This is a genomic window from uncultured Thiohalocapsa sp., from assembly GCF_913063425.1.
Lineage (GTDB): Bacteria > Pseudomonadota > Gammaproteobacteria > Chromatiales > Chromatiaceae > Thiohalocapsa.
The window spans coordinates 115,062-170,673 of the sequence record NZ_CAJXYK010000007.1; the positions used below are offsets into that span (position 1 = coordinate 115,062).

50 protein-coding genes and 1 tRNA gene (2 of these 51 only partly in view) are annotated in these 55,612 nt (G+C 69.3%); 24 read left to right on the forward strand and 27 right to left on the reverse strand.

Annotated elements, in window-relative coordinates; translation table 11 throughout:
- From QZ607_RS05575 to QZ607_RS05600, 6 genes are all read left to right on the forward strand, one after another.
- A protein-coding gene (locus QZ607_RS05575) for a restriction endonuclease subunit S (RefSeq protein ID WP_295880572.1) crosses the window boundary here: on the forward strand, positions 1 to 435 show its final stretch. Its footprint begins 819 nt before the window's first position; the window shows 435 of its 1,254 coding nt (coding positions 820-1,254); its start codon lies beyond the left edge, outside the window; it ends in the stop codon at positions 433 to 435.
- Positions 432 to 1,454, forward strand: coding sequence for a DUF4268 domain-containing protein (locus QZ607_RS05580; RefSeq protein WP_295880574.1), 1,023 nt, complete (start codon positions 432 to 434; stop codon positions 1,452 to 1,454). The genes QZ607_RS05575 and QZ607_RS05580 overlap by 4 nt, the downstream gene beginning before the upstream one ends.
- A 58-nt stretch (positions 1,455 to 1,512) precedes the next feature.
- Positions 1,513 to 2,064 (forward strand): DUF4365 domain-containing protein, encoded by a 552-nt coding sequence (locus tag QZ607_RS05585; protein ID WP_295880575.1) that lies wholly within the window; start codon positions 1,513 to 1,515, stop codon positions 2,062 to 2,064.
- A gap of 6 nt (positions 2,065 to 2,070) precedes the next feature.
- Positions 2,071 to 3,219, forward strand: coding sequence for a hypothetical protein (locus tag QZ607_RS05590; protein WP_295880578.1), 1,149 nt, complete (start codon positions 2,071 to 2,073; stop codon positions 3,217 to 3,219).
- A gap of 150 nt (positions 3,220 to 3,369) precedes the next feature.
- Entirely contained in the window at positions 3,370 to 6,534 is a 3,165-nt protein-coding gene (locus QZ607_RS05595) for a type I restriction endonuclease subunit R (protein ID WP_295880581.1), read from the forward strand.
- 181 nt (positions 6,535 to 6,715) lie between these two features.
- On the forward strand, positions 6,716 to 7,249 hold the full coding sequence (locus QZ607_RS05600; RefSeq protein WP_295880584.1) for a transposase: 534 nt from the start codon (positions 6,716 to 6,718) through the stop codon (positions 7,247 to 7,249).
- A 378-nt stretch (positions 7,250 to 7,627) separates the two neighbouring features.
- Here QZ607_RS05600 and QZ607_RS05605 read toward each other — a convergent pair whose 3' ends face one another.
- The 3 genes from QZ607_RS05605 to QZ607_RS05615 form a co-directional block, all read right to left on the reverse strand.
- Positions 7,628 to 8,179 carry an RES domain-containing protein gene (locus QZ607_RS05605; protein ID WP_295880585.1) on the reverse strand — a complete coding sequence of 184 codons (552 nt, stop codon included), beginning with the start codon at positions 8,177 to 8,179 and terminating at the stop codon, positions 7,628 to 7,630.
- 28 nt (positions 8,180 to 8,207) lie between these two features.
- The gene (locus QZ607_RS05610) at positions 8,208 to 8,576 is read right to left on the reverse strand and encodes an antitoxin Xre/MbcA/ParS toxin-binding domain-containing protein (RefSeq protein WP_295880587.1); all 369 of its coding nucleotides are present in this window, start codon (positions 8,574 to 8,576) and stop codon (positions 8,208 to 8,210) included.
- Between the two features lie 875 nt (positions 8,577 to 9,451).
- Positions 9,452 to 9,536, reverse strand: a tRNA-Leu gene (locus QZ607_RS05615).
- A 171-nt stretch (positions 9,537 to 9,707) separates the two neighbouring features.
- Here QZ607_RS05615 and QZ607_RS05620 point away from each other — a divergent pair.
- Positions 9,708 to 10,418 carry a hypothetical protein gene (locus tag QZ607_RS05620; protein ID WP_295880590.1) on the forward strand — a complete coding sequence of 237 codons (711 nt, stop codon included), beginning with the start codon at positions 9,708 to 9,710 and terminating at the stop codon, positions 10,416 to 10,418.
- A gap of 394 nt (positions 10,419 to 10,812) precedes the next feature.
- Here QZ607_RS05620 and QZ607_RS05625 read toward each other — a convergent pair whose 3' ends face one another.
- Positions 10,813 to 12,051: a hypothetical protein gene (locus QZ607_RS05625; protein WP_295880592.1), complete on the reverse strand. Its 1,239-nt coding sequence runs from the start codon at positions 12,049 to 12,051 to the stop codon at positions 10,813 to 10,815.
- 213 nt (positions 12,052 to 12,264) lie between these two features.
- On the opposite strand from QZ607_RS05625, the gene QZ607_RS05630 reads away from it, so the two are divergent.
- Positions 12,265 to 13,140, forward strand: coding sequence for an SDR family NAD(P)-dependent oxidoreductase (locus tag QZ607_RS05630; RefSeq protein ID WP_295880595.1), 876 nt, complete (start codon positions 12,265 to 12,267; stop codon positions 13,138 to 13,140).
- A gap of 190 nt (positions 13,141 to 13,330) precedes the next feature.
- Here the strand turns inward: QZ607_RS05630 and QZ607_RS05635 are convergent, their stop codons facing one another.
- Both QZ607_RS05635 and QZ607_RS05640 read right to left on the reverse strand, forming a co-directional pair.
- Positions 13,331 to 13,693 carry an STAS/SEC14 domain-containing protein gene (locus QZ607_RS05635; RefSeq protein ID WP_295880598.1) on the reverse strand — a complete coding sequence of 121 codons (363 nt, stop codon included), beginning with the start codon at positions 13,691 to 13,693 and terminating at the stop codon, positions 13,331 to 13,333.
- Between the two features lie 90 nt (positions 13,694 to 13,783).
- On the reverse strand, positions 13,784 to 15,310 hold the full coding sequence (locus tag QZ607_RS05640) for a cryptochrome/deoxyribodipyrimidine photo-lyase family protein (RefSeq protein ID WP_295880601.1): 1,527 nt from the start codon (positions 15,308 to 15,310) through the stop codon (positions 13,784 to 13,786).
- Between the two features lie 425 nt (positions 15,311 to 15,735).
- On the opposite strand from QZ607_RS05640, the gene QZ607_RS05645 reads away from it, so the two are divergent.
- Entirely contained in the window at positions 15,736 to 15,921 is a 186-nt protein-coding gene (locus QZ607_RS05645; protein WP_295880604.1) for a hypothetical protein, read from the forward strand.
- Between the two features lie 611 nt (positions 15,922 to 16,532).
- On the opposite strand, the gene QZ607_RS05650 is transcribed toward QZ607_RS05645, so the two are convergent.
- The 4 genes from QZ607_RS05650 to QZ607_RS05665 form a co-directional block, all read right to left on the reverse strand.
- Entirely contained in the window at positions 16,533 to 17,975 is a 1,443-nt protein-coding gene (locus QZ607_RS05650; protein WP_295880605.1) for a 2Fe-2S iron-sulfur cluster-binding protein, read from the reverse strand.
- Between the two features lie 94 nt (positions 17,976 to 18,069).
- Positions 18,070 to 19,023 (reverse strand): HPP family protein, encoded by a 954-nt coding sequence (locus QZ607_RS05655; RefSeq protein ID WP_295880607.1) that lies wholly within the window; start codon positions 19,021 to 19,023, stop codon positions 18,070 to 18,072.
- Positions 19,023 to 20,420, reverse strand: coding sequence for an NAD(P)/FAD-dependent oxidoreductase (locus tag QZ607_RS05660; protein ID WP_295880610.1), 1,398 nt, complete (start codon positions 20,418 to 20,420; stop codon positions 19,023 to 19,025). The genes QZ607_RS05655 and QZ607_RS05660 overlap by 1 nt, the downstream gene beginning before the upstream one ends.
- 11 nt (positions 20,421 to 20,431) lie before the next feature.
- On the reverse strand, positions 20,432 to 21,100 hold the full coding sequence (locus QZ607_RS05665; protein WP_295880613.1) for a c-type cytochrome: 669 nt from the start codon (positions 21,098 to 21,100) through the stop codon (positions 20,432 to 20,434).
- Between the two features lie 336 nt (positions 21,101 to 21,436).
- Between QZ607_RS05665 and hcp the strand changes: the two genes are divergently transcribed.
- The 5 genes from hcp (at position 21,437) to QZ607_RS05690 (ending at position 26,559) form a co-directional block, all read left to right on the forward strand.
- Positions 21,437 to 22,744: a hydroxylamine reductase gene (gene hcp, locus QZ607_RS05670; RefSeq protein ID WP_295880616.1), complete on the forward strand. Its 1,308-nt coding sequence runs from the start codon at positions 21,437 to 21,439 to the stop codon at positions 22,742 to 22,744.
- Between the two features lie 95 nt (positions 22,745 to 22,839).
- Entirely contained in the window at positions 22,840 to 24,465 is a 1,626-nt protein-coding gene (locus QZ607_RS05675; RefSeq protein WP_295880619.1) for a class I SAM-dependent methyltransferase, read from the forward strand.
- The gene (locus QZ607_RS05680; RefSeq protein WP_295880621.1) at positions 24,462 to 25,115 is read left to right on the forward strand and encodes a hypothetical protein; all 654 of its coding nucleotides are present in this window, start codon (positions 24,462 to 24,464) and stop codon (positions 25,113 to 25,115) included. The genes QZ607_RS05675 and QZ607_RS05680 overlap by 4 nt, the downstream gene beginning before the upstream one ends.
- Entirely contained in the window at positions 25,112 to 25,798 is a 687-nt protein-coding gene (locus QZ607_RS05685; RefSeq protein ID WP_295880624.1) for a Crp/Fnr family transcriptional regulator, read from the forward strand. Before QZ607_RS05680 ends, QZ607_RS05685 begins: the two co-directional genes overlap by 4 nt.
- A gap of 209 nt (positions 25,799 to 26,007) precedes the next feature.
- Positions 26,008 to 26,559 (forward strand): Uma2 family endonuclease, encoded by a 552-nt coding sequence (locus QZ607_RS05690; protein WP_295880626.1) that lies wholly within the window; start codon positions 26,008 to 26,010, stop codon positions 26,557 to 26,559.
- A 41-nt stretch (positions 26,560 to 26,600) separates the two neighbouring features.
- On the opposite strand, the gene QZ607_RS05695 is transcribed toward QZ607_RS05690, so the two are convergent.
- The 5 genes from QZ607_RS05695 to thiM form a co-directional block, all read right to left on the reverse strand.
- The gene (locus QZ607_RS05695) at positions 26,601 to 26,867 is read right to left on the reverse strand and encodes a DUF1640 domain-containing protein (protein ID WP_295880628.1); all 267 of its coding nucleotides are present in this window, start codon (positions 26,865 to 26,867) and stop codon (positions 26,601 to 26,603) included.
- Between the two features lie 102 nt (positions 26,868 to 26,969).
- A complete protein-coding gene (gene moaA / locus QZ607_RS05700) occupies positions 26,970 to 27,971 on the reverse strand; it encodes a GTP 3',8-cyclase MoaA (RefSeq protein ID WP_295880630.1) in 1,002 nt (333 codons plus the stop codon).
- A 443-nt stretch (positions 27,972 to 28,414) separates the two neighbouring features.
- Positions 28,415 to 29,242 carry a bifunctional hydroxymethylpyrimidine kinase/phosphomethylpyrimidine kinase gene (gene thiD, locus QZ607_RS05705; RefSeq protein ID WP_295880633.1) on the reverse strand — a complete coding sequence of 276 codons (828 nt, stop codon included), beginning with the start codon at positions 29,240 to 29,242 and terminating at the stop codon, positions 28,415 to 28,417.
- Complete coding sequence (gene thiE / locus QZ607_RS05710; RefSeq protein WP_295880636.1) at positions 29,239 to 29,892, reverse strand: thiamine phosphate synthase; 654 nt, start codon at positions 29,890 to 29,892, stop codon at positions 29,239 to 29,241. The genes thiD and thiE overlap by 4 nt, the downstream gene beginning before the upstream one ends.
- Positions 29,889 to 30,785: a hydroxyethylthiazole kinase gene (gene thiM, locus QZ607_RS05715; protein ID WP_295880639.1), complete on the reverse strand. Its 897-nt coding sequence runs from the start codon at positions 30,783 to 30,785 to the stop codon at positions 29,889 to 29,891. Before thiM ends, thiE begins: the two co-directional genes overlap by 4 nt.
- Before the next feature lie 482 nt (positions 30,786 to 31,267).
- On the opposite strand from thiM, the gene rsxA reads away from it, so the two are divergent.
- The 6 genes from rsxA (at position 31,268) to QZ607_RS05745 (ending at position 37,510) form a co-directional block, all read left to right on the forward strand.
- Positions 31,268 to 31,849, forward strand: coding sequence for an electron transport complex subunit RsxA (rsxA, locus tag QZ607_RS05720; protein WP_295880640.1), 582 nt, complete (start codon positions 31,268 to 31,270; stop codon positions 31,847 to 31,849).
- Between the two features lie 133 nt (positions 31,850 to 31,982).
- The gene (gene rsxB, locus QZ607_RS05725) at positions 31,983 to 32,615 is read left to right on the forward strand and encodes an electron transport complex subunit RsxB (protein WP_295880643.1); all 633 of its coding nucleotides are present in this window, start codon (positions 31,983 to 31,985) and stop codon (positions 32,613 to 32,615) included.
- 162 nt (positions 32,616 to 32,777) lie between these two features.
- Positions 32,778 to 34,883, forward strand: a complete 2,106-nt coding sequence (gene rsxC, locus QZ607_RS05730) for an electron transport complex subunit RsxC (protein WP_295880646.1) — start codon at positions 32,778 to 32,780, stop codon at positions 34,881 to 34,883.
- Positions 34,883 to 35,956: an electron transport complex subunit RsxD gene (gene rsxD / locus QZ607_RS05735; protein WP_295880648.1), complete on the forward strand. Its 1,074-nt coding sequence runs from the start codon at positions 34,883 to 34,885 to the stop codon at positions 35,954 to 35,956. The genes rsxC and rsxD overlap by 1 nt, the downstream gene beginning before the upstream one ends.
- 142 nt (positions 35,957 to 36,098) lie before the next feature.
- On the forward strand, positions 36,099 to 36,800 hold the full coding sequence (gene rsxG / locus QZ607_RS05740; RefSeq protein ID WP_295880649.1) for an electron transport complex subunit RsxG: 702 nt from the start codon (positions 36,099 to 36,101) through the stop codon (positions 36,798 to 36,800).
- A complete protein-coding gene (locus QZ607_RS05745) occupies positions 36,800 to 37,510 on the forward strand; it encodes an electron transport complex subunit E (RefSeq protein WP_295880653.1) in 711 nt (236 codons plus the stop codon). Before rsxG ends, QZ607_RS05745 begins: the two co-directional genes overlap by 1 nt.
- A 131-nt stretch (positions 37,511 to 37,641) precedes the next feature.
- Here QZ607_RS05745 and QZ607_RS05750 read toward each other — a convergent pair whose 3' ends face one another.
- Positions 37,642 to 39,819 carry an ATP-binding protein gene (locus QZ607_RS05750; protein ID WP_295880655.1) on the reverse strand — a complete coding sequence of 726 codons (2,178 nt, stop codon included), beginning with the start codon at positions 39,817 to 39,819 and terminating at the stop codon, positions 37,642 to 37,644.
- 230 nt (positions 39,820 to 40,049) lie between these two features.
- Here QZ607_RS05750 and QZ607_RS05755 point away from each other — a divergent pair, with 230 nt between their 5' ends.
- Positions 40,050 to 40,940, forward strand: a complete 891-nt coding sequence (locus tag QZ607_RS05755; RefSeq protein WP_295880657.1) for a phosphoribulokinase — start codon at positions 40,050 to 40,052, stop codon at positions 40,938 to 40,940.
- Between the two features lie 206 nt (positions 40,941 to 41,146).
- On the opposite strand, the gene QZ607_RS05760 is transcribed toward QZ607_RS05755, so the two are convergent.
- The 3 genes from QZ607_RS05760 to QZ607_RS05770 all read right to left on the reverse strand — a co-directional run bounded on the left by QZ607_RS05760 (position 41,147) and on the right by QZ607_RS05770 (position 43,880).
- Positions 41,147 to 41,917 carry a hypothetical protein gene (locus QZ607_RS05760; RefSeq protein WP_295880659.1) on the reverse strand — a complete coding sequence of 257 codons (771 nt, stop codon included), beginning with the start codon at positions 41,915 to 41,917 and terminating at the stop codon, positions 41,147 to 41,149.
- Positions 41,918 to 42,748: 831 nt separating this feature from the next.
- Positions 42,749 to 43,120, reverse strand: a complete 372-nt coding sequence (locus tag QZ607_RS05765; RefSeq protein WP_295880661.1) for a hypothetical protein — start codon at positions 43,118 to 43,120, stop codon at positions 42,749 to 42,751.
- Between the two features lie 460 nt (positions 43,121 to 43,580).
- Positions 43,581 to 43,880, reverse strand: coding sequence for a hypothetical protein (locus QZ607_RS05770; protein ID WP_295880664.1), 300 nt, complete (start codon positions 43,878 to 43,880; stop codon positions 43,581 to 43,583).
- 841 nt (positions 43,881 to 44,721) lie between these two features.
- Here QZ607_RS05770 and QZ607_RS05775 point away from each other — a divergent pair.
- The 3 genes from QZ607_RS05775 to QZ607_RS05785 are packed head-to-tail and all read left to right on the forward strand — an operon-like array spanning position 44,722 to position 47,881.
- A complete protein-coding gene (locus QZ607_RS05775) occupies positions 44,722 to 45,909 on the forward strand; it encodes an efflux RND transporter periplasmic adaptor subunit (protein WP_295880666.1) in 1,188 nt (395 codons plus the stop codon).
- Positions 45,906 to 46,649 (forward strand): ABC transporter ATP-binding protein, encoded by a 744-nt coding sequence (locus QZ607_RS05780; RefSeq protein WP_295880668.1) that lies wholly within the window; start codon positions 45,906 to 45,908, stop codon positions 46,647 to 46,649. The genes QZ607_RS05775 and QZ607_RS05780 overlap by 4 nt, the downstream gene beginning before the upstream one ends.
- Entirely contained in the window at positions 46,646 to 47,881 is a 1,236-nt protein-coding gene (locus tag QZ607_RS05785) for an ABC transporter permease (RefSeq protein ID WP_295880670.1), read from the forward strand. Before QZ607_RS05780 ends, QZ607_RS05785 begins: the two co-directional genes overlap by 4 nt.
- A 52-nt stretch (positions 47,882 to 47,933) precedes the next feature.
- Here the strand turns inward: QZ607_RS05785 and QZ607_RS05790 are convergent, their stop codons facing one another.
- From QZ607_RS05790 to QZ607_RS05825, 8 genes are all read right to left on the reverse strand, one after another.
- Positions 47,934 to 48,818 carry an HlyC/CorC family transporter gene (locus QZ607_RS05790; RefSeq protein WP_295880672.1) on the reverse strand — a complete coding sequence of 295 codons (885 nt, stop codon included), beginning with the start codon at positions 48,816 to 48,818 and terminating at the stop codon, positions 47,934 to 47,936.
- The gene (gene ybeY, locus QZ607_RS05795) at positions 48,796 to 49,365 is read right to left on the reverse strand and encodes an rRNA maturation RNase YbeY (RefSeq protein ID WP_295880673.1); all 570 of its coding nucleotides are present in this window, start codon (positions 49,363 to 49,365) and stop codon (positions 48,796 to 48,798) included. The genes QZ607_RS05790 and ybeY overlap by 23 nt, the downstream gene beginning before the upstream one ends.
- A gap of 20 nt (positions 49,366 to 49,385) precedes the next feature.
- A complete protein-coding gene (locus QZ607_RS05800; protein WP_295880700.1) occupies positions 49,386 to 50,348 on the reverse strand; it encodes a PhoH family protein in 963 nt (320 codons plus the stop codon).
- Positions 50,349 to 50,422: 74 nt separating this feature from the next.
- The gene (gene miaB, locus QZ607_RS05805) at positions 50,423 to 51,841 is read right to left on the reverse strand and encodes a tRNA (N6-isopentenyl adenosine(37)-C2)-methylthiotransferase MiaB (protein ID WP_295880702.1); all 1,419 of its coding nucleotides are present in this window, start codon (positions 51,839 to 51,841) and stop codon (positions 50,423 to 50,425) included.
- Positions 51,842 to 52,072: 231 nt separating this feature from the next.
- Positions 52,073 to 53,119, reverse strand: a complete 1,047-nt coding sequence (locus QZ607_RS05810) for an MlaD family protein (RefSeq protein WP_295880676.1) — start codon at positions 53,117 to 53,119, stop codon at positions 52,073 to 52,075.
- Positions 53,120 to 53,284: 165 nt separating this feature from the next.
- Positions 53,285 to 54,076 carry an ABC transporter ATP-binding protein gene (locus QZ607_RS05815; RefSeq protein WP_295880678.1) on the reverse strand — a complete coding sequence of 264 codons (792 nt, stop codon included), beginning with the start codon at positions 54,074 to 54,076 and terminating at the stop codon, positions 53,285 to 53,287.
- On the reverse strand, positions 54,073 to 55,215 hold the full coding sequence (locus tag QZ607_RS05820) for an ABC transporter permease (RefSeq protein ID WP_295880681.1): 1,143 nt from the start codon (positions 55,213 to 55,215) through the stop codon (positions 54,073 to 54,075). Before QZ607_RS05820 ends, QZ607_RS05815 begins: the two co-directional genes overlap by 4 nt.
- Positions 55,216 to 55,407: 192 nt before the next feature.
- A protein-coding gene (locus QZ607_RS05825) for a hypothetical protein (RefSeq protein WP_295880683.1) crosses the window boundary here: on the reverse strand, positions 55,408 to 55,612 show its 3' portion. 164 nt of this gene lie beyond the right edge of the window; 205 of the gene's 369 nt are visible here — the last part of the coding sequence; its start codon lies beyond the right edge, outside the window — the gene reads right to left on this strand; its stop codon occupies positions 55,408 to 55,410.

Genomic DNA, 55,612 nt, shown 5'->3' on the forward strand with positions numbered 1-55,612 from the left:
GCGAATACGGAGCAGGGTTTCGATCATTTGTTGATTGGATACTCCGCAATAGTTCCCCGCTGGACTGGCAAGGAAGCTCTCTTTAGTCATCATCTCTACAGGGTTGAGCCGCTGTCCGTCTCCCCGGTGAGCCGCATCTGGCTGCACTTCGCGTTGAGCGCTTCCTGGATCGGGGATGTCGTGCGTCGATTCTCGAACGGCACGACGGTCAATATGCTCCCTGCGGACGCTTTCGCACTTCCCGAGATCACGGTACCCAATAAGGAGATCGTCCGGGCGTTCGATGGCCTAGCGGAGCCGCTGTTGAGCCGGCAAGAGGACAGTTTCTGCGAGTCCCAAACGCTCGCCCAAACCCGCGACCTCCTCCTCCCCAAGCTCATGTCCGGCGAGATCCGCCTGCGTGACGCCGAGCGCATGGTCGAGGACGCAGCATGAGCACGGCGCCGCTCGGCCGGCTGGCGAAGGTGGACCTGCGCGACGCCTGGCAGTCGGAGGCCGGCGACTTCACGCCCTGGCTGGCGCAGGCGGAGAACATCGCGCTCCTCGGCGAGGCCATCGGCCTGGAGCTGGAGGTGGAGGCACAGGAGAAGGACGTCGGGCCGTTTCGTGCGGACATTCTGTGCCGCAACACCGCCAGCGGCGCCTGGGTGCTGGTCGAGAACCAGCTTGAGCGCACCGATCACATCCACCTCGGCCAACTGCTCACCTACGCCGCCGGGCTCAATGCGGTGACCATCGTCTGGATCGCGGCGCGCTTCACCGAGGAGCACCGCGCCGCGCTGGACTGGCTGAACGACATCACCGACGAGCGCTTCAACTTCTTTGGGCTGGAGGTGGAGCTGTGGCGCATCGGCGACTCCGCCATTGCGCCGAAATTCAACGTCGTCTCCAAGCCCAACGACTGGACGCGCTCGGTGTCCGATGCGGCCAAAGGCATCAGCGAGACCGCGCTCACCGACACGCAGCGCCTGCAACTGGACTTCTGGGCGGGCTTTCGCGCGCACATGCTGGCGCAGGGCTCGCCGGTTCGGCCGACGCGGGCGCTGAAGCAGAACTGGATGTGGATGGCCATCGGGCGCTCCTGGTGCAAGCTGATGGCCACGATCTCGACCTGGAGCAGCGAGACCCAGGCCTACGGGCCGGGGGAAGTGCGCGCGGAGCTGCACCTGACGGACGAGGACGCGGGAACCTACTTTCAGCTCTTGGCGCGCGAGAAGGCGGCCATCGAGGCGAGATTCGGAGAGCCGCTCATCTGGTACACCAAGGCGGGCGTGCGCAGTTGCCGCATCGGCGTCATGCGCGGCGCCGATCTGCAAGACCGCGACACCTGGCCGGAGCTGTTCGAGTGGCTGCGCGTCAAGCTCGAGGCGCTCAACGCTGCCTTCCGGGAGCGCGTTCGCTCGCTGGATGCCGCAGATTGGCAGCCGGACGACGCGGCGGGCGGGGATGCGTGACCAAGCTCGGGAAAGAGCACTCAGCCGCCGCCGCGGTCGTTCGGCTCCTGGAGCCTGATTGCCCCAGGGCCCGCGCTTCGTGCCGACGCGGGCAAGGCGCCACGCCGAAGCGGCCGACCACGCCGAGGAGCAGATGCTGATGGATGCCAATACACGCAAGGAACGGTTCTCTTTGGCCTACATCGCCGCGGTCGCCGCCAAGGCCGGGTTCGACCTGATCGAGCCCCGTGTGGACGTCGACAGCATCGACGGCGCCCTGATCTCGCACGCAGGGCGACGGCCGAGGATTGAGTTTCAGGCGAAGGCGACGGCCCGGGACGTGCTCGGCGACGCGGACATCGGGTACGCGCTGCCCATAAAGAACTACAACGACCTGCGCGCGGAGGTCATCGTGCCGCGTATCCTCATTCTCGTCGTGCTGCCGCAAGCCGAGGACGATTGGCTGACCCACAGCGAGGAGGAGCTGGTCCTGCGTCACTGCGGCTATTACCTATCGCTCGCGGGCCTGCCGGAGCGCGATAATACCGCCAGCGTCACTGTGCGCATCCCCCGCGAGAACCGTTTCGATCCGACCCGGCTCGCAGCCATGATGAACCTTGCCGCTCTCTGAGTCGTCATGCGAACCGAACTGACCGACGAGGCCGCGCTGAGCAGCTTGCCCTGGGGCGACTTGAAGTCGTACCTCGATGTGCAGGGGTGGGCGCTCGTGGACCGCATCGGGGACAAGGCCCTCGTGTACCGGCCCGGGGACGGGTCCCGCGAGGCGGTGGAGATCCTGGTGCCCGCACGGGACGACCTCGGCGACTATGCGTTGCGCATGGCGGAGGCCGTGCGGATTCTGGCTGACGTGGAGCAGCGATCCGCCCTCGCCGTCTACGGTGATATCACCTTGTCCGGTCTCGATGTCGTGCGCCTGCGTGCGCCGACTTCCGAGGCGGACGGCGCCATCGCCATCGAGGAGGGCGTGACCCTGTATCGCGAGGCCGAGAACCTGATGCTGTCGGCGGCCTGTGCAGCAGTAGATCCGCGGCGCAGCTATCACTTGCGTAAGGTGACCGAGGCCACGGACTACCTCAAGTCCGTGCGGCTCGGTCCGAGCGAGCGCGGCAGCTATATCCTGACCGTCTTCTCGCCGGTCCAGCCGCGGCTTGGGGGTCAGCAGCAACTGGAGCTCGGCGACGAGCCCTTCTCCCGCACAGTGACGTTGCGCCTGGCCGACGCGCTCGGCGCCGCCAAGCGGGCAGCCGATCAGGCGATCTCCGATGGGGCCTTCGCCCCGTTCGACGCCGCCGTTGCCCAGGGTGTCAGCGCGAATCTGTGCGAGGCGGTGGCGCGTCTGGCCGAGGCCGCGCGCGGGATCGACATCGGCCTGTCCTGGGCGCGCACCCGGCCGACCGGCCGCCGCAATCAGCGGTTCCATTTCAGCCCGGATGTGGCGGACGTCCTGCGGGAAGCGGCCAGCATCTTTCGCAGGTCCGAGCCCCTCACGGACGAGCGTCTCAGCGGCTTCGTGATCGCCCTAGACCGGCCGGTGGAGCACTTCGACGGCAGCGCGACCTTGCGGGTCCTGCTCGACGACAAGCCGAAGCGCGTCCGGGTGCGCTTCGAGCAGTCCGTTTACGCGCAAGTGATCCGCGCGTTCCAGGAGAAGCTGGTCCTATCCCTCCGGGGAGACCTGTATCCGGTTGGCCAGCGGTGGGAGATCCGCAATCCGCGGGAGATCCGTATCGAGGAAGACCAGGATGCCGATGTCGCCGATGATTGACGGCGTTTGCAGACGCTTAGGGCTGTTCTGAACGGCCCGCATAACTAACGAAGAACCGCCCGCTCGTACGGTCAAGCAGTCGTGGGCCCGGGCAGCCCGGTGCACGGCCGCACCTGAAAGCCGGCATCGCACAGTGACGGGAGAACGAGCATGGCAAAGCTCGCCGAAAGCCACGTCGAAGCCGCCACGCTGGCCTGGCTCGCGGAGCTGGGCTACACCACCGCCCACGGTCCCGACCTGTCCCCGGATGGCGCCACGCCGGCGCGCGCGAGCTACGCCGACGTGGTGTTGATGGACCGCCTGCGCGCGGCGCTGGCGCGCATCAACCCGCACCTGCCGGCGGCGACGCTTCAGGAGGTGGTGAAGAAGATCCAGCAGACGGAGCTGCCGGACCTGGTGCAGGAGAACCGCCGCCTGCACCGGCTGCTGGTGGAAGGGGTGGACGTGGAGGTGGAGCGCGCGGACGGCAGCCTGGGCGGGGACAAGGCCTGGCTGGTGGACTTCGCGGACCCCGCGAACAACGACTGGCTGGCGGTGAACCAGTTGGTCGTCATCGAGCATGGCCCAATGGGCACAAAGGAGCGCCGCGCCGATGTGGTCGTGTTCGTCAACGGCCTGCCGCTCGGCGTGCTGGAGCTGAAGAACCCCGGCGATGAGAACGCCACCCTTGCCGGCGCCTACAACCAGCTCCAGACCTACAAGGCGGACATCCCGAGCCTGTTTCGCACCAACGGCGTGCTGGTGACCTCAGACGGGCTTTGCGCGCGCATCGGCTCCCTGACGGCGAGCCTGGAGCGCTTCATGCCCTGGCGCACAGTGGACGGCAACGAGATCGCACCGAAGGGCGCGCCGGAGCTGGAGACGCTGCTCAAGGGCGTGTTCGAGCCGGGGTGCCTGCTGGCGCTGGTGCGGGACTTCACGGTGTTCGGCGACACCGGCGACGGCGTGGTGAAGATCGTCGCCGGCTACCACCAGTTCCACGCGGTGGAGCACGCGGTGACGGCCACGGTGCTGGCGTCGGCCCCGGCGGGCGACCGGCGCATCGGCGTCATCTGGCACACCCAGGGCTCGGGCAAGAGCCTGCTGATGTCCTTCTACGCCGGGCGCATCATCGCGGAGCCCGCGCTGGCCAACCCGACCATCGTCGTCATCACCGACCGCAACGACTTAGACGACCAGCTCTTCGGCACCTTCAGCCTGTGCCGGGCGCTGCTGCGCCAGACGCCGCAGCAGGCGGACAGCCGCGAGGATCTGCAACGGCTGTTGGCGCGGCCCTCCGGCGGGGTCATCTTCACCACCATCCAGAAATTCGCGCCGGCGAAGGGCGAGCAGGACTACCCGCTGCTGACCGACCGGCGCAACGTCGTGGTCATCGCCGACGAGGCGCACCGCAGCCAGTACGGCTTCAAGGCGCGGGTGGACAAGCAGACCGGCGAGATGGCCTACGGCTTCGCGAAGTACCTGCGCGACGCGCTGCCGAACGCGTCGTTCATCGGCTTCACCGGCACGCCCATCGAGCAGGACGACGTCAACACGCCGGCGGTGTTCGGCGAGTACATCGACGTCTACGACATCAACCGTGCCGTCGAGGACGGGGCGACGGTGCCGATCTACTACGAGAGCCGCCTGGCGCGCGTGGAGCTCGACGACGCGGCGAAGGCCGTGATGGACGAGGAGGTCGAGGAGCTGACCGAGGACGAGGAGCAGAGCGAGCAGGAGCGCCTGAAGCGCAAGTGGTCCAATGTGGAGGCGGTGGTGGGGGCACCGAACCGCCTCAGGCAGGTGGCCGAGGACCTGGTGGGGCACTTCGAGGCGCGCGTTGCCGGCATGGACGGCAAGGGCATGATCGTCTGCATGAGCCGGCGCATCTGCGTCGCGCTGTACGACAAGCTGGTGCGCCTGCGCCCCGACTGGCACAGCGACGACGACACCGCCGGCGCGGTGAAGATCGTCATGACCGGCTCCGCGGCCGACCCGGAGGTGTGGCAGCCGCACCTTGGTCACAATCGGGGCGGCAAGTCACGCCGCGACCTGCTCGCGAAGCGGGCGCGGGACCCGGCCGACCCGCTGAAGCTGGTCATCGTGCGCGACATGTGGCTGACCGGCTTCGACGCCCCCTGCATGCACACCATGTACGTGGACAAGCCGATGCAGGGCCACGGGCTGATGCAGGCCATCGCGCGCGTGAACCGCGTCTTTCGCGACAAGCCGGCGGGGCTGGTGGTGGACTACATCGGCATTGCGCAGCGGCTGAAAAGCGCGCTCAAGGACTACTCCGACAGCGACCGCCGCCAGGCCGGCATCGACGAGGCCGAGGCCGTCGCGGTGCTGCAGGAGAAGGTCGAGGTGGTGCGGGCCATGTTCCACGGCTTCGACTATGGGCGGGGGATCAGCGGCACGCCGCCGGAGCGCCTGCAGGTGCTCGCCGGCGCCATCGACTGGATTCTGACCCGCGCGCAGGAGGCCGCGGCCAGGGAGGAGACGCCGGAGGGCAAAAAGCGCGCGCACCGGCGCTTCAATGACGCGGTGCTGGCGCTGTCGAAGGCCTTCGCGCTCGCCGCCGCCAGCGATCTTGCGCGCGACATCCGCGACGAGGTGGGCTTCTTCCAGACCGTGCGCGCGGCGCTCGTCAAGCCGACCCCGCGCGGCGCCAGGAGCGCGCAGGAGCGCGACCTCGCCATTCAGCAGATCGTGAGCCGGGCGGTGGTGTCCACCGAGATCGTGGACATTCTGCAAGCCGCCGGCATGCAGCGGCCTGATATCTCCGTGCTGTCGGACGAGTTCCTGGCCGAGGTGCAGGGCATGGAGCGGCGCAACCTCGCCGCCGAGGCCCTGCGCAAGCTCCTGAACGGCGAGATCCGCTCCCAGGCCAAGAGCAACGTGGTGCAGACCCGCGCCTTCTCCGAGCGCCTGGAGGAGGCCATCGCGCGTTATCACAACAACGCCATCACCACCGCCGAGGTCATCCAGGAGCTCATCGACCTCGCCAAGGCCATCCGCGCCGCCCGGGTGCAGGGCGAGGAGCAAGGGCTGTCCGCCGACGAGATCGCCTTCTACGACGCCCTCGCCGACAACCAGAGCGCGGTGGAAGTCATGGGCGACGCGAAGCTGCGCGTCATCGCCACCGTGCTGCTGACCCAGCTGCGCAGGAACGTGACGATCGACTGGGCGCAGCGCGACTCCGCCCGCGCGCGGATGCGCGTGCTGGTCAAGCGCATCCTCCGCCACTACGGCTACCCGCCGGACCTGCAGGACGCCGCCGTGCAGACCGTGCTGCGGCAGGCGGAGGTGTTGTCGGAGCGGTGGGCGGGGTGAGTGCGTAGAGCGGCGCGTCGGCGGCGGAGTGCACTGGTTCCCAAGCTCCGCTTGGGAACCGGGCCTGGAAGCTCTGCTTCCCGAAGACGCGAAGCAGAGCTTCGGGGCCGCATTCCCAAGCAGAGCTTGGGAACGAGTGATACGAGTGATACGAGTGTCGAGCGAACAGAAGGAGACTGCCATGCCCCGCAGCCGCTACCGCTTCGTGGGTGATGATGCGCCGTACTTCATGACCATGACCGTCAATCACTGGCTGCCGGTGTTCACGCGCCCGGCAACCGTCCAGGTGCTCTACGACAGCTGGCGTTGGCTCGCGCTGCATGAGGGTTTCCGGCTGCACGGCTACGTCATCCTGGAGAACCACCTGCACCTGGTCGCTGCCGCGCAGGACATCGACAACCTTGCACGACGCTTCAAATCCTTCCCGGCCCGACAGATCATCGACCACCTGACCGCCGCCAAGGCGCTGCGGCTGCTGGAATTGCTCGCGCTCTTCAAGCGGCGGCACAAAACCCAATCGGCGCATCAACTCTGGGAAGAGGGCAGCCACCCGCAACGCATCGAGGCGGAGGTCGTGATGCGCCAGAAGCTCGACTACATCCACTGCAACCCGGTCAAGCGCGGCTACGTCGATCTGCCCGAGCACTGGCGCTGGTCCAGTGCGCGCAACTACGCCGGGGAGCCCGGACTCATCGACGTGGACAAGGATTGGTGAAGCCCACGGCCCCGCTGGTGCGACTGCTGATTCCCGTCTTCGCTACTGATCCACTGGTCCACTGGTCCACTGGTGCACTGGTCCACTGGTCCACTGGTCCGCTGGTCCGCTGGTCCGCTGGTCCACTGGTTCCACTGGTTCCCAAGCTCCGCTTGGGAACCGGGCCTGGAAGCTCCGCTTCCCGAAGACACGAAGCAGAGCTTCGCGACTGCGTTCCCAAGCAGAGCTTGGGAACGAGTGAGCAGGAACTTGTTGGTGCGCAGGGGGGGACTCGAACCTCCCCGGATTGCTCCACTGGTACCTAAATCCAGCGCGTCTACCAGTGGAGCTTGTGCCGCGGCTCGACGAGCCGCTCCGCAGGGCCTTGGCGCAGCTGGGCTAGGCAGGCGGCGCCGTCGGCAATCGCCCGAATTCGTCGATGACGCGCACCAGGCAGGGCGGGGTATCCGACCAGCGCCAGAACACGAGGTTGCACCGCGACGGCGCGTCCGGCGCTGGGTTCGAGGCCGGTGCAAAGCTCGGCACCAGCGCGCCTGCGAGGCCGGCACCGATCAGCGCATCGGCGAGCTGCCAGCTCGGCGGCGTGAGGCCGCGGCTGGCGAGGTCTTCCCAAGGGCAGGCGAGGGCGGTGGGGTCGAGGTCCGCGGCGGTGAGTGCGGCTGGGTCGGTGAGGTCCGCGATCGGCTCGCACTGCACCCGGTAGGCGACCAGCGTCATCGGCTGGGCCTTGAACGGAAAGCCCTGTTGCGCCTCCAGCCAGGCCGTGGTGATGTCGAGCGAGGTGTAAAGCGCAGGCAGGCCCCGGCGGTTGAAGCGCCCGCCGTGGCGCGCGGCACCTTCCCCGGAGCTCGGCAGGTAGGCCCAGCGGGGGTTGTGGGCGCGGTAGACGATGCCGTCGAAGGCGCGCGCCCGCAGGTCACGCGCACGCATCGCTCAGCCGCCGGGCAGAAGCGGCCGGTCAGGCGTAGCCGCCATCGGCAATGCGCGACAGGTAGTCCTTGACGGCCTGTGCGCGGCCCTCCTTGAGCAGGTCTTCGGCGGTCTTGTCGCCGAACGATGCCAGCGGCTGGGCACGGAACCAGGCAAAGGCCCGGGCCGTGGACCCGGTCCAGGGCACGGCGCGGTTGATGATGTCCAGGGTGTCGCGCAGGCGCTGCTGCGTCTTCGGGGAGGCGATGCGGGCGCGTTTGCTCACGGCGTCACGCGACAGCCCGGTGGCCTGCGCCAGCTCGCTCTTGGTGATGTGCAGCAGATCGGCCAGCGCATCGGTCTCGACGACGCCGCTGTCCGACAGCAGCTCGGTCAGGTCTTCTGCGGTTGCGGACATGGGCGCCTCACGTTAGGGCTATTATCTGGGGTGAAGTATGCGGCATGCCCGGTCGATTGCAAGCGGCCTGCTGGCCGCGGGGTCGGCGGCGGGGTCTTGCCTTTTGTCTCCGTGGAGGTTGGCGGGCGGCTTCGCTTGGGTGTGCTGTAGTACTGAGGCCAGCGCTTAGCGCGTCGTTGCAATCGGTTTCGGGTCGTCGCGAGCCGCTGGACCATCGCCGCGACGGCCGCTGTCTGGGGCCTGGCGCGGGTGTGGTAGGCGTTATCGTCATATTCCCACCAGTCCCAGCAGCCGTTGGCACTGGTGCACTGGGTGCAGTGGTTGCACTGGTTGCACTGGTTCCCAAGCTCCGCTTGGGAACCGGGTCTGGAAGCTCCGCTTCCCGAAGACGCGAAGCAGAGCTTCGGGGCCGCATTCCCAAGCAGAGCTTGGGAACGAGTCAACGAGTGAGCAGGAACTTAGAGCTGAACGCCGAAGTAACGCTCGGAGTTGGCGAGCCCGTCGAAGCCGACGAGCGATGTCGAAGTCGCTGTCGTCGCGGGCATCTTCCCGAACGGTTGAGCCGAACAGGGGGAGCGCGGTGACGCCGCAGCGTCGGGCAAGCCGCGGCTTGTGCTGTCTGAGTAGGTCCAGCGTTGCACTGGTCCACTGGTTCCACTGGTTCCCAAGCTCCGCTTGGGAACCGGGTCTGGAAGCTCCGCTTCCCGGAGACGCGAAGCAGAGCTTCCACTGGTTCCACTGGTTCCCAAGCTCCGCTTGGGAACCGGGTCTGGAAGCTCTGCTTCCCGGAGACGCGAAGCAGAGCTTCGGGGCCGCATTCCCAAGCAGAGCTTGGGAACGAGTGAGCACGAGTGAGCGAGTGAGCAGGAAATTGTTGGTGCGCAGGGGGGGACTCGAACCCCCACGGATTGCTCCACTGGAACCTAAATCCAGCGCGTCTACCAGTTCCGCCACCCGCGCCCGGGGAGGGGGTAGTCTAGCGGGTTGCCGGGTGGGACGGAATGCGCCGCGCGCAGGGGTTGTGTGCGGTGCATACTGCGCCCGCCTCTGCGCGGGGGTTGGACGAGTCGGCGCCAGCGCTGTTCCGGCCGCCGCGACACCTTATGCAGACACTGACGGAGACCGCAGACGATGATGACGCGACGCTTGGGACGGATGTTGGTGACGGGGGTGCTGCTGCTGGCGCTCGCCGGCTGCATCCGGGTGGATCAGACGCTGACGCTGAACGCGGACGGCTCCGGCACGCTCGCGATGCGCTACGGCATGTCCGAGCAGACCATTGCGCAGCTCAAGGCCATGGAGCAGCTGGGCGCCCAAGGGGGGCAGGGGCCTGGAATGGCTCAGGAACAGCCGTTCGAATTCGAGCCGGCGGAGGTGCGCAAGGCGTTCGAGGCGGACAAGCCCGCCGGGGTGGAGCTGACGGCGCTGTCCTCGGAGGTGGTGGACGGTTGGAAGTACATCGACCTCACCCTGACCTTCGACGACGTCCGCGCCCTCAAGCGCACGGAGCTGTTCGAGGACAGCAAGCTCGCCATCGAGCGCGTCGGCGGCCGCAACTATCGGCTCACCCAGCGCGGCGCCGGTGACGTGAGCGCGCCGGGGGCGTCGGAGCAGCAATTGATGCAGCAGATGTCGGCGATGCTGACGGGCTTTCGCATCGCCCAGACGCTGGTGGTGCCGGGCGACATCGTCGACACCAACGCGACGGCCGTGGACGGCAGGCGCGCCACCTGGGTGTTCGACATCGCCGAGGACCCGGATGTGATCAATACGCTCGCGCAGACCGACCTGGAGCTGGTCTTCGCCGGCGACGGTGTGCAGCTGCCGGTGGTGTCGCCCTAGCGAGACGCTGCAACGGGCGCGTCCGCGCCCTGAGCTGTTCCCAACAAGCCGGCCCGGACAGCGCGCCGGCGGCCCCAGGCAGGCGCGCCCTGGGGGCGCCGGCTTTCAGCCGGCGTCGCGCGCCGGGGGCTCGATGCCCCCGGGGCGCGATCTGCGGGGCTGGAGCGGGGCGTTGGTTCATGCTGCATGCGCTGGACGGCCGGCTGTGCGTGGGCACTCATGTCTGCCCGGACGGCGCCGACGCGGCATTGAGCCGCGCCGACGCCGGGCCGGCTGGAAGCCGGCGGCCCCAGGGAGGCGCGCCCTGGGAGCGCCGGCTTGCAGTGACTGTGGTTGCCGCTGGTGGGCGGGGCCTGCTGCCCCGCGCGGGAGATGCGCCAAGCTCGGTGCTTCGTCAGGGTCGGCCGTCGAGGGTTCGCAGCCGCGTTCCGGCCGGCAGTGGGCGCAGCCAGATATCGAGCCGGCCAAGGTCCGGCGGCAGCGCATCCCGGGCGGTTTCCGCCGCGTCCATGTCGGGGTGCAGGCTGTGCACCAGTCCGTACCAAGTCCCGCCGCGCCAGGTATTCACGGTGAGGTACACCTGTGCCGGCAGACTGTGCTGGGCGATGAAGCGGTCGATGGCGTCGCGCTCCGGGAAGCTTGCCAGCTGCAGCGCGATGGTTCCGGGATCGGTGGTGAGGGTGTCATCCTGGGCATCGGCGCCGGCACTCGCAGCCTCTGCTGCGAGGGCGTCGGTCCCGGCCAGGCGCTCGCGCAGGCCGTCGAGCCCGGCGGACAGGGCGGCGAGCTTCTGCTCCAGCCGGGCCTCCATGGCGCTCAGCGCCGCTGCCAGCTCCGGGGCGCCGGGCGCAGCGCCGGTGTCTGCTGCCGGCGCCGCGGCGTCGCTCCGGGCCCCGGCGACGCGCTCCAGGCGGCCCTCCAGCGCCGTCAGGCGGTCGCCGATGGCCTCGATGGCGTCGGCGAGCTCGTCGACGTCTTCCACCGGCGGGCCGTTTGGTACCGCGGCCCGTTGCCGCTCCAGCCGGCCGAGGCGCTGCGTCAGGTCGTCGATGGCCTGGGCCTGGGCTGGGTCGTCGGCGGGTGCTTCGGCCGCGGCGTCGGCCTGCTGCTCCAGCCGGGTGACGCGCTGCGCCAAATCGTCGCGGGCGTCTGCGCCGGTGACGTCACTTGCCGGTGTGCCGGCGGCGGTCTCAAGGTCTGCGATGCGCGCCTGCATGGCGTCGCGGACCTGGAACAGCTGGGAGAACAGCAGCAGCACCGCCGCCAGCAGGATGATGCCGATGCCCGTGAGCACCAAGAGAGCGGTGTGGTCGCGGTGGCGCTGGGCACGGATCTCGTCGCGGTGCGTCTCCAGCGCCTTGCGCAGCTGTACGGCGGTGCGGCGGCGGTCGTCGTCCACGTCGGCGATGCGCTCCACCAGGGACTTTTCCATGTCGCGCATGTCGCCGACGGGGCTGTCCGGTGAGCCCGGGTCGCCGGGGTCGCCGGGCGGCGGCGGTGGGCGGCGCAGCGACTCCGTGGGGTCGGGCTCGCTGGGGCGTCGTGGCGACTCGCTGTGGAGAAAGCGCGCGAGCTCCGGGTTGTCCGCCTCGTCTTTGTGCTGGGATGCGTCTTGATCCGGTGAATCGGTCATGCCTGCGTGATCCGTCGTCCTGGTGGATGAATACCTCAGTGACCGTGCATGATCCGCGAGCCGGCTGCGGTTGCCAAGCGGGCGGCGACGCACGCCGGGGTGGGTGGCGCTGGGGACGTCACCGGTGCGGCTTGGGATGTGCGGGTGCCCACCGCCATATGCCCGGGCAGCAACGGGCTCAAGGGCGGCTGATCGACCGCAGCGGAGGTGTGCATGCAGGTGGCGGGCAAGACGGCGCTGGTGACGGGCGCCAATTCCGGGCTGGGCAAGGCCGTGGCCACAGCGCTGGCGGCGAACGGCGCCCGGGTGCTGATGCTCTGCCGCAGCGCCGGGCGCGGTGCGGCGGCGCGGGACGAGATCATCCAGGCCACCGGCAACGGGCAGGTGGAGCTCATCGTCTGCGATCTCGCCTCCCAGGCGGACATCCGTGCCGCCGCCGCGGCGGTGCACCAGACCACCGACGCGCTGCATTTTCTGGTCAACAACGCCGGTACCGCCTTCGCCGAGCGCGGCCTCACCGAGGACGGCGTCGAGCGCACCCTCGCCGTGGATCACCTCGCGCCCTTCCTGCTCACCCACCTGCTGCTGGACCTGTTGGAAGCCGCGGCGCAGGCGGGCGAGGCGGCGCGCATCGTCAATGTCGGGACGAAGATCGACACGGCCATGGATTGCTCGGATCTCAACTGGGAGCGGCGACCGTACCGGATGATGGCGGCCTATGGCGAGGCCAAGCTCGGCAACATCCATTTCACCCGCGAGCTGGCGCGGCGGCTCGCGGGGACCGGGGTCACCGTGAACTGCGTCTTCCCTGGGGTGTTCCTGTCCAATCTGGGGGGCACCGACGGGGCGCAGAACTGGGCGCTCAAGCTCTTCGCCAAGGCCTTCGGCTGGGCGCTGCCGAAGCCGGCGCGGGCCGCCGAGCGGGTGACCTGGCTGCTGACGGCGGACACCGTGGCCGAGGTGAGCGGCGAGTATTTCGGTGACCGCAAGCCCATCCCGGCGCCGGCGCAGGCCGACGACCCGGCGGCGAATGCCGAGCTTTGGCGCTTGAGTGCCGGGATGGTGGGGCTCGATGGCGACGCGCGCTGAGAGCGCGTGAGGACACTCTGCATTGGGCGGGCCAGCGCAGCCTGACCCCACGACGGGCGTCGCTTGTCCCTCACTTGTCGGGTTGTGCTGTCGCTGCGCCGACCGACAGCTCACCCGACCTACAGCTGCCAAGGGCTCGCACGATGCGCCGATTGCGGCGTCGGCGCTTGCGCCCCGGCCCCGGCGGGCGTCAGCTCACGAGCCAGTTGCGGGCGCTGTCCAGCTCGGCGGCGGCGAAGACGCGCACCTGCCCGGGCATCATGAAGCCCATGGCCTTGGCGGCGCTGCGCAGCCAGTCCACGTCCGTCACCAGCGCGATGCGCTCCCAGGCGGCGAGGTGGCTCAGGCCGACCTTGGCGTCCTCCCACAGGGCGCCGACCTCGAAGCCGTCGAAGTCCTCACCCAGGTGGTAGAGGAGCCGGACCTTCTCGTGGGCCATGAGCGCCTCCTCCACCGCCGGCAGGATGTGATCTTCGTAGTCCTGCGCCGTGACCTTGCCGTGGGCGCTGAAGCCGATGACGTAGTCCGGAAGTCCGCTCAGTCGCTCGATCATCGGATGTCCTCCTGCCGTTCGGCACTGTGGCTCGGGCGCCGCGCAAAGCGGCGTGCCCGTTACCCCACAGCATAGTCCGGCGGTGCGCGCTCAGCGGGCCGTGCGCAAGTGCTGCGGACGCCTGCGGCTGCCGTGGCGGTGGTGGATCTGCCTGGCCTCGCTGCGGGCCTCGGCGCGGGCGCGCAGCGCGCCCATGCGCTGGCGGGCGCGGAACCAGGCCTTGCCGTTGTCGACGATGGGGGCCGGATAGTCGCGGCCGATGACGCAGCCCGCGGCCTGCTGGATGTGCGCCGGCATGGTCTCCGGGCGCGGCAGATAGGCGTCCGGCACCAGCGCCAGCTCCGGGCACCAGCGGCGGATGAAGACACCCTGGGGGTCATGGTCGCGCACCTGCTTCACCGGCGAGTAGATGCGCACGGCGTTGATGCCGGTGGTGCCGGATTGCATCTGCGCCTGGCTGAAGTGGATGCCGGGCTCGAAGTCCAGGAACAGCCGCGCCAGGTGCAGCGCGGGCTCGCGCCAGTGCTGCCACAGGTGATAGGCGGCGAAGCTCATCAGCATCGCGCGCATGCGGAAGTTGACCCAGCCGCCGGCGGCGAGCGCGCGCATGCAGGCGTCCACCATCGGATAGCCGGTCTGTCCATGGCGCCAGGCGTCCAGCAGGGCGGTGTCCGGGCGCTCGTCGCGCAGGCCGTCGCAGGCGCGGCTCAGGTTGCGGAATTCGATGTCCGGCTGATCTTCCAGCTTCTGGATGAAGTGGCAGTGCCAGTGCAGGCGCTTGGCGAAGGATGTGAGCGACCGCGCCCAGTCCTGCGCCTCGCGCTCCGGCATGGCCTTCAGCTGGGCGATGCGCGCCGCGGTGGCCTGGTACACCTCGCGGACGGACAGGTTGCCCCAGGCCAGGTGCGGGCTCAGCCGGCTGCTGCCGGACCAGGCGGTGACAGGGCTGGAGATATCGCCCTGGTAGGCCCGCGAGCGCTTGGCCAGGAAGTCCGCCAGCACCGCGCGGCCGCAGGCGATGCCCGCAGATACGGCATCCGGGCGTGGGGTGCCGGCGACGCCGAGGTCTGCGGCGCTCTGCAGCCCGGCGCTCGGGAGGTCGAGCACGCCGTCGATGTGCGCGGGCTCGGCCCGGATCGGCTCCGCCATGCGCCGGCGCCAGCGTGCGGACCAGCCGTCGCGCCCGGCGTGTGGGCGAAAGACGCCGTGGTTGGGCAGCTCGATCCACTCGATGCCCTGCTCGCGACACCAGCGCTTGACACGCTTGTCCCGTTCATACGTGATCCCGAGACCGGTTTCCTCGTGGCTCCAGAGGCGGGCGATGGGGCGTTGCGCGTGGAGCCTGTCGAGCACGTCCGGCAGGTCGCCGACGCGGGTGACGAGCCCACCGCCGCGGGCGCGCAGCGCTGCGTCCAGCTCCGCGAGCGAGGCGTTGATGAAGTCGAGATGTGCCGCGTGGGTGGTGGGGTGCGCCATGAGCTCCGGCTCATAGACGTAGAGGCAGAGCACCGGGCCACGCGCCGCGGCTTCGGCGAGCGGTGCATGGTCGCGCAGGCGCAGGTCACGCTTGAGCCAGATCAGCTCGACGGGACGGCCACGGGGTGGATGGCTGGACATGTGGCCTGCTTCCGGGGCTGGTGGGGATTGGGATGCGGTGCGGAGGCGCTGCGGCTCGGCGTCCGGCGCAGAGTGCTGAGACCTCGGCGCCCAGCGCCTCGGATACCGACGTTGGAGGAAGCTGAGGCTGCGTGCGGCGCCGACCGCTGTCTGCGCGAAAATCGGCATCCCCGGGCCACGGATCAAGCAGGGGGATCACGTGGTTGTGCTCGGCGCGGTCGGCTTCAGCCGGCGTCACCGGGCCGGCTGACACCCGCTCGATCAGGGACCAAGCCGCGAGCAACCCGGGGAATCAAGCCGTCGCGCTGCTTGTCGTATAGGGTTAAGCTAGCGTAACGCACTGCGGTGTTGCGCCGGCCCTGCCGGCGAAGACCGCAGATTGCCCAACAACAGGATGCGTCCGCCAGGGCGGCGGGGGAGTGAATATGAAAGATAATGGGGAGTTTACCCACTGGGTCGCGAGCATCGAGCGCGGCGACTGCGGCTTCACCTATCTGCGCCTCTACGGCGACGCGCCCGCCTGGGTGCGTAACGAGGCCATCAACCGCTTCGGCAAGGGCACGGTGTTTCTGCCGCCGCGGCAGAACCGTCCGCCGGCCGCTGCTGCGTAACGCGCCGGCGCGGGGGCGGCATCAGCACGGACAGCCGCCGAGGTTGCTTAGGAATGGTTGTTGCTTAGGATTAGGAACGGTTGTTGCTTAGGATCAGGAACGGTTGTTGCTTAGGATCAGGAACGGTTGTTGCTTAGGATCAGGAATGGTTGTTGCTTAGGAATGGTTCAAGAACAACTGAACCGGGGGAGCTGTAGCAAGCCCGGGCGGCGGATGCGCTGCCCCCAATTTCTGATCAAGGTCCGCCCCACCCGCGTTCACCTTGTTTCTTGACCGTCGCTTACGGCGGCGGCGCGGTGCGCCGGCTGGCGTCTGCTGCAAGGTGCTGGCCCCACGGGCCGAGCCCGGGCGCAGCGATTGCGCAGCCAAGGCCGCCCTGCACGAGGCTGTGGCCAGGGGGCTGTGGCCAAAGGGCTGTGGCCAAAGAGCTGTGGCCAAAGGCAGGCCAGGTCAGCGACAGCCTGGCCCGGCCGTCACCGCATCGGCCCCAGCCACTGCCGAACCACGCTGCCGAACCACGCTGCGGGTCCACGCTGCGCGCTGACCTGTCTCCGTGAGCGCCTGACCCACGCTAGACACTGGTTCCGGGTGTCCGCTCACCCCACTGCGCCTCAGCCCAACCCCTCCATGCTGATCCGCTCAGCCGGAATGCCGGCGGCGGCGAGCGCGCCGCCGATGTCCTCCACCGCCGTTGTGGGGCCCGCGATGTAGTAGCGCAGACCGTCAGGCGCCGGCAGGTCCGATTGCAGCATGGCGAGCAGGTCACTTGTCCCGGCGCCCACCAGCGGGGTGAAGGCGAAGTTGTCGAGTGTCTCCTTCAGCGCCCGGCACCAGCGCTGGTGGTAATGACCGTCCGGACGGTCCACCGTCCAGTACAGGTGGAAGGCCTCGATGTGGTCGATGGAGATGGCATGCTCGATGAGGCTCTTGATGGGCGCGATGCCGTCGCCGATGGCCACGAACACCGCGGGCTCCGTGGCCTCCTCGCGCAGCACGAAATCCCCGGCCGGACCCTGTACCCGGATCATCTCCCGGGTCGCTCGGTGCTCGAACAGGTGGGCGCCGAAGGCGTCGTCGCCGCGACGCACGGAGAACTGCAGATGGCGGCCGTCGCAGGGGCAGGAGGCGATGGGCAGCTCCCGCACGGCGCCGTCTTCCAGGGTGAGCCGGGCGCGCTGGCCGGCCATGAACCTGAGCGTCTGGGTGCGCGGCGTCTGCACGTGCAGCAGCAGCAGGTCCTCGCCCTCCGGCTCCAGCTTGCGGATCTGGGCGCGGATGTCCTGCTGCGGCAGGTCCGCGGTGGTGCGCGCCTCGGAGGCCTCCAGCACCAGGTCCGTCACCGCCGTGTTGGAACAGGTGAGCATGTAGCCCATCTGCTTTTCGCGCTCGGAGAGCACATAGTCGTGTTCCGCGATGCGCGTCACCTCGCCGGAGACGACCCGCGCCTTGCACTCACCGCAGTTGCCGCTGGCGCAGCCGTAGCCTAAGCGCACGCCGGCGCGCACGGCGGCCTCCAGGATGGATTCGGTGCCGTCCACGAAGAACTCGTGGCCGCTCGGGATGATCTTGATGCTGGCGGACATGAGGCGTAGGAAGGTGTCTTTCGCGAGCAGCCCGGCGCGTGCGTCTTCCGGCGGCAGGGTGTCGATCTCGCCGCGGCGGGCGTCGAGCCAGGCGCGCAGCGCATCGGCCCCGGCGCCGCCGGCAAGGCGCTCGCGCAGCTCGTCCAGCAGCGCGGCCTGGGCATCGGCCTGGGCGGCCTTCTGTGCCAGGGCCTCGCCCAGGGAGCGGATGCGCGCCACCAGCACCTCCGGGCTCGGCAGCGCGGTGTCCGCATCATGGCTGCGCGGCAGCGCATCGGCCTTGATTCTCTCCACCTGCTCCAGCTTGCCCGTTTTCTCGAGCGTGACGCTGGGATAGACCCGCAGCAGGTCGGCGATGTCGAGCTCGCCCTCGAAGGTGGTGAGCTCGCCCTTGCGGATGCGCCGCTGCAGCTCGGCACGGGTGACGCCGGCGAGGCGGGCGGCGCGGGACAGGGAAACGCGTTGAGTCATGATGGGGATGCGGGCAGTACCGGCAAGGTCTGGTGCTCCAGTCTACCCAACAAGGTGGGCCGCGGCGGCCCGGGCACAAGCGCTCCAATCCCGCTCAGGCGGCTGACCCGGCGCCGCCGTCCGGGGCGCGCCCCACCGGCCGCCAGGTGGTCTCCTCCCGCACCACTTCGTAGCGCGCCCAGCGCGCCAGCTCGGCGCGGCTGATGGTGCCCGTCTCGCGCCGGCTGCGCGACGACCCGGCGCCGGCGACGGTCCGGTAGATGACCAGGTCGTTGTCCGGCGCTTCCGGGGCGTCCACGACGCAGCGCACGGACCACTCGGGGCCGAAGCGCCCGTTGCTGTAGCAATGCCCCGGCTGGATATCCGCTTCCCGCAGCCTCTGCTCGTCGGCATGGCGGGTTGCCAGGGCATAGATGCGCAGCAGGTCTTCGTCGGAGACATCGATGAAGGAGCCGATTTGGCGCAGCGCGTAGGCCAGGTCGTCCCGATCCAGCGCCGGCGGCTCGGACGCTGCGGTGGGCTCTGGTGCGACCAATGCTGCCGGATAACGCCGCCAGGGGAAGGGGTAGTTGAACAGGACGCCGACCGCCAGGAGCGCCAGCAGGTTGGCGAGCACAGGCACCAGCAGGAAGCCGTAGCCGAGGTCCCTGACGGCGGCACCGCCGAGCACCGCCGCCAGCGCCGTGGCACCGCCCGGCGGATGGATGCAGCGCGCATAGTGCATGGCGAGGATGGCGAGCCCCACCGCGAGCGGCCCGGCCAGCATGGGCGCGGCGATCCATTGCGCCATGCTCACACCGACCGCGGCGGAGAGGAGATGGCCCCCCAGCACGGGCCAGGGCTGCGACAGCGCGCCGTGGGGCACCGCGAACACCAGCACCGCCGAGGCGCCCATGGAGGCCATCACCAGCGGCTCGGCGCCGGCCGGCGCCAGCCACATGGCCAGCGCGACCACCAGCGCGATGCCGAGCGCGCCGCCGGCCATGGACAGCCAGCGCTCCAGGTGGCTCGATGGGTGTTGCTCGATGCCGAGCCAGCGGAATCTCATCAGGTGAACATGTCGGCGGTGATGTTGCGGAACCAGCCGATGGCGAACTCCACCTCCGCGGCCCTGGTGCGGGGATCCGCGTCCAGCGCTGACAGCCCGCCTGCGTCCGGCACCGGCGTGATGCGGCCGTCCTGAAGCCGGTAGACACCGGCCACGGAGATGCCGTGGTCCGGCGCCAGGATGCTGTAGCAGGTGTTCACATAGGACGGCGCCGGCGGCGGCTCGCCGTTCACAGCGGCGGCCACGGCGGCGGCGCAGACCTTGCCCTGGGCGTTGGCCGCATAGCCGGACTTGGGCATGGCGCCGGCGATGGCGGCATCGCCGATGATGTGAATATCCGGCGCCTGCGCGGACTCGAAGGTCTGCTGGTTCACCGGGCACCAGCCGGAGCTGTCGGTGAGGCCGGCGTCGACGGCAAGGCGCGCGGCGCGCTGGTGCGGGATCAGGTTCACCACGTCCGCCTGGAAGTCCTCCACCAAACCGGTGAGCGTGCGGGTCTTCGGGTCGATGGCCTCGATGGTGCCGCCGCCCGCCGCCGGCACCCATTCGATCATGTCGCCATAGTGCTCCTGCCAGCCGGCCTGGAACAATCGCTGCTTGGAGAAGGCGTCCTTGGCGTCAAGGATCAGGACCTTGGACTTCGGCTTGTGGTGCTGGAAGTAGAGCGCCATCTGCGCCGCCCGCTCGTAGGGGCCGGGTGGGCAGCGGAAGGGGTTGGGTGGCGCGACGATGGCCACCACGCCGCCGTCCGGCATGGCCTCCAGCTGGCGGCGCAGCAGCAGCGTCTGCGGGCCGGCCTTCCAGGCATGGGGGATGGTGGTCTCGGCCACGGCCTCGCTCATGCCGTCGATGGGATCGTAGTCGAAGGACACGCCGGGGGACAGGATCAGCTTGTCATAGTTGTAGCGGGCGCCGCCGGCACCGCGGACATAGTGCGCATCCGGGTCGATGGCGACGATCTCGTCCTGCATCACGGCGATGCCGCGGCGGGTGAGGCCGCGGTAGTCGAAGGTGAGGCTCTCGATGTCCCGCTCGCCGGAGATGACCTCGTTGCTGAGGGGGCAGGAGACATAGCGTGGATTGCGCTCGATGAGGGTCACGCGGATGTCCGGGTCCGCGAGCTTCAGATACTTGGCGGCGATGGCACCGCCGTAGCCGCCGCCCACCACCACCACGCGGGCCTTGGGGCCGGGTGCTGCGGCCTGGGCGCGGGCGCTGCCGCTCGGGACCAGCCAGCCGCCGGCGCCCAGGGCCGCGGCCGCGAGGGCCGACGCGCCGGCGCCGAGGAAGCGGCGGCGCTGGGCAGCGACCGGCAGGGGCGGCTCAGGTTGATCGAGGCGCTTGCTCGGCTGCTCTGCGCCGCTGCCGACTGGGGTATGTCGCGTGGGGATGCGCATGACCGGGGCCCTCATTTCTGGCTTTCGTAGTAGTGGGCGAGGGCGGCGAGCTCGGCGTCGCTCAGCTCCAGGACCCGCTCCGCCATCTTGCGCGGCTGACAGCGCATGCCCTGCGCTCGGCAGGTCTCCAGCGCATAGCGGGTGTAGGGCGCCCATTGGCCGGCCAGGCGGGGGGATGCCTGGTCCTGGTCGCGGCCGCCGTCGGCATGACAGGTGGCGCAGGCGCGCTCGTGGATCTGCTCGCCCTGGTGCGCGATCTGCCCGTCCACCGGCCGGTCGGTGGAGACCCAGGGGCGGGCGGCAAACCAGCCAGCGATGGCGGCGATCTCCTGGTCCGTATAGCCGCGCATGATGCGGCCCATGATGGTGGAGGGTCTGAGCCCCGTCTTGTAGTCCGTCAGCACGGTGACGAGGTAGCCCTTGTCGAAGCCGGCGATGCTGGGCATGGCGGCACCGGCGCTGGCGCCGTCGGTGCCGTGACAGCCGGCGCAGGTGTGCGCCAGCATGTCCGCCGAGCGCACGTCGCCGGCGCGGGCTGCGGGGATGGACAGGATGACGGCGAGCGCCAGCAGGGTCAGCAGCATCAGACTACCGGTTGGGCTCGCGGCGGGGCCGGCTGCATCGGGGTGCGTTCTGGGCTCGGCGGCTTGCGGCGGGCGCCGTCGGAGGATTGCGGGCATGGGGTCTCCTTCGGTGTGCGGCGTTGCTGAAGCAGCCGCCGCGCGTGGCTCAAGGTGTCGCATCAAAATGCAGCCGCCGCCGGCTGGCCTTGATGACCCTCAAGACTGCGCCGCCGGCGGCGGCTTTCGCACCCCGACTGACCGGGGTCAACACCGCACATCGCCGCTTGATTCGAGTCAAGGCCACCTGCCCTGCTCGCACCGAGACTCGCGTCAGCCTCAGTGCCCGGGTCTGCGTCGGGCGCCCTGGCAGCTGAGCGCCGAAGACTGAAACCCAGACCAACGCGCGCCAAAGCGGCGCGGCGCCCGCTAACCCCCAACCGCGAGTCCCCTGCCATGTTCTGCAACCAATGCGAGCAAACCTTCCGCCAATCCGCCTGCGTCAACGCCCCCGGCACCTGCGGCAAAGACGAAGACATCCAGTCATTGCAGGAGACCCTGCTCTATGGCCTCAAGGGCATGGCCGCCTATGCACACCATGCACGCCGCCTCGGCCAGACCGACGATGAAGTCTCCGCCTTCATCGAAGAGGCCCTGTTCGCCACCATGACCAACGTCAACTTCGACCTCGACACCCTGCTCGGCTATTGCCTGAAGTGCGGCGAGATGAACCTGCGCGTCATGCAGATGCTGGATCAGGGCCATGTTGAGACCTTCGGCAAGCCGGCACCCACCAAGGTCAAGGAAGGCACTCAGGCCGGCCCCGGCATCCTGATCACCGGCCATGACCTGATGGACCTGTGGCAGCTGCTTCAACAGGTGGAAGGGACTGAGATCAAGGTCTACACCCACGGCGAGATGCTGCCGGCGCACATGTATGAGCGCTTCCGCGAGCATCCTAACCTCGCCGGCCACTACGGCGGCGCCTGGCAGGAGCAGAAGAAGGAATTCGCCGCCTTTCCCGGGCCGGTGGTGGGGACGACTAACTGCGTGCTCATTCCGCCGGACAGCGGCCCGTTCGGAAGCTATGGGGGCCGGCTCTTCACCACCAACGCCGTCGCCGTGCCGGGCGGCACAAGGCTCGAGTCCGGCGACTTCCAGCCCGTCATCGCCGCCGCGCTGGCCGCCGAGCCCTGCGCGGAGCACATCGTCGGCGAGTCCACCATCGGCTTCCATCGCAGCGTGCTGCTGGACCAGGCCCAGACCATCGTCGACGCGGTCAAGGCCGGGCAGATCAGCCGCTTCTTCGTCATCGGCGGCTGCGACGGCGCCGAGAAGGGCCGCAACTACTTCACCGACTATGCGCAGGCGACGCCGGAAGACTCTTTCATCCTGACCCTCGGCTGCGGCAAATACCGCATCCGCGACTATGAATACGGAGAGCATCTCGGCCTGCCGCGCCTCATGGACATGGGCCAGTGCAACGACGCCTATGGCGCCATCGCCGTCGCTCAGGCCCTCGCCGACGCCTTCGACTGCGGCGTCAACGACCTGCCGCTCACGCTGGTCATCAGCTGGTTCGAGCAAAAGGCCGTCGCGGTGCTGCTGACCCTGCTGCACCTGGGCGTCAAGGGCATCACCCTCGGCCCGAACCCACCGGCCTTCGTCTCGCCGAACGTCTTCAAGATCCTGCAGCAGCGCTACGACCTGCGGCTCACCGGGCAGGATGCGCAGGCGGATCTGCGGGTGGCGGTGGGCGCCTGAGCCGAGCGCATCAGGGCCGGTTCCGCTGCGGCTGCCGTCCCTGGCATACTCTCGGGATGTCCCGTGCACCTGTCGCCGCATCTCAGGGCCCGCCGATGGCGCCGAGCCGCCGCAAGGCCCTCGGCGCCTACTACACCGCCGCGCCCGTCGTGGAGTTCCTGGTGCGCTGGGGCCTGGGCTTCGGTGGCGCGTCGGTCATGGACCCGTCCTGCGGTGACGGGCGCTTTCTTGTAGCCGCCGCACGGCACGGGGCGCGGCGGCTTGTCGGCTGCGATCTGGACGCGGAGGCGCTGCGCACCGCCGGGGCCAGCCTGCCGCCGGACGCGCCCGGGGCGGCGTGGCACCACCGCGACTTCTTCCTCCTGTCGCCGGAGCAGACCGCTCCCGTTGACCTCATTGTCGGCAACCCCCCCTTCATCCGCTATCAGCAGTTTTGCGGGGAGAGTCGCGCCCGGGCCCTGGCATCGGCGCTGCGCGTCGGTGCGCGGCTCAGCCGGTTGTCGGCCTCTTGGGCGCCCTTCCTGCTGCACGCGATGCAGTTCCTGAGCACCGGCGGGGCCATGGGCATGGTGGTGCCGGCCGAATTGGCCCAGACGGCTTACGGTACCGAGACGCTGCGCGCGCTCTGCGCCGGCTTCGCGCGCGTTCGCCTGCTGACGTTTCGTCGCAATTGGTTCGACGGTGCGCAGCAGGAGACTTTTCTGCTGCTCGCGGAAGACCGGGGCGGCGCAACGGCGTCCGCCGAGCTGGTGCCCTTGGACCGCATCGAGGATCTTGCTGGATTCGCCGTGTCGGCGGCCGGGCAGGATGGGTTCAGTCTGGATACCGCCCGTGGTGGCCGTCTGGGGCTTGCTTTTGTCGCTCCTGCGGCCCGTGACCTGTACCTTCGGCTTATTGACCACGCTGATGTGGTGGAGCTGTGCTCCTTGGGCGAGGTGGCCAACGGCTATGTGTCCGGCGCCAATGACTTCTTTCACTGTACCGCGGCAGATGGTGCCCAGCGCGGGCTGCCGGAGGAGTGGCTGCTGCCGGTTGCGCGCAACAGCCGGTCACTTGTGGGCTTGACGTTCACGCAGGGGGATCTTGCGTGTGCCGAGGCGCGTGCTGTGCCACACCACCTCATTCTGCCGCGCGACGACGATCTCTTCGCTGCCGACAGCGTTGCGCTCGAAGCCTTTCAGCGCGCCGGCAAGCGTGCGGGTATCCCAGCGCGCTACAAGTGCCGCACGCGTAACCCTTGGTGGCGGGTCCCGGGACTGGTCCGGGCGGACGTGCTGCTGCCCTACATGATCGGCAGCGAGCCTCATGCCAGCGTCAACTGCGCGAACGCACTCTATCCAAACAGCCTGCATGGTCTTCGGCTCGCCAATCCGATGCTCGCGGCGCGTGTCGTGCTCGGGCTCGCGAGCAGCCTGTCGCTGCTCAGCATGGAGCTGGTGGGCCGCAGCTACGGCGGTGGCATCCTCAAGCTGGAGCCCACGGAAATGCAGCGCGTCAGGCTCGTCCTGCCGACCTGCGGCGAGCAGCAGCTTCGTATGGTATTCGAGCTGGCGGACGCGGCGCTGCGGGGTGGAGATTTCAATGCCGTAGTGGAAGTGGCTGACAGCCTGATCCTGAAGGATCAATTGGGTTTGTCAGCGGAAGACATTGACTGCCTGTCGCAAGCGCGTTCGGCGCTTGTCGAGCGCCGCCTGACGCGGTCACGGCGCAATAGGCCATGACGGACTTTACTGCATCTCTGGCTGAGCTGATTCGGGCGCAGGAGAAGCCTGTCCCAGATGCCCCTGGCGGTGTGAAGAAAAACTACACTGAGGCCCTGAGCCACGAGATCTCTCGTATCCTCGCGGCCACGCTGAATGACCTGGGTTTGGAGCAGGCGCGGGCACCCAGCGGCAATCGCGACAAGTCGTTTATGGGCGGCTACGGCACTAAGGGCGTCGACGTTTACCTATCAGATGAGCGCCATGGGCTGTTATTGACATCTGGTGTTAAGGGCCTGGTGTTCGATCCGCGAAAGAATCTGAAGAACCGCTATCGGGACATGGTGATGGAGGCGCTTGAGCTGCATCGTCGCTGTCCCTACGCTATTTGCGGGCATCTATTCTTCCTTGGCAAAGCCGAGTCTGCACTGTCATCGAAGAAGTTTGGGACCGTACTCGGCGAGGCTGCGGTGCTGATGTCCGGCATCGCGCAGCGCCGGCTCCCGACGGATGCGCCGGAGCTTTATGAGGAAATCGGGATATTGCTGTTCGACCCGGGTGATCCTGACTCACTGGATCTCGCGCCCCCCGGTATCCCAGAGTCGCTCCACGCAGCAACGTATCCACAACGGCTGGTGGACGCCTTCAATCGACGGAATCCGTTCTATTGACGGCGCAGCCCGACGAGCTTCGGCAGGCACCCCTGTTTGCTGCCCTCGACGACGCGCAGCTGGCGCGGGTACACCAGCGCGCGGCGTCAGTGCGCCTGGCCGCGGGGCAGTTGCTGTTCCACCAGGACGACCCGGCGGCGCGGTTTTACTTCGTGCGCGACGGGCGGATGCGGTTGTTCCGGCTCGGGGCCGACGGCGGGGAGAAGGTCATCGAGCTGATCGGGCCGGGGCAGACCTTCGCCGAGGCGCTGTTGTTCATGGGCACGGAGCGCTATCCGGTCTGCGCCGCGGCCCTGGAGCCGACGCGGCTGCTCGCCATCGATGGCGCGGACTTCAAGGCCATGCTGCGGGAGTCCCCGGAGACCTGCTTCGCGCTGCTGGGGGATCTGAGCCGGCGCCTGCACGCGATGATCGCCGAGATCGACAGCCTGGCCCTGGCCTCGGCGCAGGGGCGGGTGGCGCGCTGGCTGCTCGGTGAGGTGGAAGGTCAGGGCGTCGGTCGGCAGGCATCCATTCGGCTGCGGGTGTCCAAGGCCGTGCTCGCCTCACGGCTGTCCATCAAGCCCGAGACCTGGTCGCGGGTGACGCGCAGGCTCATGGACCAGGGGATTGTTCAGGTCAGCGGAGACCTGATCGAGATCCTAAACCTGGATGCGCTGCGGCGGGCGGGCGAGGGCGGCTGAGGGAACAGCCACGCTCGGCTGTGCGGGCTGCGCGCGGCGCCCGGAACGTCCGGCATGCGATGCTCGGCCCCTTGCCGGGGGCGTTGGCGTCTCTTGTCGGGCGGAGCCGAACGCAACCGCAGCAACGGTGGTCGGCCCCGGGTTGGAGCCGCGGGCCGGCTTGCGCGATGATGCCCGGCATCGAGGCAGCCCGAGCGCGGAGGTGACCGATGGAAGCCCTGAAGCTGAAGACCCTGGACGACCTGCTGTCGTACCCGGAGGAAGACGTCGAGCTGATCGGCGGCGAGATCGTGCGGCGGCCGATGACGCGGGCTCGTCACGGACAAGCCCAAAGTCGCGCGGCCCGTGTGCTTGGGCCTTTCGATAGTGGATCGGGACCGGGCGGCGGCTGGTGGATTCTGACCGAGGTCAGTGTCGCCTACGAGCCGCACGAGTGCCCGCGCCACGACCTCGCCGGCTGGCGTCGCGAGCGCCTGCCGCGGCTCCCGGACGGCATCATGGACCTGCCGCCGGACTGGGTCTGCGAGATCGTCTCCCCCGGCCATGTGAAGAAGGACACGCTGGCCATGCCGCTCTTGCTGCGCCGGCACCGCGTGCCCTTCTACTGGCTCATCTGGCCCGAGGACAAGGCGCTCGTCGCCCATGCGCTGGAGGGCGGTGAATGGCGTGTCATTGCGACGCTGAAGGACGCCGAGCGGGCACACGTGCCGCCGTTCGAGGCGGTGGAGCTGGACCTGGCCGACATGCTCGGGGGCGAGTAGGTGCGGTCGTCAGCGCAGGTCCAGGGGCCGCCGCAGCAAGATCAGAAGAACGCTTTGAGGATGAGGGAAACCACACCGGCGAGCATCAGCCCAAGCATCCAACGGTTGAGGCGCAGCTCACCGTCTTGGCGCTCGAAACGGGTGTCGAGCTTGGCCTCGAGCCGTTCGATGTCGCGCTTGGTCGCGAGCTCGGCCTCTCCTTGCGCTTCTCTGAAGGCGTCGGCGACGGCTTCGGCCTGCCTTGGGTCGAATCCGGCCTCCTCCAGCTTGCGGATGAACTTGTGGGTGTCGAAGGTGATTGCGCTCATGGCTTGGAGGCTGGGTTCCGGCGTCTGGCTCGTTAAGCACGGGTCGCTGCCCGGCGATGCCAAGCCCCGGAGCATCCCTTGAGTCCGGATCGGGCGGTGGCTTCACCCGCCCGTGGCGTTCATATGCCGAAAGATGATCGGCTGCTCAGTGAGGTCGAAGTCGTGGCCGCGGGGCTTGATGGACATGGCTTGGCGGATGGACTGCTTGACCCGCTCGTCGTCGGTGGGGTTGGCGCGCAGTGCCCGGCGCAGGTCGGTGGAGAACTCCTGTCCCAGGCAGAGCAGCAGCCGGCCCTCTGCCGTCACGCGCACGCGGTTGCAGTCGCCGCAGAAGTTGTGGCTGTGCGGGGAGATGAAGCCGATGCGGTTGTCGGTGCCGGCGACGCGCCAGTAGCGCGACGGGCCGCCGGTGGTCTCCGTGGTGGGGATCAGCTCGAAGCGCTCGGCGAGGTCCCGCCGGATCTCGTCGCTGGAATAGAAGGCCTCGGCGCGGTCGTGGTCGCCGATGACGCCGAGCGGCATCTCCTCGATGAAGCTCAGGTCCATGCCGCGGTCGAGCGCGAACTGCACCAGATCGCCGACTTCGTCGTGGTTGCGGTGCTTGAGCACGACGCTGTTCAGCTTGACCCGCTCGAAGCCCGCCGCCAGCGCCGCGTCGATGCCGTCCAGGGTCTTTTGCAGCTCGCCCTTGCGGGTAATGGCGCGGAAGCGCTCGGGCTTGAGCGAGTCCAGGCTGATGTTGATGCGGGTGACACCGGCGTCCCTGAGTGCCTGGGCGTACCTGGGCAGCTGGGTGCCGTTGGTGGTGAGCGTCAGGTCCCGGATGCCGGGCAGGGCGCCCAGTTGCTCGAACAGCCAGATGACATTGCGCCGCACCAGGGGCTCGCCGCCGGTGACGCGGAGCTTGGTGACGCCGAGCTCGCTGAAGCAGCGCCCGAGCCGGGCGATCTCCTCCAGCGTGAGCACTTGCGCCCGCGGCAGGAAGGTCATGTCCTCGGCCATGCAGTAGACGCAGCGCAGGTCGCAGCGGTCGGTGACGGAGAGGCGCACATAGGTGATGTGTCTGCCGAAGCGGTCGATGAGCTGGGATTGTTGTTCCGACATGGGCTTGGGTGACTGCGTGCCTGGTTGCTGTCCGGGGGCCGGGGCGGGGGCCGGAGCTGGGCCATCTGCCTGCTGGCCAATGTGACGCAGGTGTGAATGGTAACCGTTTCCGCCAACCTCGCGTCGGCTGGCATCGGTTGCGGCAATGCCTCCATTTTCTGGGGAATTGCCGGCTGCCATGAGCGTCCGGGATGCGCAGGCGGCTCGGTGCGCCGTGCCCGTCCGCCGTGTCCTGGCCCAACAGTGTGCAAGTCAGCGGCCGGCCCGGGTACGCCGACTTCGGTCGGCACCCTGGGGGTCGGCGAAGCTCAGTCCCCCAGTGGCAGGTGATTGCCCGGCGCCGGGTTTTCCACAGTGCTGCACCAGCTCGGCCCGGGCAGGCAGCGCCGGAGCACAGGCGCCGGATAAGGAAGTGCGGGATTCAGGTCGTCTACGCTCACGCCTTACTTGGCCCAGAGCGCGTGGAAGTGATGTGTCGGCCCGTGCCCGCGACCGACATCGAGCCGATCCGCCGCGGCGATGGCGGCGGCGACGTAGCGCTTGGCCTGCTCGGTGGCGAGGCGCACATCGCCGTTGACGGCGAGGCGGGCGGCGAGTGCGGAGGACAGGGTGCAGCCGGTGCCGTGGGTGTTGTGGCTGGCGATGCGCTCGGCTTCCAGCCAGTGCTCGCCGGCGGGCGACGAAAGCAGATCCGGGCTCGCGGGGCCCGGCAGGTGGCCGCCCTTCAACAGCACCGAGCCGCTGCCGTCCGCGGGGCCCAGCGCCCGCAGCGCGGCGGCCATCTGCTGCATGGCCTCGCGGGTGGTGGGCTCCGGCGCGTTGAGCAGCACGGCGGCCTCCGGCAGGTTCGGTGTCAGCACTGTGGCGAGCGGCAGCAGGCGCTCCCGCAGCATGACCACGGCGGCCTCCGTCAGCAGCCGGTCGCCGCCCTTGGCCACCATCACCGGGTCCAGCACGATGTGCGCCGGGCGGTGGCGGCTGAGGGCGTCGGCCACGGCGGCGGCGATGTCGGCGCTGCCGAGCATGCCGATCTTGACCGCGTCCACGCGGATGTCCTCGAACACCGCGTCGATCTGCGCCGCGACGAAGCCCGGGTCCATCAGGTGCACGCCGCTGACGCCCCGGGTGTTCTGAGCGGTGAGAGCGGTGATTGCCGCCATCGCGTAGCAGCCCTGGGCGCTGATGGCCTTCAGATCCGCCTGGATGCCGGCGCCGCCGCTGGGGTCGGAGCCCGCAATGCTGAGGACATTGGGCACAGGATGGTGGGTCATGTCGGCTCCGGGCGCCTTCGGTGCTGGTCCACCGCCCGGCGCAGCCCGGCGGCGGCGGCCTGCGGGTCTTGCGTGCCGCAGACCGCGGAGACCACGGCGAGCCCGTCGCAGCCGGCATCCAGTACGCAGGCGGCGTGATCGGCGGTGAGCCCGCCGATGGCGACGGCGGGCAGCCGGGTGGCCGTGCGCACGGCGGCGAGGCCGGCGCAGCCGAGCGGCGCGGCGTGATCGGCCTTGGTGGCGGTGGCGAAGACGGGGCCGATGCCGACGTAGTCGATGGGCAGTCCGGCGCAGGCCCGTGCGTGCTCGGCCGTCTGGATGGACAGGCCGAGGATGGCGTCCGGCCCCAGCAGCGCGCGGGCCGCCAGAACGTTGTCGTCCGCTTGGCCGATGTGCGCGCCGTCCGCGCCGATGGCGGCCGCCACGGCAATGCGGTCGTTGACGATGAGCGGCACCCCGGTGCCGGCGAGCGCTGCCTTGAGCGCGCGTCCCTGCTCCATGAGGGCTGCGTCGGGTGCGTCCTTGTCGCGCAGCTGTACGACACTGACGCCGCCCGCCACCGCCGCACGCACGGTCTCCAGCAGGCCCTGTGCGGCACAGAGCCCTGGGTCCGTCACCAGATAAACAGCGAGATCCAGCCGGCGGGTCATGCCGCGTGGTCCTCCGGGTCCGGTGCGCCGGCGTCGTCGGCGGCGGGCGACATCGGCAGTGCGGCCGGCGCGATGCGGGCGTCCTTGTCCAGGGCGTCGGCGCTGAGCCCGGCGAGGGCGTCCACAAAGCAGAGCAGGAAGCTGCCGGGCCCGTCGGCGCCGCGCGCCGCGTGCTCGCCGGCGAGGCCGTAACAGGCGAGGGCGGCCACCGTCGCCTCGAAGGGATCGTCCCAGCAGGCGAGGAAGGCCCCGCAGACGCCGGTGAGGGCGCAGCCGAGGGCGGTGACCTGCGGCATCAGCGCATGGCCGTTGGCGACCCGGGCTGCCCGTGCGCCGTCGGTGACGAAGTCGATCTCGCCGGTGACGGCGACCACGCAGTGGCAGCGCCGGGCCAGGTCCACCGCGGCCTGCTCCGCGGCGGCCACCGGATCGGTGGCGTCCACGCCGCGACCGCCGGTGCCACCGGCGGCGGCGCTGCCGAGGCCGAGGATCTCAGACGCGTTGCCGCGCACCAGGGTCGGTTGCAGCGCCAGCAGCCGCGCCGCCGCGTCCCGGCGCAGGGCGGTGGCGCCGACGGCGACGGGATCCAGCACCCAGGGCTTGCCATGCGTCACCGCGGCGGCGGCTGCCGCCAGCATGCCCGCCAGCCAGTCGGGGGAGAGGGTGCCGATGTTGACGGTGAGGGCATCGGCGAGCGCCGCGAACTCCCCCGCCTCCTCCCGGGCGTGCACCATGGCGGGCGAGGCGCCCACCGCCAGCAGGATGTTGGCGGCGGTGTTCATCGCCACGTAGTTGGTGATGTTCTGCACCAGCGGGGGGCGTGCGCGCAGGCGGCGCAGCGCCTCGCCCGGGGGCGGCAGCGGCTGAGTGGTGGTGATGATGTCTGCTGGCATGGGTGCTGTGCGCGTCGCGGCGGACGCCCTGGGTCCGCCCGGTAAACCTTGCCTGGCGCCGCAGGTGGCGCCGGGCCGGGCCGCGGGCAAGCCGGTGGGCGGCGCTGCACGCGTCGCTTTGTCCGAGTAAAATACTGCGATTAAGCCATCCGGCTGATGGCGGTCAACGCCGCCTCCCTGGGCTGCTGCTACAGTATGCCGCGGCGCCCGGGCGGGGACCGTCACCCGCCCCCTGTGTCCCGCAGCGTGACGCACCTGTGGCTGTAAGGCACCGATTTAACGCAATCACGGCGGATGCGCGCCCGGGCGAGCGTGATCGCGAACCAGCGCCAGGGCGCGGTTGCTGCACTGCAGCATCGGGTTTATGATGCCGCGATTCGGTAATAACCACGATTTTTTGGGGTAATTCCGGAGGGTGCGCAGCGGGCTCTCGCCCTTGCGCACCAGCCGGCACCAGCCAGCATAAGGCACCAGTGTAATCCATGACCGAGTATGCGCTGATTCTTGTCGGCACCGTTCTGGTGAACAACTTCGTGCTCGTGAAATTCCTCGGGCTTTGCCCGTTCATGGGCGTGTCGAAGAAGCTGGAGACGGCCATCGGCATGGGGTTCGCCACCACCTTCGTGCTGACCCTGTCGGCGGTGACCTCCTGGCTGGTGAACGAGTTTCTGCTGGTGCCGCTGGGCATCGAGTACCTGCGCACCATCGCCTTCATCCTGGTGATCGCCGTGGTGGTGCAGTTCACCGAGACCGTGATGCACAAGACCAGCCCGGTGCTGTATCAGGTGCTTGGCATCTTCCTGCCGCTCATCACCACCAACTGCGCCGTGCTCGGCGTGGCGCTGCTGAACCTTCAGGAGCAGCGGGGCTTCCTGGAGTCGGCGCTGTACGGCTTCGGCGCCGCCGTGGGCTTCTCGTTGGTTCTGGTGCTGTTTGCGGCCATGCGCGAGCGCATCGCCGTGGCGGACGTGCCGGAGCCCTTCCAGGGCAGCTCCATCGCCATGGTCACCGCCGGGCTCATGTCGCTCGCGTTCATGGGCTTCGCCGGGCTGGTGTCGGTGTGAGCGCCACCGCCCGGAACGCCCCGCCGGCACTCGTTGCCGAAGGGGCAAGACTATCTGCACGCGGCCGTCGCCCCCAGCCGCCCGCCGGGGTGCTCGTGCGGCCGGCCCGGTCGCCACAACAGGAGATTCGCTCATGCTGACTGCCATCGCCGCCATTGCGCTGCTCGCCGCGGTCTTCGGGCTGCTGCTGGGCTACTCGGCGATCCGTTTCCACATCGAGGGTGATCCCATCGCCGACCAGGTGGACGCGCTCCTGCCGCAGAGCCAGTGCGGTCAGTGCGGCTACCCGGGCTGCCGGCCCTATGCCGAGGCCGTGGCCGCCGGCGAGGCCGAGATCAACCAGTGCGCCCCCGGCGGTGAAGGCACCATGCTCGCCATCGCCGATCTGCTCGGCCGCGAGCCTGTGGAGGTGGGCGAAGTGGTGGAGAAGCCGAAAGCCGTCGCCGTCATCGATGAGCAGGAATGCATCGGCTGCACCAAGTGCCTGCAGGTCTGCCCGGTGGACGCCATCGTCGGCGCCGCCAAGCAGCTGCACGGGATTCTGGCCGCCGAGTGCACCGGCTGCGAGCTCTGCGTCGAGCCCTGCCCGGTGGACTGCATCCACATGCAGGCCATTCCCCAGACCATCGCCAACTGGAAGTGGCCCTATCCGATGGCGCCGCGCATCGCCTCGGGCCGGCCCGGCTCCGGTGCCGACGCTGCCCCGGGGGCCGGCGAAGACGCCGCTGCCGACGCAGCCGAGGTGGAGCATCGCGAGGCGGCTTGAGTCGCTGGCCCGCCGGGCATTGCGCCGCCGAGCCTGCCTGTGCGCCCGATGTTTGCGGCCGGTTTGGCGCCCAGCCGACGCGTCCGGCCCCGAGCGCCCCAACCGCCCCTGACGCCAGTGGTCAGGTACACACGAATCCGCGCCGTGAACTGAGCCCGAGCCATGCTGTTTTCCGTTCTCCATCCCCATCGCGAGCGTTTGTGGCACTTCCACGGCGGCGTGCACCTGCCGGACGAGAAGCACCTGTCCAACGCCGGACCCAGCGTCGCCGCACCGCTGCCGGCACAGCTCGTGGTGCCCCTTCAGCAGCACATCGGTGCGCCGTCCCAGCCCCTGGTGAGCGTCGGTGACCGGGTCCTGAGAGGCCAGCCGCTGGCCAGGCCGCAGGGCTATGTGAGCGCGCCGGTGCATGCGCCCAGCTCCGGAACGGTGGCCGCCATCGAGCCGCGGCAGATCCCGCATCCCTCAGGCCTGAGCGCCCCCTGTGTTGTCATCGACACCGACGGCGAGGACGCCTGGGCGGAGCTGCCGCCACCCCTGCCGGACTTCGAGCAGCTGGACCCCGCGGACCTGCGCGAGCGTATCCGCCAGAGCGGCATCGTCGGCATGGGCGGGGCGTCATTCCCGTCCAGCGTCAAGCTCAACCCGGGGCCGGATCAGCCCATCCACACCCTGGTCATCAACGGCGCCGAGTGCGAGCCCTACATCACCTGCGACGACCTGCTGATGCGCGAGCGCGCGGCGGACATCGTCGACGGCATCCGCGTGATGCTGCACATCCTCGGCGCCGAGCGCTGCCTGGTGGGCATCGAGGACAACAAGCCCGAGGCCATCGCCGCCATGCGCGAGGCAGCCCAGCAACTGAGCGGCCAGGGGGGCGGACAGGCGGGCAGGCAGGCGGGCCGCGCCCAGCAGATCAGGGTCGTCGAGATTCCGACCCTGTACCCGAGCGGCGGCGAGAAGCAGCTGATCAAGATCCTCACCGGCAAGGAAGTCCCGAGCCACGGCATTCCGGCGCAGATCGGCATTGTCTGCCAGAACGTCGGCACCGCCTGTGCGGTGGCGGATGCCGTGCTGCGCGGTCGTCCCCTCATCGAGCGTTATGTCACCGTCACCGGCCGCGCGGTCTCCGAGCCGCGCAACTATCGGGTACGCATCGGTATGCCGGCGGCCGACCTGGTGGCCGCGAGCGGCGGCTGCACCGGCGATCTGGAGAAGCTCGTGGTCGGCGGCCCCATGATGGGCTTTCGCATCGACACGGACGCCGTGCCCATCACCAAGGCCGCCAACTGCATCCTGGCCCTGACCCCCGCCGAGAGCCCGGACCCGGGTGCGCCGCAGCCCTGCATCCGCTGCGGGCGCTGCGCCGAGGTCTGCCCCGCCAACCTGCTGCCGCAGCAGCTCTACTGGCATGCGCGGGCCAAGGACCTGGACAAGGTGCAGGACTACAACCTGTTCGACTGCATCGAGTGCGGCTGCTGCGCCGTCGTCTGCCCGTCCCACATTCCGCTGGTGCAGTACTACCGCTACGCCAAGACGGAGAGCTGGGCGCGCGAGCGCGAGAAGCGTGCCGCCGAGCACGCCCGCGAGCGCCACGCCGCCAAGGAGGCGCGGCTCGAGCGCCTGGAGCGCGAGAAAAAGGCCAAGCTGCGCAAGAAGAAAGCGGCCGTGGCACCCAAGGGCGGCAAGGACGACGACAAGCAGGCCGCCATCAAGGCCGCCCGGGAGCGGGCTGCCGCCAAGAAGCAGGCGGCGCAGGGCGAGTCGGCGACGGCTGCTGGCAAGCCAGCCCCCGGCAGGGCTGAGCCAGCCCCCGGCAGGACTGAGCCAGCCCCCGGCAGGGCTGAGCCAGCCCCCGGCAGGGCTGAGCCAGCCCCCGGCAGGGCTGAGCCACCCCCCGGAGCCGCCGAGCCAGCCGCAGCCGGGCCAGCAGCGGCCAAGGGCAAGGTCGCGGCGCCCGACGGCAAGCCCCCCGGTGCCCCAGAAGACGCGCAGATCGCCTCAAGGGCAGCGGAACAGCAGGGCGCCCAGGGCGCTGTGCCCAAGCCGGTGCCCGACGACGCCCGCCGCGCCGTGGACGAGGCGGCTGCCGCCGGCGCCGACACCAGCCCCGGCCGGCCCGAGCAGCCCTTTGTCCGGGGCACGGATCAGCCGCCTGATCAGGCCGCCGCGCAGGCGTCCGGTCAGACCGACCAGCAGACAGCCCAGCAGCCCTCAGGCGCAGGCACAGACGAGGAGCGGCCGCGCGCAACGGCCGGACGCGGCTGATGCAGGCGCGCACGGGCTTCGTCTCCTCGCCCCACGCGGCGCGGGTCAACAGCGTCGATTGGGTGATGCTTCAGGTGTGCCTGGCGCTGGTGCCGGGCACGCTGGCGCTGGTGTGGTTCTTCGGCTGGGGCGTGCTCATTCAAATGGCGCTCGCCGTGGTCTTCGCCGTCGCCGCCGAGGCGGCGGTGCTGAAGCTCCGCGGTCGCCCTGTATTGCCCGCCATCCGCGACTACAGCGCCGTGGTGACGGCGCTGCTGTTCGCGCTGACCATCCCGCCGACGCTGCCCTGGTGGCTGACCCTGCTCGGGATTCTGTTTGCGATTGTCATCGTCAAGCAGCTCTACGGCGGCATCGGCTACAACCCCTTCAACCCGGCCATGGCCGGCTATGTGTTCCTGCTCATCTCCTACCCGGTGGCCACCACCACCTGGCTGCCGCCGGCGGTGCCGGAGCTGTTGCAGGCGCAGGACCTGACCACGCTGTCCTTCCTGGACTCGGTGCGGCTCATCTTCACCGGCGTGCTGCCGGCGGAGCACACCTGGGATGCCGTCAGCGCCGCCACACCGCTGGACGAGATGCGCACCAAGCTCGACCAGGGCATGACCATCGACGAGATCCGCGCGTCGAGCCCGCTCTGGGGCGACTTCGGCGGCCGCGGCTGGGAGTGGGTGGCCAACTGGTTCCTGCTGGGCGGGCTCTACATGCTGTGGCGGAAGGTGATCACCTGGCACATTCCGGTGGCCTTCCTCGGCGGCCTGCTCATCACCGCCGGCGCCTTCTGGCTGCTGGACCCGCAGACGCACCCGTTCCCGGCCTTCCATCTGTTCTCCGGCGCGGCCATCCTGGGGGCCTTCTTCATCGCCACGGATCCGGTGAGCGCGGCAACCACCAAGCGCGGGCAGCTCATCTACGGCTTCGCCATCGGCGCCATGGTCTTCGTCATCCGCACCTGGGGCGGCTATCCGGACGCGGTGGCCTTCTCGGTGTTGCTGCTGAACATCGCCGCCCCGATGATCGATCACTACACCCAGCCGCGCGTCTTCGGGCAGAAGCGCAGCGCGAAGGCGGGCTGATACGCAGAAACAGCATGCGTGCTCGGGCCGCGCTCTGAAAGCTGCGCAGGTCGGGACAGCAACAGCGTCACCCGACACCCGGCTTTCGAGAGTTCCAGGCCCAACCCGGCACACCACTGAACCCAGGCAACGCTCCCACGCCATGAACAAAGCACCCATCCTCATCGCCGCGGCCATCCTCGGCAGCTTCGCCGTCGGTGGTGTCGGCCTGGTGGCCACCACCCACGAGCTCACCGCCGAGCGCATCGCCGAGAACCAGCGCCAGGCCATGCTCGCCAAGCTCAAGGCCATCGTGCCCGCGGAGCGCATCGCCAATGATCCGCTCGCGGACAGCATCCAGGTGAGTGCCCCGGACCTGCTCGGCTCCGAGCAGACGGAGGTCTACCGGGTCCGCGACACCGACGAGCCGGTGGCCGTGATTCTCCAGCCGGTGGTGCCGGACGGCTACGCCGGACCCATCCGCCTGCTGGTGTCCGTGCTGCGCGACGGCACCCTGGGCGGCGTGCGGGTGCTGGAGCACCACGAAACCCCCGGCCTCGGCGACAAGATCGACGAGAAGAAGGACGATTGGATCATCGAGCAGTTCAACGGCAAGTCCCTGGGCAACCCGCCGCTGGAGGACTGGCAGGTGAAGCGCGACGGCGGCGAGTTCGATCAGTTCACCGGCGCCACCATCACGCCGCGCTCCATCGTGCAGGCGGTGAAGAACACCCTGCTGTTCGTGGAGCGTGCGGGCGATACCCTCTACGCACCTGCGCAGGCGGCGCCTGAGCCGCCGGCGGGCGAGTCCGCGCCGGCGCAGGCGCGCTCGGGCGGCGCCCCGGCTCTTGAGGGGGCGGGCTGATGGCAGACAAGGGCTATGGCGCGCTGATCGGGGACGGGCTCTGGAGCAACAACCAGGCCCTGGTGGCCATGCTCGGGCTCTGCCCGCTGCTGGCCACCACCACCACCGCCACCAATGGGCTCGGCATGGGCCTTGCCACCACCACGGTGCTGGTGCTTTCCAACGCCACCATCTCGCTGATCCGCAACCTGGTGCGCCCGGAGGTGCGGCTGCCCGTGTTCGTGCTGGTGATCGCCTCTTTTGTGACCGCGGTGGAGCTCACCATGCAGGCGGCCTTCTACGAGCTCTATCTGGTGCTCGGGCTCTTCATCCCGCTCATCGTCACCAACTGCGCCATCATCGGCCGCGCCGAGGCCTATGCCTCCAAGGCGCGGCTGGACAAGGCCGTCGTCGACGGGCTGGCCATGGGCATCGGCTTCTCGCTGGTGCTGATGGTGCTGGGCGGCATCCGCGAGCTCCTGGGGCAGGGCACGCTCTTCTACCAGGCGCATCTGCTGCTGGGCGAAGGCGCCCGTGACTTCGGGCTTGAGCTGGGCGACGGCTTCCAGGGTGCGCTGCTGGCCATCCTGCCGCCGGGGGCCTTCATCGGGCTCGGCTTCCTCATCGCGCTCAAGAACGTCATCGACAAGCGCGCCGCGCGGCTCAAGCAGGCGCTGGCCGGCCGCGGCGAGCGCGAGCCCGGTGCCGGCGCGCAGCCGGTGGCAGGCTGATCCTCGCGCATCCTCTGGCCGAGGTCTCAGGAACAGCCTGGACCTGGCCGACACCGGGTGGATCAGCGCAGCGCGTCTCCCGCAGGCGTGCGGTCCAGCGTGGGCTCTGCCGGGCCACGGCCGCGTCGCGATCAGGTGCCGCGGGGTGCCGGTGCAAACCTCGCGACGGCGTTGGCCAGCGCCTCCGGGTCCACGGGCTTGGTCAGAAAGGCGTCCATGCCCGCCTCCAGACAGCGGTCCTTCACGTCCTCTGCGGCATTGGCTGTAAGCGCAATCACCGGTAGCCGCCGTCCGTCCCCTTCCAGGGCGCGCACGCGCCGGGTGAAGTCCAGGCCGTCGATCTTCGGCATGCGCAGGTCGATGAAGGCGAGGTCGTAGTCCACCCGCCGCACGGCCTCCAGGGCCTGCTCGCCATCGGTCACCAGGGTCACGGCGACACCCTGCTGCGTGAGCAGGGTGCGGATGACCGTTGCGGCGATGTCGTTGTCTTCCGCCACCAGGACCTTCGGCGCATCCGGGTCCGGCGTTGCCGGGCTCCCCGCGGCTGATGGGACGGCCTGTGCAGGCGTTGCCGGCGCGGCCGGCGGCGTCTGTGTTGCGTCGGTCGGCTCGGTCGGCTCGGTCCAAGGCGCTGCGCCGGCGGCGTCGTCGTCCGCAGCGGCGCCTTCGGCCGCCAGCACCGCGTCCAGGGCGCTCACCAGGTCCTCGCGCAGGAAGGGCTTGGTGAGGCAGTGCCGACAGTGGCCGTGCAGCTCACCGCGGCGCTGGCCGTAGATGAAGAGCAGGTAGGGCACCTCCAGGTGCAGCAGGCGCCGGAAGGTGGCGAGCAGCCCGGGCAGGTCCAGCGACTCCGGGCTGTCGCCGACGATGAGCAGATCGATGCCGCCCGCCCGCTGCACCAGGGTGCCCAGGCGGCCGATGTCCTGCTCGGCGAAGCAGTGCATGCCGAGCGCGCTGCAGGTATCGCTGACGATGGCGCGCTGGGCTGTGTTGCGCTCGTAGATGAGGACGCGCACGCCCTGGAACTGGGGCTGCGGCGGCGCAGGGGGCCGCGGACAGTCCTGGCCCAGCAGCGGCAGCCAGACCCGGAAGGCGGTGCCGCGGTCCAGCTCGCTGCGGACCTCGATGCGCCCCCCCATGAGCCGGCTCAGGTCGCGGGCGATGGTGGTGCCGAGCCCGGTGCCGCCGTAGCGCCTGGTGGTGGAGTCGTCCGCCTGGCTGAAGCTCTCGAAAATACGCTCCAGCTTGTCCGGCGCGATGCCGATGCCCGTGTCCTGCACCTCCAGCAGCACACCGGTGCGCGGGTCGTCCGGCGCCGCCTCGGCAATGCCTGCGCGCACCAGCACCTGGCCCTGCTCGGTGAACTTGACGGCATTGCCGATGAGATTGAACAGGATCTGGCGCACCCGCAGCGCATCGCCGACGACCCGCGGCGGCAGCGCCGGGGCGACGTCGCAGACCAGGTCGAGCCCCTTGGCCAGGGCGTGGGTGTGCATCACCTCGCAGACCTCGCGCACCGGCTCGCGCAGGTCGAACTGGTTGCGCTCGAGCTGAAGCTTCTTGGCGTCGATCTTGGACAGGTCCAGGATGTCGCCGATGAGGGCCTGGAGCATGTTCGCAGAGCTGGTGATGGCGTCCAGGTACTCGCGTTGCTGGGTGTCCAGCACTGTCGTGCGCATGAGCGTCGCCATGCCCAGCACGCCGGTGAGCGGTGTGCGCAGCTCGTGGGTCATGTTGGCCAGGAAGTCGCTCTTGGCCTGATTGGCCTGCTCCGCGGCCCGGCGGGCCTCGCGCAGCTTCACCAGCAGCGAGTCCTGGTACAGCGGCAGCAGCACCAGCACCAGCACGTGGAAGGCCGCGTCCATCGGGTCCTGCGCCCAGGCGCCGAGCACGATCAGGGTGATGTTGTAGGAGACCACGGCGGCGCTCGCCGCCACCGCCAGGTGCCTGCGCCCGTAGCGGGTCGCCGCCGAAATGAAGATCCAGATGTAGATCAGGTAGAACGGACTGCCGGGGTCGCCGGTCAGGAAGATGGCCAGGCTGACGGCGATGATATCGAAGAAGGCGGAGGTGAAACGGCGCGTCTCCCACTCCGCCCGCAGCAGCACGCTCACCAGGATGCCCAGGTTGAACACCAGATAGACGGCGAACAGGGACAGGAACGCCGGGTAGTCCACCGAGAAGATGCCGAGCAGCGCGGCGGTGCCGATGTAGATCAGCGCGAAGGCCCAGATCCCGAGCCGCACGACGGCCGACTGGAATTCCGGGTTTGCGCGCAGCTCGGGCGGGATCCGGCTGATGGGCGACATGTGGGGCTCCGGTGGGCGAACGGCGCTGTTTCCCAGCGTCGTCCTGTGCGCTTAACTGGCGTGATATATTAGAGGTTCTGCATTTTTCCGGCGCTTCGACAGCGGCCGGCCGCCGCCGGCAACCGGCCCAACCGCCCTGGCCCAGTCCTTCTGGCCCAGCCCGGGCAATCGCCCGCACGCCGGCCCACCGCCGGGACCGGCGCTGCAGTCAATAAGACGGGGAGTTCATCATGTCCAAAAAGCATCCTGTCGTCGCCGTCACCGGCTCCTCCGGTGCCGGCACGACCACGGTCAAGCGCGCCTTCGAGCACATCTTCTACCGCGACGGCATCAACGCCGCCGTCATCGAGGGCGACAGCTTCCACCGCTACGACCGCAAGGAAATGAAGGCGGAAATGGCCCGCGCTGCCGAGGAGCATCGCAACCTGAGCCACTTCGGACCGGAGGCCAACCGCTTCGACCTGCTGGCTGAGCTGTTCTCCACCTACGGCGAGTCCGGCGGCGGCAAGAAGCGCTACTACATCCACAGCCAGGCGGAGGCTGACGAGCACAACGCCCGGCTCGGCACCCAACTGGACCCGGGGCAGTTCACGCCCTGGGAAGACGTGCCGGAGGGCACTGACCTGCTGTTCTACGAAGGCCTGCACGGCCTGGCGGTGACGGAGGACGTGGACGTGGCCCGCCACGTGGACCTCGGCGTCGGCGTGGTGCCCATTGTCAACCTGGAGTGGATTCAGAAGATCCACCGCGACAACGCCGAGCGCGGCTACTCCGCCGAGGCCATCGTCGACACCATCATGCGCCGGATGCCGGACTACATCCGCCACATCACGCCGCAGTTCTCGCTGACGGACATCAACTTCCAGCGCGTGCCGACGGTGGACACCTCCAACCCCTTCATCGCCCGGGACATCCCCACGCCGGACGAGAGCTTCGTCATCATCCGCTTCAAGGATCCGGATCAGCTGGAGGTGGACTTCCCCTACCTCCTTGCGATGATCCCGGACTCCTTCATGTCGCGGCGCAACACCATGGTGGTGCCGGGCGGCAAGATGGGCTTCGCCATGGAGATCATCCTCCAGCCCATTATCGAGCGCATGATGGACGCGCGCCAGGTCTGATCCCTGTCCTCCCCGTGGGCCGGCCGGCCCACGGCGATCCCCACTTCATCTCAGGGACGGGCAGACCCGCCCGTCCGGCCTGAGGTGCCCTTCACGCGGCTGCGCCGGCGCATCGGGCATGACGCTCGTGCCGCGGCGCCGGCGCGTTTGCAAGGCCACGAACGGACGGCCGCCGGATGCACCCGGCAGCCGCCTCTGGGGTCGGCTCAATCGTCCCAGATGCCCATCATGATCGGCACGACCTCGCAGACCGTGTCGCCCGTGCACGCCATATCTTCCAAGAGCGGCAGCCAGGGTGCGCTGAAGCCGACCATTGTGCCGTCATCCTCGCCGATCTCAGGCATTGCGGGCTCGCCGCCCTCGATCTCGAAGACCACGCTGGTCATGTTGCCGTACTCGTCAAGCTGGGGAATGACGGTGACCTCCTCGAAGTCCGACCAGCACCTGCCGCTGCCGAGGAGTCGGTCGTCCTCTTCGCGCAGTGCGATGGCCCAGGCGGCGTGGAGTATTCCGTCCGGGTTCACTTCCAGGTCATCGCTGCCGCCGGTGTCGAGCACGCAAATGGAGGTCGGGCCCTCCGTCAGGCAGGTGCCGTCGCCGTCTTCGTCGGTGCCGATGAAGAGCGTCACCAGTGCATCGCTGTAGTTGTCGACGTTGATGCCGAGGTGCGTGTTCAGTACGGCGACGGTGTTGCCGTCTGCGTCGAGCTTTTCCAGTGCGATCCGCACATTGGCGTTCAGCACCGTGTCGATGCTGCCGCCGCGCAGGTCGAAATACTGGCCATCGCCCTTGCCCTTGGTCGGCGGGATCGGGATGAAGTCCGTACTCAGGGCCTCACGGGAGCCGCGACCTCCGCCGTGGTCGTCGTCGTCCGAGCCGCCGCCGCCGTGGTCATCGTCGGGGCTCGCCAACACGCCGCCGGCCGCGAAGATGACCGCAGCCAACAACGACAGCAGGAGGTTTGTCGAGGTTTTCATTGCATGCATTCTCTGCCGATTTGGAATGGGAGTACTGCTTGACCCGTGGTCTGATCGGCGTGCGGCCAGTGGCGGTCACCCGGTGACACCAGGCGCGCCGGCCTCTCGACCTACGCAGCGCCTGCGAATGACGGCACGCGAAACCATGCGCATGCGAGGCAATGTGCGGTTCCGTCCATTTCACCGTCAGTTTGGGTATACAGCCGCTCTCTGACGAGCACTGACCAGTCCATCCCTAAGAATAGAGCTTGGCTCTGTATCGACCCGGTGATACACGCGCCAGCCGACCAGTTATTGTGTCAGGGCGACCAATGGGCCAGGCACCACCGTCGCGCTCTCCGATGCGTGGACTCCGGGTAGAGAGCATGACTGGTGGGTCTGCCGGTGTCGAATATGCCCGAGCACGCAGAATCTGGGTGAATTGGCCGAGTCGAGCGCCTCGAATATCGCTCAGTCATTGGCTGCGTCACGCATGACCTGCCTGGCGAAGGGGTGCGCAAAAGAGGATGCGCCGGTGGCAAGCGCCCGGCGTGAGGGAATGGACGCGGTCGACTTGGGGCCGGACTGCGCGCCGAGCGGAGCGGGCGCGCGCGACTGCGGGAGCGGAATTGGCGCGAGCGGGATTGGAGCAGCGCGATTGGGCAGCGCATCCCACGAAGACGATCAGGCACCCGGAAACGGCGTTCCCGGGTGCCGCGCTGGCCCGTCCTCTCGGGCCCATCGTCTCCGTGGCCGACAGATCAACGCGTCCCGCGCTGGCGCCGGCCGTCTTCGGTGCGGTCCGGACCTCCTATCCGGTGCCCACTCCCTGGCTTGGCTCAGTCAGCGACCTCAGTCATCGGCCGGCCGCGGGCCGGATCCCGGGTGACCGCAGCCTGGCTGCTGCTCACCCGCGTCCTTCGGACCCCACTGCCCATAGCCCGGCAGGTCTTCCCCTTCGCCCGGATAGTCGTCATCGTCCATATCCACCGGGTCCAGCTCGTCAAGGGTCATGACCCGTGGCGGTCCGCCGGGTGGCCTCGCATTACCGACCTGGGCACCTTCCCAACCCTCGAACGGGGCGCCATGGCCGAGCGCGCTGGTGGAAGCAACGCAGAGCAATGCCACCAAGAGGGTGGTGACAGTTGTCAACAGCTTCATGATGTCCTCCTGATTCCTGTTGCGCATGAAATTGTTGATGCCGACGTGTCCGTGCGCCGACATCAACGGGCGCGTCCGAGCCGCCGGTGCGGATTCCCTTCATCCTCCATGGTCCTGCCAGCGGCTGAGGGTGCTCGGGCTTCGTGCCGCGTTGGTGCGCTGGAAGGCCCAGCGCTTTGCCACCCTCATCTCAAAGAATAGCAGTGCTGAGCGCGCTTTCAATCGGGGCGCTGCCCAGGGTTCATTTCCGTGATTGACGATAAGAAATGGTGCCCGGTGCTTGCCGAATGTCATGGCGTTTGGAGTCGGCAGCCCAGGTGGATGGAGATGTGTTTACGCCTGCACAGGGACAGACCCCGCGGGAGGGTGTTTGTCATCGCGCCGGGATCTTCTGGCCGTACCGCATTCGAGCCGCTGGCTTGCTCAATCATGTCACCGGAGCAGCAAGTGCCCCGGTCTGCCCGGCTTCTCCGGTACGCAGGGGCGACTCGTGTCCTGTGAGTCCTCCGCAGCCGCGCTGCAATCAGAATTGCTGCCCGTTGCGTATAGCCGGCGGGTTGCTGTTCTGGGCTGCGTCGGCGGGATCCATATCCGGAGACACGTCGAACTGGGTTGCGCCCACCGGGTCAGTCATCGTGGCGGTACCCATCGGGTCCGCGCTGGTGTCCAGCGAGCCGTCTTCGAACACGGCTGCATGGTTGCCCAACATGTCGCCGATCTCGTCCGGGCAGGCATCGCCGGCGGCGCAATTGTGGTGAGCCGTCGCTGGCAGCGCCGGGATTGCGAGGGCAATCGCCGTCGCAAGCAAATAGGTTCTCTTCATCATCTGACTCCTGATCTTGATTGGGTCCAACCTGTGTATCCCTGTGGCGCCGACGCTTACCCGAGCGCGACCGAGTCCTTCATCACGCCGGCGTGGATGGCAGAGGGTACAGCCCTTGCGTCCGGCGCCTGTCCCCACGCTTCTGCAATGAAGTTTAGGCGCCTGTTGTTCGGGGGAGGATTGCGAATCGTCATTGACGGCGCGGTCAGCTTGGGTTGCCGTCTTGTTCGGATGGCGCGGACGAGTGCGCGGGCTTTTTTGCCCGGGCGGCCGGTTGCGCTGGTTCATAAGTATTTCAACGGGTAACCTGGTCCCCCGATGTGTTGGATGACGTCGGACGACGCGATGATCCAGTGAATCGCGGTGCCTCGCGCACGCAATAGGGGAAAGGCCTGGGTAAGGAGCAGCCGGCGACTGATGGAAGAAACGGACGGGCGGTCGGCGCAGGGGCGGCAATCGGCTGTCAGGACGGACGCTGCCCGCGCCGGTGGTGTGAGCAGATGCGCCGTCGGTCGGCCGTTCCCGCGCACAGCGTCCATCGGTCCAGGCTGGATCGGGTGGATATGCACGGCGGCTGCGCTACCCTGCCATGGATGGCTGTCAGTTGTGGCTTCGCCGGGTGGCCCTTGGCCCAGCAGTTTCCCGGTGTGCGCCCGGGCGTACAGCCGCCCTGGTCAGTACGGAGGCCGCGTTGCGAGGACGCGCAATCGTTTGGGTGTTGGTCGGCGTGGCACTGCTCACAGCGGCCGGCTTGGCGCTTCGCGGGCCGTTGTTGCGGCCGAATGCTACCGCGGCACTGCTCACCGCCCGGCTCGACCGGGGCAACATTCGCGCATCCATTTTGGCGACGGGCACCGTCCGCCCCCTGGTCACCACGGACATCAGCACGCAGATCTCGGGGCAGGTCGCGGAGGTGCTGGTGGACTTCAATGATCGTGTGGCACAGGGCCAGCTCCTGGCACGGCTGGACCCGCAGACCTTCTCGGCACGCGTACGCGAGGCCGAGGCGGCGCTCGCGGTGGCCGGCGCCGAGCTGGCAGGGCGGGATGCTGCGGTGCTGAAGGCCGAAGCACAACGGCTGCAGCGGCAGGGAAGGCGGGAGGTGGTTGCCGCGGAGCTGCTGAGTGCCCAGGCGCGGCATGCGGAGGCGCTGCGCAGCTTCGAGCGGGCAGAGCGGCTCGCGCAGCGCGGTGGCGTGTCGGCCAGCGAGCTGCTCACGGCAGAGACGGAGCTTGCCACGGCCAAGGCGCTGCTGCAGGCGGCGCAGGGGCAGTTGCGCATCGCCGACGCCGAGATCGACGCCGCCGTCGCCGAGGTGGCCGGTGCCCGCGCGGCGGCCGACAACGCCCGCGCCACCATTCGCCAGCGGGAGGCGGCGCTGGAGGAGGCCAGCGTCGATCTGGAGCGGACCCTGATCCGCGCACCGGCGGACGGCATCGTCATCCGCCGCGACGTGGAATCGGGCCAGACGGTGGCGGCGAGCCTGCAGGCACCGACCCTCTTCACCCTCGCCGGCGATCTGCACCGCATGCGCATAGACACACATGTGGACGAGGCGGACATCGGCCGGGTCCAGGTGGGCCAGCTGGTGACCTTCACGGTGGATGCCTATCCTGCGCGGCGCTTCAGCGGGCGGGTGACGAGCATCCGCAAGGCACCGAATCTGGTCCACGATGTGGTGACCTACACTGTGCTGGTGGACGCGGAGAACCCGGATCTCGCCCTGTTCCCCGGCATGACGGCCATCGTGCGCATCGTTGTCGAGGAGGCTGCCGACGCGCTGCGGGTGCCCAATGCCGCCCTGCGCTTCGTGCCCAATGGGTCCCTGGAGACAGCCGGTGTCGCCCTGCGCGACGGGGAGGTGCTGCTCTGGCGACCCGGCCCCGCCGGCGCACCGGAGCCGGTGGCCGTACGCACCGGCATCAGCGATGATGAATACACGGCACTGCTTGGTGACGCCTTCGCTCCAGGAGAGGTGGTGATCGTCGGCGAGGGCGGGGATTCGGCCGCTGCGGGCGCCGGCCCGTGAGCGCGCCGCTGATCCTCCTCGACGGGGTCGGCAAGACCTACCTGCTCGGCGTCCGGCCCCTGACCGTGCTCGCGGACGTGAGCCTGCGCATTGCCGCGGGCGAGCTGGTGGCGATCATGGGGCCGTCCGGCTCCGGCAAGACAACCCTGCTCAACATCCTTGGCTGTCTGGATCGGCCCTCCGCTGGGCATTACCGGCTCGCCGGCGAGGGCGTGGAGGGGCTCAGCGCCGGCGCCGCCGCCACGGTGCGCAACCGGCGCATCGGCTTCGTCTTCCAGGGCTTCCATCTGCTGCCTCGGCTCACGGCGCTGGCCAACGTGGAGCTGCCCCTCCTCTACGCGGGCCTCGGCGCGCGCGAGCGCCGCCGCCGGGCCTGGGCCATGCTGCGCCGCATGCAGCTCGCCGACCGCGCCCAGCACCTGCCGGGCGCCCTCTCCGGCGGCCAGCAGCAGCGGGTCGCCATTGCCCGGGCGCTGGTGAACAGACCCTCGCTGATCCTGGCCGACGAGCCCACGGGCGCCCTGGACCGGGAGACGGGCCGGGAGATCCTGGGCCTGTTCCGCGGCCTGAACGAGGACGGCGTCACTGTGATCCTGGTGACCCATGACCAGGCCGTGGCCGCCGCCGCCAGGCGCACCATCCGCCTGGAGGACGGGCGCATCGTGGCGGACATGGCGAGCACGGTGCCGGCGACCGGCGCCGGCGAGCAGGCCGCAGCCGTGGGGCGGCGCGCGCCATGACACGCCTGGGGGCGAGTCTCACCACCGCGCTTGCATCCATGCGCGTGCATCCGCTGCGCAGCGCCCTGACGGCACTCGGCGTCATTGTCGGCGTCGCGGCCGTGATCTCCGTGATGGCCATCGGCGAGGGTGCCCGGCTGCGGGTGATCGCGCAGATCCAGAGCCTGGGCGGCAACCTGCTGCTGATCACGCCCGGCAGCGAGCAGCGGCAGGGGGTGAGCGCTGGCGGCGGCAGCGCCCAGACACTGACATTCGAGGATGCCCGGGCCATCGCCCGCGAGATCCCGGGCGTCATGGTGAGCGCCCCCACGGTCTACCGGCGCACGCGGATCGTCCACGGCAATGCCAACTGGGTGACCACGGTGCAGGGCATCACCAACGACTACCTGGTGGCGCGGGAATGGCGCCTGGCGGACGGCCGCCCCTTCTCGTCGCTGGAGGAAGCCCGGGGTGCGAAGGTCGCTTACCTCGGGCAGACGGTGGCCGAGCGCCTGTTCCCGGGTGCCGCGGCCGTCGGCGCGATGGTGCGCATCGGCGGCGCTCCCTATGCGGTCATCGGCGTGCTTCAGGCCAAGGGGCAGAGCACCGCCGGCTCCGATCAGGACGACAAGGTCATGATCCCCCTGACCGCCGCCCTGGCGCGCAATCTGGGGCCGGGGCGCCCGCGCCTGGGGGCGGTGCAGTACATCATGGTGAAGGTGGCCGCCGCGGAGCGACTCGACACGGCACCGGCGGAGATCCGGCGCCTGCTGCGCCAGCGCCACGGGCTCTGGGCGGAGCGGGATGACGACTTCAGCATCCGCAACCTGGCGGACGTGCAGGCGAGCCGCGAGGCGGCCACCGGGGTCCTCACCTTCTGGCTGTCCGCGGTGGCGTCCATCTCGCTCATCGTCGGCGGCATCAGCATCATGAACATCATGCTGGTGTCCGTCACCGAGCGGACCCGGGAGATCGGGCTGCGGCTCGCGGTGGGGGCGCACCCCGGGGACATCCGCCGGCAGTTCCTCGCCGAGGCCGCCCTGCTGTCGATCTTCGGTGCGCTGGTGGGGCTGCTGCTGGGCATCGCCGTGGCCTGGGTCATCGGCGGGGCTCAGGACCTGCCCATTCGCGTGCGGCCGGTCTCGCTCGCCACCGCCGCGGGCTTTGCACTGGTGACGGGGCTGGTGTTCGGCTTCTACCCGGCGCTCAAGGCCTCGCGTCTGTCACCGGCGGAGGCCCTGCGCAGCGAGTAGGCCCCCGTCGGTCCCGGGGCGGCTGGTGGGCCGCCATCGCTCGCGGGTGCCCTCAGCTGCCGTGCTGACCCCCGTCGGCGCCGGCGGGCGGGCGCACCGTCAGCAGGTGCACACGGCGGCTGTCGGCGCGCATCACGGTGAAGCGGAAGCCGTCGATCTCGGTGCGCTCGCCACGGGCGGGCAGGCGGCCGAAGGCGTTCACCACCAGGCCGCCGATGGTGTCGAACTCGCCGGCGTCCAGGTCGCTCTCGAAGTAGTCGTTGAAGTCTTCGATGTTGGTGCGGGCCTTGACCGTGTACTCGCCCTTGCCGCGCTTGAAGATGAAGGCGCCCTCGTCGTGGTCGTGCTCGTCCTCGATGTCGCCGACGATCTGCTCCAGCACGTCCTCGATGGTGACGAGCCCGGCGGCGCTGCCGTACTCGTCCACGACAATGGCCATGTGGTTGCGGCTGGCGCGGAACTCCTTCAGCAGCACGTTCAGTCGCTTGCTCTCCGGCACGAAGACCGCGCCGCGCAGGTGGTCGCGGATGTTGAAGGCGCCCTGGCGACGGCTCTCGGTGCAGTAGGCGAGCAGGTCCTTGGCGAGCAGGATGCCGATGACCTCGCCCTTGTCCTCGCCGGTGACCGGGAAGCGCGAATGCGCCGAGTCCACGGCCACCTCCAGGATGCGCTCCAGCGGGTCGTCGCGGCGCACGCTCACCATCTCGGCGCGTGGGATCATGATGTCGCCGACGCGCAGGTCGCCGACCTGCATGACGCCCTCGATCATGCCGAGGCCGTCGCGGTCCAGCAGGCCGGTGCGCTCGGCGTCCTGCAGGACTTCGATGAGTGCGGCCCGGTCCTTGGGCTCCCGGCCCAGCAGGCGGCAGATCCGTTTGCGCCAGGGGGTGGGTTGGGGCGTGGGTTGCGCGCCGTTACGCGCTCGATCGCTCGTCATGCGGCTCTTCGGGGACCTCGTAGGGTGTTGCAAATCCTAACCCGCTGAGAATCGTGCTCTCCAGCGCCTCCATCGCCGTGGCCTCGACGGCGTCCTGGTGGTCATAGCCCAGCAGGTGCAGCGTGCCGTGCACCACCAGGTGCGCCGTGTGGGCGGCGAGGGTCTTGCCCTGGGCGGCGGCCTCCCGGCGCAGCACCGGGGCGCAGATAACCAGGTCGCCCAGCTCCGCCCCCAGGTCGTCCAGCGCTTCCGGGGGCAGGCCCGCCGGCGGCTCGAACGGGAAGGACAGGACATTGGTGGGGCCGGGCTTGCCGCGGTAGCGCTGGTTCAGCGCCGTGCCTTCGCCGGTGTCCACGATGCGCAGTGTGACTGCGGCCCGCAGTCGGGTCGAGCCCTGCCGGGCGGGCGCGGCTGCCAGGGCGGACCGCACCCAGGTGGCGAGCTGTGCATCGTCCGGCAGATCGTCCGCGGCGCAGGCGCGCTGCACCCGCAGCCGCACGTCCGGGCCGGGGGGCTGCGACGAAGGGGGCTCCGCGTCGGCTGACACGGGGGATTGGTCGGGCTGCGTCACCGGTGGTCGTCCCTGCGGCCCTGGTGACGCTCCGGGCGCTGGTCGTGGCGCTCGTCCTGCGCACGATCATGCAGGTCGTAGGCGTTGACGATGCGCTGTACCAGTGCGTGTCGCACCACGTCGCGGGAGCCGAAATGCGTAAAGCCGATGCCGGGCACGTCTTTGAGCACGCCGAGCGCCTGCTTGAGCCCCGAGGGCTGCCCGCGGGGCAGGTCGATCTGGGTCACATCGCCGGTGATCACCGCCGTGGAGCCGAAGCCGATGCGCGTCAGGAACATCTTCATCTGCTCGGGCGTGGTGTTCTGGGCCTCATCCAGGATGATGAAGGCGTCGTTCAGGGTGCGCCCGCGCATGTAGGCGAGCGGCGCGACCTCGATGACATTGCGCTCGATGAGCTTGTTGACCTTCTCGAACCCCAGCATCTCGAACAAGGCATCGTAGAGCGGGCGCAGGTAGGGGTCGATCTTCTGCGCCAGGTCCCCGGGCAGGAAGCCGAGCCGCTCCCCGGCCTCCACCGCCGGGCGCACCAGCAAGAGCCGCCGCACCCGGTCGCTCTCCAGCGCCTCCACCGCGCAGGCCACCGCGAGATAGGTTTTGCCGGTGCCGGCGGGGCCGACGCCGAAGCTGATGTCATGGGTGACGATGGCGTGCAGGTAGGCCTGCTGGGTGGGACCGCGGGCCTTCACCAGCCCGCGCTTGGTCTTGATAACGACGTCGGGTAGGCGCTCGGCGGTGTCCTCCACCGCCGCGTCGGCGTCCGCCTGCTGGAGCTGCAGGTGCACGGACTCGGGCGAGACGGGCTCGGTTTCGGCGACGTCGTAGAGCTCGCGCAGCACCTGCTCGCCCACCGCTGCCGCCGCCGGCTCGCCGACGATGCGGAAGCTCGTGCCGCGGTTGCTGATCTCGACGCCGAGCCGCCGCTCGATGAGCCGCAGGTGCTGGTCGAAGGGTCCGCACATGCTGGACAGCCGCGCGTTGTCCGCGGGCGTGAGCTCCAGGTCGATGCTGTGGGGCGCCGAATGCGAATGGGGGCTCAACTGGTGGCGGCACCCAGGGCCGGTGCGGCGGCATCCGCTGCCGCGTAGGGGGTGGCGGCGTCCGCTGCCGCTGGCGGCGAGGCCGCGAATGACGCGGAGAGCTCACCGCGCAGGGAGTTGGGCAGGGCCTCGGTGATACGCAGGTCGGCGAAGGTCCCGATCAGCGTCTCGGGCCCGGCGAAGTTCACCACCCGGTTGTTCTCGGTGCGCCCGGCGAGCTGGGTCGGGTCCTTACGGGACGGTCCCTCCACCAGCACCCGATGCACCTCACCCACCATGCGGCGGCTGATGACCTGGGCCTGGTGGTTGATCTGCTGCTGAAGCCGGGCCAGGCGTGCCTGCTTGACCTGCCGCGGCACGTCGTCCGGCAGCGCCGCCGCCGGTGTGCCGGGCCGCTGGCTGTAGATGAAGCTGAAGGACTGATCGAAGCCGATGTCCGTCACCAGCGCCATGGTGGCCTCGAAGTCCGCCTCGGTCTCGCCCGGGAAGCCGACGATGAAGTCCGATGAGATGCTGATGCCAGGGCGGGCGCGCTTGAGCCGGCGGATCTTCTCTTTGTACTCCAGTGCTGTGTGACCGCGCTTCATCTGCGCCAGGATGCGATCGGCGCCGCTCTGCACCGGCAGGTGCAGGAAGCTCACCAGCTCCGGCACATCCCGATAACACTCGATGAGGCTGTCGGAGAATTCCACCGGGTGCGAGGTGGTGAAGCGGATGCGCTCGATGCCGTCCACCGCCGCGACATAACGAATGAGCAGGGCCAGGTCGGCGATCTCGCCGTCGTGCATGGGCCCACGGTAGGCATTGACGTTCTGCCCCAGCAGATTGACCTCGCGCACGCCTTGCTCGGCCAGGCTCGCCACCTCCGCGATGACATCGTCGAAGGGCCGGCTGATCTCCTCGCCGCGGGTGTAGGGCACCACGCAGAAGGTGCAGTACTTGGAGCAGCCCTCCATGACGGAGACGAAGGCCTTGGGACCCTCGGCACGGGGCTCCGGCAGGCGGTCGAATTTTTCGATCTCCGGGAAGGAGACGTCGATCTGCGGCGCCCGCTCGGCGAGCAGGGCATCCAGCATGTCCGGCAGCCGGTGCAGGGTCTGCGGGCCGAACACCAGATCCACATAGGGTGCGCGCTCGCGGATGGCCTCGCCCTCCTGGCTCGCCACACAGCCGCCGACGCCGATGACCAGCTCCGGCCGCCGTGCCTTCCACGGCCGCCAGCGCCCAAGCTGGGAGAAGACCTTCTCCTGCGCCTTCTCGCGGATGGAGCAGGTGTTGAGCAGCAGGATGTCTGCCGCCGCCGGGTCGTCGGTCAGCTCGGCGCCATGGGACGTCCGCAGCACGTCCGCGATGCGCGCGGAATCGTACTCGTTCATCTGGCAGCCGTAGGTCTGGATGTAGAGCTTGCGTGTCATGCCTTGGGAGATGGCGGCGACGGCGCGCGGGTCAAAGCCGTGCTGGGGCCCGATGCTGTCTGAGACCGGCATGCTTTGCCCCCGAAGACTGGGGTCAACCGCACGAGAAGCCGTTCAGTGTGCGAGGATCGTCCTGTACTGTCAAGCACTTGGGTTGCCGCGACCGGGGTTCCCGGCGATCGGCCCGAGCGTAATCGCGGCGCCGCATGGGGCTGCCACCGCAGCGCTGCCTCAGCGTTTACCCTGGATGAGCGATTCCGGATGGCGCTCCAGGTAATCCGCCAGGCTGCGCAGGGAGCGCGCGGCGCGGGTCGCCTCGGTGAGCAGCTGCGAGAGCTCGTAGCGGGTGGCCGAGCCCTCGCCGGCGAGGTCGGTGATGGCGCGCATGGCCTCCCCGGCGTTGTCCAGGGCACCCGTGGCTGCGTCCGTGACGGGGCCGATGCGGGCATCGAGGTTGCGGGTGAGGCGCGAGACATCGCTGCTCACCTGGTCCACGCGCTGCTCGATGCGGTCCGCCAGCGGCTCCACCCGTGCCTGCAGCGTGGTGGCGAGCTCGCCATAGGCCGCGAGGCTGCTGTCGGCGCGCTTCAGCAGCGGGCGCAGCTCCGCGTTCAGCTCCTTGAGCGCCGTACGGGTGCCGGCCAGTGTGCCGTTCAGGTTCTCGAGCGCCGCCTCCAGGTCCGGCGAGCGCAGCAGCGTCTCCAGCGCCTCCAGCGTGCCGGTGGCGGCGCCCACGAGGCTGCCCAGGTCGATGTTCTGGAGCATCTCCTCCACTTGATCGCGCGTGGCGGGCGTGGGCGGTACGCGCACGGGCCCGCGCGGCTTCTGCTCGAGCTCCAACGGCGGCGCCGCATGATCGAGCCCCAGGGTGATGACGTACTGGCCGGTGACGAAGCTCACCGACTCCAGCTTGGCGCGCAGGCCCTGCCGCGCCACCAGCTCGATCAGCAGGGCGCGCAGGTCCTGCCCGTTCTGCTCGGTGGCGTCCAGGATGTGCAGCTGCCGCGGCCAGATCTCGTAGCGCACCGGGATGCGAAAGCGCTCCCGCGAGGCCTCGTAGTCCACGCCGATGCCGGTGACCTGGCCCACGGGCACGCCCTGGAAGAGCACCTGGCTGCCGACGTTCAGCCCCTGCACCGTGGTGGTGAAGTAGGTCACCATGGGCACCCGCTCGCGCATCCAGGCGCCGCTGCTGAACACCAGCACGGCCACCACCACCAGCACCAGGGCGCCGAGGACGAAGCTGCCGATGACGGTGGGGTTGGCCTGTTTGCTCATTGGGGTGGATCGCCTGCACCCGGATGGTGCGGGGTTGGCGTGGTTGTCCGTTCCGGCCGAAAGGGGTGAGGGCTGAGGGCTGAGGGCTGAGGGCCGGGCGGCCCGGGCGGCCTGGCGAGTGCTGCGGGGTGCGCCGCGCGCAGCATGCTGCCGGTGCAGGCGTTGTCAGGCTGCTGCATCTGCGCCGTCCTCGCCGCGGGTCAGGAAGGCGCGCACCTGGGGCACGGGGCTGTGGTCGCGCAGCTCGCGGGGGTTGCCGGTGGCGAGCATGGTCTTGGTCTCGGCGTCCAGAAACACCGCATCGTCGGCGATGGTGAAAATGCTGTCCAGCTCGTGGGTGATGACCACCATGGTGGTGCCGAGGCTGTCGCGCAGCTCCAGGATCAGCTCGTCCAGCCGGCGGGCGGACAGGGGGTCGAGGCCCGCCGACGGCTCGTCGAAGTACAGCGTGTCCGGGTCCAGCGCCATGGCGCGGGCCACGCCCACACGCTTGCGCATGCCGCCGCTGATCTCGGACGGGTAGTGGTCACCGTAGCCCGCGAGGCCCACCAGCGCCAGCTTGTACTCGGCGATGGCGCGCATCTGCTCCGGGGCGAGCCTGGTGTACTGCTCCAGCGGCAGGCAGATGTTTTCTTCCAGGGTCATGGAGCTCCAGAGCGCGCCGCTTTGGTACATGACGCCGTTGCGGCGCATCAGTGCGCTGCGCCGTGCGGTGGGCAGCTCCCACAGGCTCTCGCCCCCCACCAGCACCCGCCCGGACCAGGGCGGCAGCAGTCCCGTGAGGCAGCGCATGACGGTACTCTTGCCGCAGCCGCTGCCGCCCATGATGACGAAGACGTCGCCGCGGCGGATGTCGAAGCTCAGGTCCTGCTGCACCAGGGTGTCGCCATAGCCGAGGCTCACCCCCTCCAGGCGGATGTGCGGCGTGTCGGTGCCGGTGCCCTCGGCGGTGGTCACGACAGCCCCACCGCGTCGAAGATAATGGTCAGCACCGCCGCGGCGATGACGATGAAGACGATGGCGGTCACCACGGCCGAGGTGGTGGCCTCGCCCACGGCGGCGGCGCTGCGCCCGCACTGCATGCCGCGCAGACAGCCGGAGGCCGCGACGATGGCGCCATAGACCGTCGCCGCGATGAGGCCCTGGATGATGTGGTTCCAGCCGATGGCGAGCTGGGTCTGGGTCAGGTAGGCGGACAGGGTCAGCCCGCCGACCACGGTGCCGACGAAGGCCCCGCCGAGGATGCCGAGCAGGTTCGCGTAGATCGCAAGCAGCGGCGTCATGGCGATGAGCGCCAGCATGCGCGGCAGCACCAGGAACTCCATGGGCGGGATGCCGAGGGTGCGCAGCGCATCGATTTCTTCGTTGACCTGCATGGTGCCGATGCGCGCGGCGAAGGCGGCACCGGTACGTCCCGCCAGCACGATGGCCGTCACCAGGGCACCCATCTGAATCACCGTAGCGAGCCCCACGAGGTCTGCGACGTAGATCTGCGCACCGAACTGCTTGAGCTGCTGGTCGCCGATGTAGCCCAGGATCATCCCCACCAGGAAGCTCACCAGACCGACGATGGGCAGGGCGTCGGCGCCGGCCTCCTGCATGATGACCCACAGGTCAGAGTGCTTGAACCGCGCCCGCCCCAGCAGAAAGCGACGGAATGCCAGGGCGCCTTCGCCGAAGAACTCCATGATCTCGCCGGTGGACTGGATCAGGTCCAGGGCATCGCTGCCGACCCGGGACACGAAGGACGGTGTCGGTTGCATGGCATGGCCGCCGCGGCCCGTCTGCGGCACGGAGCGGGCGAGCTCCAGCAGCTTGCGCAGGCCTGCAGGCAGGCCGTCCGCGTGGCAGCGCATCTCCCGCCGGGCGCAGAGCTGGTGGATGCCCGCGATGAAGGTGACCAGCCCCGAGTCCCAGTCCGTCAGTGCTGCCGTATCGAAGCCGAGCTGCGTCGCCCCTGGTGCGTCCTCCAGCATCCGCTCCGCCTGGGCCAGCCGTGGCAGGCGCTGCGTCAGCCGCCAGCTGCCGGCGAGCACCAGCGTGGCGTGCTCGCCGTCGCTGTGCAGGTCGACTGTGGGTGGCAGGGGGGTGGTCATGCGTGCCGGCTCGGTGGGCTTCCAGGCCAATGCATCATCCTACGCCATGCGGGCGGGTCCAAAGCGCGATCAAGCAAGTCTGCGGACCGCCGCCAGCGGCCAAGGCGGCAGCAGAAGGGCGTTCCGGTGCAGCGCCAAGGGGGATGCGGTGCCTCAAGCGGTGGGGCGCGGAGCTTGGGCGACGGTTCGCGCTCAGTCGGTGGCCGCCCGAAGCTCGGCGGTGCCGGCCACGGCGTCCATGTGCAGCGTCAGCTCCAGGTAGAAGCGCGCGGTGAAGGGCTCGTCGCCGCAGCTGCAGCCGCCGACGATCTCTTCCCCGAACACGCCGAGGCGCAACGCGCGCCCCGCGGCATCCCGGCCGAGCAGGCTCAGGCGCACACTCGCCGGGTCGATGTGC

What these genes read in the sequence shown, in the direction of transcription:
- QZ607_RS05580 (WP_295880574.1), top strand. Translation starts at nt 432, where the DNA reads ATGAGCACGGCGCCGCTCGGCCGGCTGGCGAAGGTGGACCTGCGCGAC.
- QZ607_RS05590 (WP_295880578.1), top strand. Translation starts at nt 2,071, where the DNA reads ATGCGAACCGAACTGACCGACGAGGCCGCGCTGAGCAGCTTGCCCTGG.
- QZ607_RS05595 (WP_295880581.1), top strand. Translation starts at nt 3,370, where the DNA reads ATGGCAAAGCTCGCCGAAAGCCACGTCGAAGCCGCCACGCTGGCCTGG.
- QZ607_RS05600 (WP_295880584.1), top strand. Translation starts at nt 6,716, where the DNA reads ATGCCCCGCAGCCGCTACCGCTTCGTGGGTGATGATGCGCCGTACTTC.
- QZ607_RS05605 (WP_295880585.1), bottom strand. Translation starts at nt 8,179, where the DNA reads ATGCGTGCGCGTGACCTGCGGGCGCGCGCCTTCGACGGCATCGTCTAC.
- QZ607_RS05610 (WP_295880587.1), bottom strand. Translation starts at nt 8,576, where the DNA reads ATGTCCGCAACCGCAGAAGACCTGACCGAGCTGCTGTCGGACAGCGGC.
- QZ607_RS05620 (WP_295880590.1), top strand. Translation starts at nt 9,708, where the DNA reads ATGATGACGCGACGCTTGGGACGGATGTTGGTGACGGGGGTGCTGCTG.
- QZ607_RS05625 (WP_295880592.1), bottom strand. Translation starts at nt 12,051, where the DNA reads ATGACCGATTCACCGGATCAAGACGCATCCCAGCACAAAGACGAGGCG.
- QZ607_RS05630 (WP_295880595.1), top strand. Translation starts at nt 12,265, where the DNA reads ATGCAGGTGGCGGGCAAGACGGCGCTGGTGACGGGCGCCAATTCCGGG.
- QZ607_RS05635 (WP_295880598.1), bottom strand. Translation starts at nt 13,693, where the DNA reads ATGATCGAGCGACTGAGCGGACTTCCGGACTACGTCATCGGCTTCAGC.
- QZ607_RS05640 (WP_295880601.1), bottom strand. Translation starts at nt 15,310, where the DNA reads ATGTCCAGCCATCCACCCCGTGGCCGTCCCGTCGAGCTGATCTGGCTC.
- QZ607_RS05645 (WP_295880604.1), top strand. Translation starts at nt 15,736, where the DNA reads ATGAAAGATAATGGGGAGTTTACCCACTGGGTCGCGAGCATCGAGCGC.
- QZ607_RS05650 (WP_295880605.1), bottom strand. Translation starts at nt 17,975, where the DNA reads ATGACTCAACGCGTTTCCCTGTCCCGCGCCGCCCGCCTCGCCGGCGTC.
- QZ607_RS05655 (WP_295880607.1), bottom strand. Translation starts at nt 19,023, where the DNA reads ATGAGATTCCGCTGGCTCGGCATCGAGCAACACCCATCGAGCCACCTG.
- QZ607_RS05660 (WP_295880610.1), bottom strand. Translation starts at nt 20,420, where the DNA reads ATGCGCATCCCCACGCGACATACCCCAGTCGGCAGCGGCGCAGAGCAG.
- QZ607_RS05665 (WP_295880613.1), bottom strand. Translation starts at nt 21,100, where the DNA reads ATGCCCGCAATCCTCCGACGGCGCCCGCCGCAAGCCGCCGAGCCCAGA.
- hcp (WP_295880616.1), top strand. Translation starts at nt 21,437, where the DNA reads ATGTTCTGCAACCAATGCGAGCAAACCTTCCGCCAATCCGCCTGCGTC.
- QZ607_RS05675 (WP_295880619.1), top strand. Translation starts at nt 22,840, where the DNA reads ATGGCGCCGAGCCGCCGCAAGGCCCTCGGCGCCTACTACACCGCCGCG.
- QZ607_RS05680 (WP_295880621.1), top strand. Translation starts at nt 24,462, where the DNA reads ATGACGGACTTTACTGCATCTCTGGCTGAGCTGATTCGGGCGCAGGAG.
- QZ607_RS05690 (WP_295880626.1), top strand. Translation starts at nt 26,008, where the DNA reads ATGGAAGCCCTGAAGCTGAAGACCCTGGACGACCTGCTGTCGTACCCG.
- QZ607_RS05695 (WP_295880628.1), bottom strand. Translation starts at nt 26,867, where the DNA reads ATGAGCGCAATCACCTTCGACACCCACAAGTTCATCCGCAAGCTGGAG.
- moaA (WP_295880630.1), bottom strand. Translation starts at nt 27,971, where the DNA reads ATGTCGGAACAACAATCCCAGCTCATCGACCGCTTCGGCAGACACATC.
- thiD (WP_295880633.1), bottom strand. Translation starts at nt 29,242, where the DNA reads ATGACCCACCATCCTGTGCCCAATGTCCTCAGCATTGCGGGCTCCGAC.
- thiE (WP_295880636.1), bottom strand. Translation starts at nt 29,892, where the DNA reads ATGACCCGCCGGCTGGATCTCGCTGTTTATCTGGTGACGGACCCAGGG.
- thiM (WP_295880639.1), bottom strand. Translation starts at nt 30,785, where the DNA reads ATGCCAGCAGACATCATCACCACCACTCAGCCGCTGCCGCCCCCGGGC.
- rsxA (WP_295880640.1), top strand. Translation starts at nt 31,268, where the DNA reads ATGACCGAGTATGCGCTGATTCTTGTCGGCACCGTTCTGGTGAACAAC.
- rsxB (WP_295880643.1), top strand. Translation starts at nt 31,983, where the DNA reads ATGCTGACTGCCATCGCCGCCATTGCGCTGCTCGCCGCGGTCTTCGGG.
- rsxC (WP_295880646.1), top strand. Translation starts at nt 32,778, where the DNA reads ATGCTGTTTTCCGTTCTCCATCCCCATCGCGAGCGTTTGTGGCACTTC.
- rsxD (WP_295880648.1), top strand. Translation starts at nt 34,883, where the DNA reads ATGCAGGCGCGCACGGGCTTCGTCTCCTCGCCCCACGCGGCGCGGGTC.
- rsxG (WP_295880649.1), top strand. Translation starts at nt 36,099, where the DNA reads ATGAACAAAGCACCCATCCTCATCGCCGCGGCCATCCTCGGCAGCTTC.
- QZ607_RS05745 (WP_295880653.1), top strand. Translation starts at nt 36,800, where the DNA reads ATGGCAGACAAGGGCTATGGCGCGCTGATCGGGGACGGGCTCTGGAGC.
- QZ607_RS05750 (WP_295880655.1), bottom strand. Translation starts at nt 39,819, where the DNA reads ATGTCGCCCATCAGCCGGATCCCGCCCGAGCTGCGCGCAAACCCGGAA.
- QZ607_RS05755 (WP_295880657.1), top strand. Translation starts at nt 40,050, where the DNA reads ATGTCCAAAAAGCATCCTGTCGTCGCCGTCACCGGCTCCTCCGGTGCC.
- QZ607_RS05760 (WP_295880659.1), bottom strand. Translation starts at nt 41,917, where the DNA reads ATGAAAACCTCGACAAACCTCCTGCTGTCGTTGTTGGCTGCGGTCATC.
- QZ607_RS05765 (WP_295880661.1), bottom strand. Translation starts at nt 43,120, where the DNA reads ATGTCGGCGCACGGACACGTCGGCATCAACAATTTCATGCGCAACAGG.
- QZ607_RS05770 (WP_295880664.1), bottom strand. Translation starts at nt 43,880, where the DNA reads ATGAAGAGAACCTATTTGCTTGCGACGGCGATTGCCCTCGCAATCCCG.
- QZ607_RS05785 (WP_295880670.1), top strand. Translation starts at nt 46,646, where the DNA reads ATGACACGCCTGGGGGCGAGTCTCACCACCGCGCTTGCATCCATGCGC.
- QZ607_RS05790 (WP_295880672.1), bottom strand. Translation starts at nt 48,818, where the DNA reads ATGACGAGCGATCGAGCGCGTAACGGCGCGCAACCCACGCCCCAACCC.
- QZ607_RS05800 (WP_295880700.1), bottom strand. Translation starts at nt 50,348, where the DNA reads ATGTGCGGACCCTTCGACCAGCACCTGCGGCTCATCGAGCGGCGGCTC.
- miaB (WP_295880702.1), bottom strand. Translation starts at nt 51,841, where the DNA reads ATGACACGCAAGCTCTACATCCAGACCTACGGCTGCCAGATGAACGAG.
- QZ607_RS05810 (WP_295880676.1), bottom strand. Translation starts at nt 53,119, where the DNA reads ATGAGCAAACAGGCCAACCCCACCGTCATCGGCAGCTTCGTCCTCGGC.
- QZ607_RS05820 (WP_295880681.1), bottom strand. Translation starts at nt 55,215, where the DNA reads ATGACCACCCCCCTGCCACCCACAGTCGACCTGCACAGCGACGGCGAG.